General features: G+C 70.8%; 39 protein-coding genes and 2 pseudogenes. 19 read left to right on the top strand and 22 right to left on the bottom strand.

The genetic code is table 11. The features are described 5' to 3' along the window. Positions 1–178: 178 nt before the first annotated feature. Positions 179–1,222 (bottom strand): annotated as a pseudogene (gene rho / locus ACWD4G_RS43300) (transcription termination factor Rho); the annotation flags it as partial. Between the two features lie 400 nt (positions 1,223–1,622). Here rho and ACWD4G_RS43295 point away from each other — a divergent pair. From ACWD4G_RS43295 to ACWD4G_RS43280, 4 genes are all read left to right on the top strand, one after another. Then, the gene (locus ACWD4G_RS43295) at positions 1,623–3,500 is read left to right on the top strand and encodes a sulfatase-like hydrolase/transferase (protein WP_451303823.1); all 1,878 of its coding nucleotides are present in this window, start codon (positions 1,623–1,625) and stop codon (positions 3,498–3,500) included. A 154-nt stretch (positions 3,501–3,654) separates the two neighbouring features. Beyond that, the gene (locus ACWD4G_RS43290) at positions 3,655–4,425 is read left to right on the top strand and encodes an SDR family NAD(P)-dependent oxidoreductase (protein ID WP_451303821.1); all 771 of its coding nucleotides are present in this window, start codon (positions 3,655–3,657) and stop codon (positions 4,423–4,425) included. Between the two features lie 3 nt (positions 4,426–4,428). Beyond that, on the top strand, positions 4,429–4,869 hold the full coding sequence (locus tag ACWD4G_RS43285) for a VOC family protein (RefSeq protein ID WP_451303819.1): 441 nt from the start codon (positions 4,429–4,431) through the stop codon (positions 4,867–4,869). A gap of 10 nt (positions 4,870–4,879) precedes the next feature. Then, positions 4,880–6,412 (top strand): MFS transporter, encoded by a 1,533-nt coding sequence (locus tag ACWD4G_RS43280; RefSeq protein ID WP_451303817.1) that lies wholly within the window; start codon positions 4,880–4,882, stop codon positions 6,410–6,412. Positions 6,413–6,474: 62 nt separating this feature from the next. On the opposite strand, the gene ACWD4G_RS43275 is transcribed toward ACWD4G_RS43280, so the two are convergent. From ACWD4G_RS43275 to ACWD4G_RS43245, 7 genes are all read right to left on the bottom strand, one after another. Beyond that, positions 6,475–7,242, bottom strand: a complete 768-nt coding sequence (locus ACWD4G_RS43275) for an SDR family NAD(P)-dependent oxidoreductase (protein ID WP_451303815.1) — start codon at positions 7,240–7,242, stop codon at positions 6,475–6,477. A gap of 66 nt (positions 7,243–7,308) precedes the next feature. Next, positions 7,309–8,292: a LysR family transcriptional regulator gene (locus tag ACWD4G_RS43270; protein WP_451303813.1), complete on the bottom strand. Its 984-nt coding sequence runs from the start codon at positions 8,290–8,292 to the stop codon at positions 7,309–7,311. A gap of 136 nt (positions 8,293–8,428) precedes the next feature. Next, positions 8,429–9,385, bottom strand: a complete 957-nt coding sequence (locus ACWD4G_RS43265; protein WP_451303811.1) for a fumarylacetoacetate hydrolase family protein — start codon at positions 9,383–9,385, stop codon at positions 8,429–8,431. Between the two features lie 3 nt (positions 9,386–9,388). Next, complete coding sequence (locus ACWD4G_RS43260) at positions 9,389–10,759, bottom strand: FAD-binding oxidoreductase (RefSeq protein ID WP_451303809.1); 1,371 nt, start codon at positions 10,757–10,759, stop codon at positions 9,389–9,391. 11 nt (positions 10,760–10,770) lie between these two features. Next, complete coding sequence (locus ACWD4G_RS43255; RefSeq protein WP_451303807.1) at positions 10,771–11,748, bottom strand: cyclase family protein; 978 nt, start codon at positions 11,746–11,748, stop codon at positions 10,771–10,773. Continuing rightward, on the bottom strand, positions 11,745–12,803 hold the full coding sequence (locus ACWD4G_RS43250; RefSeq protein ID WP_451303805.1) for an amidohydrolase family protein: 1,059 nt from the start codon (positions 12,801–12,803) through the stop codon (positions 11,745–11,747). Before ACWD4G_RS43250 ends, ACWD4G_RS43255 begins: the two co-directional genes overlap by 4 nt. Beyond that, positions 12,800–13,924 (bottom strand): FAD-dependent monooxygenase, encoded by a 1,125-nt coding sequence (locus tag ACWD4G_RS43245; RefSeq protein WP_451303803.1) that lies wholly within the window; start codon positions 13,922–13,924, stop codon positions 12,800–12,802. The genes ACWD4G_RS43250 and ACWD4G_RS43245 overlap by 4 nt, the downstream gene beginning before the upstream one ends. 358 nt (positions 13,925–14,282) lie before the next feature. Here ACWD4G_RS43245 and ACWD4G_RS43240 point away from each other — a divergent pair, with 358 nt between their 5' ends. The 6 genes from ACWD4G_RS43240 (at position 14,283) to ACWD4G_RS43215 (ending at position 21,436) form a co-directional block, all read left to right on the top strand. Then, positions 14,283–15,281, top strand: a complete 999-nt coding sequence (locus ACWD4G_RS43240; protein WP_451303801.1) for a fumarylacetoacetate hydrolase family protein — start codon at positions 14,283–14,285, stop codon at positions 15,279–15,281. Further along, positions 15,278–16,213 carry a VOC family protein gene (locus ACWD4G_RS43235; protein WP_451303799.1) on the top strand — a complete coding sequence of 312 codons (936 nt, stop codon included), beginning with the start codon at positions 15,278–15,280 and terminating at the stop codon, positions 16,211–16,213. Before ACWD4G_RS43240 ends, ACWD4G_RS43235 begins: the two co-directional genes overlap by 4 nt. Positions 16,214–16,256: 43 nt before the next feature. Beyond that, complete coding sequence (gene hisD, locus ACWD4G_RS43230) at positions 16,257–17,558, top strand: histidinol dehydrogenase (protein ID WP_451303797.1); 1,302 nt, start codon at positions 16,257–16,259, stop codon at positions 17,556–17,558. Continuing rightward, positions 17,555–18,361 carry an SDR family NAD(P)-dependent oxidoreductase gene (locus ACWD4G_RS43225; protein WP_451303795.1) on the top strand — a complete coding sequence of 269 codons (807 nt, stop codon included), beginning with the start codon at positions 17,555–17,557 and terminating at the stop codon, positions 18,359–18,361. The genes hisD and ACWD4G_RS43225 overlap by 4 nt, the downstream gene beginning before the upstream one ends. 96 nt (positions 18,362–18,457) lie before the next feature. Beyond that, on the top strand, positions 18,458–19,216 hold the full coding sequence (locus ACWD4G_RS43220; protein ID WP_451303793.1) for a DUF5995 family protein: 759 nt from the start codon (positions 18,458–18,460) through the stop codon (positions 19,214–19,216). Positions 19,217–19,495: 279 nt separating this feature from the next. Beyond that, entirely contained in the window at positions 19,496–21,436 is a 1,941-nt protein-coding gene (locus ACWD4G_RS43215) for a hypothetical protein (protein WP_451303791.1), read from the top strand. 31 nt (positions 21,437–21,467) lie between these two features. On the opposite strand, the gene ACWD4G_RS43210 is transcribed toward ACWD4G_RS43215, so the two are convergent. Beyond that, positions 21,468–23,054, bottom strand: coding sequence for an alpha-amylase family glycosyl hydrolase (locus ACWD4G_RS43210; protein ID WP_451303789.1), 1,587 nt, complete (start codon positions 23,052–23,054; stop codon positions 21,468–21,470). A 64-nt stretch (positions 23,055–23,118) separates the two neighbouring features. Between ACWD4G_RS43210 and ACWD4G_RS43205 the strand changes: the two genes are divergently transcribed. Continuing rightward, complete coding sequence (locus ACWD4G_RS43205; RefSeq protein ID WP_451303787.1) at positions 23,119–23,877, top strand: class I SAM-dependent methyltransferase; 759 nt, start codon at positions 23,119–23,121, stop codon at positions 23,875–23,877. 203 nt (positions 23,878–24,080) lie between these two features. Continuing rightward, positions 24,081–25,703: an ATP-binding cassette domain-containing protein gene (locus ACWD4G_RS43200; protein WP_451303785.1), complete on the top strand. Its 1,623-nt coding sequence runs from the start codon at positions 24,081–24,083 to the stop codon at positions 25,701–25,703. Between the two features lie 423 nt (positions 25,704–26,126). On the opposite strand, the gene ACWD4G_RS43195 is transcribed toward ACWD4G_RS43200, so the two are convergent. The 7 genes from ACWD4G_RS43195 to ACWD4G_RS43165 all read right to left on the bottom strand — a co-directional run bounded on the left by ACWD4G_RS43195 (position 26,127) and on the right by ACWD4G_RS43165 (position 33,089). After that, positions 26,127–27,299 carry a serine hydrolase domain-containing protein gene (locus ACWD4G_RS43195; RefSeq protein WP_451303783.1) on the bottom strand — a complete coding sequence of 391 codons (1,173 nt, stop codon included), beginning with the start codon at positions 27,297–27,299 and terminating at the stop codon, positions 26,127–26,129. Positions 27,300–27,423: 124 nt separating this feature from the next. After that, positions 27,424–28,392 (bottom strand): acetylxylan esterase, encoded by a 969-nt coding sequence (locus ACWD4G_RS43190; protein WP_451303781.1) that lies wholly within the window; start codon positions 28,390–28,392, stop codon positions 27,424–27,426. A gap of 143 nt (positions 28,393–28,535) precedes the next feature. Further along, a complete protein-coding gene (locus ACWD4G_RS43185; protein WP_451303779.1) occupies positions 28,536–30,197 on the bottom strand; it encodes a solute symporter family protein in 1,662 nt (553 codons plus the stop codon). Positions 30,198–30,211: 14 nt separating this feature from the next. Next, complete coding sequence (locus tag ACWD4G_RS43180; protein WP_451303777.1) at positions 30,212–30,664, bottom strand: DUF485 domain-containing protein; 453 nt, start codon at positions 30,662–30,664, stop codon at positions 30,212–30,214. Between the two features lie 278 nt (positions 30,665–30,942). Continuing rightward, a complete protein-coding gene (locus ACWD4G_RS43175; protein WP_451303775.1) occupies positions 30,943–31,527 on the bottom strand; it encodes an Rv1733c family protein in 585 nt (194 codons plus the stop codon). A gap of 187 nt (positions 31,528–31,714) precedes the next feature. Continuing rightward, positions 31,715–32,491, bottom strand: a complete 777-nt coding sequence (locus ACWD4G_RS43170; protein ID WP_451303773.1) for a ferredoxin reductase — start codon at positions 32,489–32,491, stop codon at positions 31,715–31,717. Beyond that, the gene (locus ACWD4G_RS43165; RefSeq protein WP_451303771.1) at positions 32,484–33,089 is read right to left on the bottom strand and encodes a sulfite oxidase-like oxidoreductase; all 606 of its coding nucleotides are present in this window, start codon (positions 33,087–33,089) and stop codon (positions 32,484–32,486) included. Before ACWD4G_RS43165 ends, ACWD4G_RS43170 begins: the two co-directional genes overlap by 8 nt. Before the next feature lie 234 nt (positions 33,090–33,323). On the opposite strand from ACWD4G_RS43165, the gene ACWD4G_RS43160 reads away from it, so the two are divergent. From ACWD4G_RS43160 to ACWD4G_RS43145, 4 genes are all read left to right on the top strand, one after another. Further along, entirely contained in the window at positions 33,324–34,142 is an 819-nt protein-coding gene (locus ACWD4G_RS43160; RefSeq protein ID WP_451303769.1) for a GNAT family N-acetyltransferase, read from the top strand. A gap of 161 nt (positions 34,143–34,303) precedes the next feature. Beyond that, entirely contained in the window at positions 34,304–35,098 is a 795-nt protein-coding gene (locus ACWD4G_RS43155) for a putative protein N(5)-glutamine methyltransferase (RefSeq protein WP_451303767.1), read from the top strand. Positions 35,099–35,261: 163 nt separating this feature from the next. Continuing rightward, positions 35,262–37,277: an oxidoreductase gene (locus ACWD4G_RS43150; RefSeq protein WP_451303765.1), complete on the top strand. Its 2,016-nt coding sequence runs from the start codon at positions 35,262–35,264 to the stop codon at positions 37,275–37,277. 21 nt (positions 37,278–37,298) lie between these two features. Beyond that, entirely contained in the window at positions 37,299–37,853 is a 555-nt protein-coding gene (locus tag ACWD4G_RS43145) for a PadR family transcriptional regulator (RefSeq protein ID WP_451303763.1), read from the top strand. 9 nt (positions 37,854–37,862) lie between these two features. On the opposite strand, the gene ACWD4G_RS43140 is transcribed toward ACWD4G_RS43145, so the two are convergent. Both ACWD4G_RS43140 and ACWD4G_RS43135 read right to left on the bottom strand, forming a co-directional pair. Further along, positions 37,863–38,414, bottom strand: a complete 552-nt coding sequence (locus ACWD4G_RS43140; RefSeq protein ID WP_451303761.1) for a hypothetical protein — start codon at positions 38,412–38,414, stop codon at positions 37,863–37,865. Positions 38,415–38,716: 302 nt separating this feature from the next. Continuing rightward, entirely contained in the window at positions 38,717–39,619 is a 903-nt protein-coding gene (locus ACWD4G_RS43135) for a fibronectin type III domain-containing protein (protein WP_451303759.1), read from the bottom strand. A gap of 562 nt (positions 39,620–40,181) precedes the next feature. On the opposite strand from ACWD4G_RS43135, the gene ACWD4G_RS43130 reads away from it, so the two are divergent. Beyond that, the gene (locus ACWD4G_RS43130; protein ID WP_451303757.1) at positions 40,182–40,871 is read left to right on the top strand and encodes a glycoside hydrolase family 75 protein; all 690 of its coding nucleotides are present in this window, start codon (positions 40,182–40,184) and stop codon (positions 40,869–40,871) included. Positions 40,872–41,207: 336 nt separating this feature from the next. Here the strand turns inward: ACWD4G_RS43130 and ACWD4G_RS43125 are convergent, their stop codons facing one another. The 4 genes and pseudogenes from ACWD4G_RS43125 to ACWD4G_RS43110 all read right to left on the bottom strand — a co-directional run bounded on the left by ACWD4G_RS43125 (position 41,208) and on the right by ACWD4G_RS43110 (position 44,395). Beyond that, the gene (locus ACWD4G_RS43125) at positions 41,208–41,648 is read right to left on the bottom strand and encodes a PTS-dependent dihydroxyacetone kinase phosphotransferase subunit DhaM (protein ID WP_451303755.1); all 441 of its coding nucleotides are present in this window, start codon (positions 41,646–41,648) and stop codon (positions 41,208–41,210) included. Continuing rightward, positions 41,641–42,271, bottom strand: a pseudogene (gene dhaL / locus ACWD4G_RS43120) (dihydroxyacetone kinase subunit DhaL). The gene ACWD4G_RS43125 and the pseudogene dhaL overlap by 8 nt, the downstream one beginning before the upstream one ends. Before the next feature lie 128 nt (positions 42,272–42,399). Next, entirely contained in the window at positions 42,400–43,392 is a 993-nt protein-coding gene (dhaK, locus tag ACWD4G_RS43115; RefSeq protein ID WP_451303754.1) for a dihydroxyacetone kinase subunit DhaK, read from the bottom strand. A gap of 640 nt (positions 43,393–44,032) precedes the next feature. Then, positions 44,033–44,395 (bottom strand): hypothetical protein, encoded by a 363-nt coding sequence (locus ACWD4G_RS43110; protein ID WP_451303752.1) that lies wholly within the window; start codon positions 44,393–44,395, stop codon positions 44,033–44,035. Positions 44,396–44,924: 529 nt separating this feature from the next. Between ACWD4G_RS43110 and ACWD4G_RS43105 the strand changes: the two genes are divergently transcribed. Together ACWD4G_RS43105 and ACWD4G_RS43100 are read left to right on the top strand one after the other, a co-directional pair. Next, on the top strand, positions 44,925–45,233 hold the full coding sequence (locus tag ACWD4G_RS43105) for a hypothetical protein (RefSeq protein ID WP_451303750.1): 309 nt from the start codon (positions 44,925–44,927) through the stop codon (positions 45,231–45,233). 329 nt (positions 45,234–45,562) lie between these two features. Continuing rightward, on the top strand, positions 45,563–45,736 hold the full coding sequence (locus ACWD4G_RS43100; protein WP_451303748.1) for a hypothetical protein: 174 nt from the start codon (positions 45,563–45,565) through the stop codon (positions 45,734–45,736). Positions 45,737–46,021: the final 285 nt, after the last annotated feature.

The following is a 46,021-nucleotide window of genomic DNA, read 5'->3' as shown; positions in this document are numbered from 1 at the left end:
GTTCCCCGCGCCCCTGAAAAGCAGGGGCCTGCGGCCCTGCAGTCGGCCCTGCGGGCCGATGAAAAAGCGGGGCGCAGCCCCCGCTTTTTCAGGGGCGCGGGGAACTGCGCGAGCAACTACGAACCACCCGCACCCGCTACACAACCTCACCCCCCGAGCTCTACCGCGACACCCGCCCCCGGAGGGACCGCGCCGCCGTCAACTCATCCGGCGTCAGAAGCAGTTCCTCGCGGCGGGTGCCCGACAGGGTGACGTCGACGGCGGGGAACACCCGCCGCTCGGCGAGCGCGAGGTCCAGGCGCAGCTCCATGTTGCCGGTGCTCTTCAGCTCCTCGAAGAAGAAGTCGTCGGCCCGGGAGCCGGTGTCCACCAGGGCGGTCGCGAGGATGGTCAGCGAACCGGCCTCCTCGGTGAGGCGCGCGGCGCCGAACAGCCGCTTGGGCCCGTGCAGCGCGGCGGCGTCGACACCCCCGCTGAGCGTCCGGCCACCGGAGGCGGCCGCGTTGTTGTGGGCCCGGCACAGCCGGGTCAGGGAGTCGAGGAGGATCACCACGTCCTCGCCCGACTCGACGAGCCGCTTGGCGCGCTCCACGACGAGTTCGGCGAGCGCGATGTGCTGCTTGGGCGCGCGGTCGAACGTCGAGGCGTACACCTCGCCCCGCACCGAGCGCCGCATGTCGGTCACCTCCTCGGGCCGTTCGTCGACCAGGACGACCATGAGGCGGGCCTCGGGGTGGTTGTCGGCGATCGCGGCGGCCAGCTGCTGCAGCAGTACCGTCTTGCCGGTCTTCGGCGGGGCGACGACGAGCCCGCGCTGGCCCTTGCCGATCGGGGCCACCAGGTTGATCAGCCGGCCCGTCGGACCGCTCGCCGGGTGTTCGAGCCGCAGCCGCTCGCGCGGGTGCAGCGGGGTGAGGTCACCGAAGTGCGGGCGTCCGCGCAGGGCTTCGGGCGTACGGCCGTTGATCGACTCGATCTCGGTGAGGCCGCGCCGGCCGTCGCGTACGCCTTCGACGGTGTCGCCCTTGCGCAGGCCGTACCGCCGGATCAGCGCGGCCGGCACCGGTGGATCGGAGGGGCCGGGCAGCCCGTCGGCACCGCGCAGATGGCCGCCCTGTCCGCCCGGCGGGATCTCCAGGACCCCGCCGATCCGGACCGGGGGCTGCCGCTGGGCGGAGGTGGATGTGGAGGTGGGTTCGAGTGTTGATGTGGGGGTGGTCATGGAGGTGGTCCTTTCGAGGACTTCACGGAAGCCGCTGACGCATGAGGAAGGGAGGAGAGAAGGCACCCACCTGCGGGTACGCGCGTTTTCGGCGGTACGCGAGAGGTGGTGCGGTGAAGCCGATGAGCCGGTCGAAGTCGTACGTCACGACTGGCGATTGGCTGGAGAGAACTCGACCTCGGGAGACGAGGTGAGAGAGACGGCACCGGCGCCCGGAACGGGGCGTAACACATGTGCCGAAGCCAGCGTACCACCAATCGTCGGGCGGCTTTAGTGATTTCCTTACCCGTGGCTTTTGAACTGATCACATCGGTGCGCCGTACTGAGAGGGACGGCGGCTCTGCCCACCCGAGCCCGGACCGCCGTACCGCCAGCGGTCTTCGCACGGAAGGAACATCGGGTGACGCTCTCCACGCGCTCAGGTCAACTGCCGGACACGGACGAGGCCGAGACCGCCGCCCCCGAACCGGCGGACGGTGATCGTGCCGAGCCTGTCGGACCGGATGCCGAGCCTGCCGGGCTCGAAGCCGAGTCCGCCGGGTCCGATGCCGAGCCCGCTGGGTCCGATGCCGAGTCCGCTGGACTCCGGCGTCGCATTCGGGCGTATCCGGCGGCGCTTCGGCGGAGGTATCCCGTCGCCGCGCGGGGGGTGTCCTGGGGTGTCACCGCGGTCGCGCTGCTGCTGGTGCTGTTCGCGCTGCTGATGCCGGGGAAGGTCGAGTACTTCACGGCGCGGCAGTTCTTCCGGCTGCCGGTGGAGCCGATTCTCGGGGCGGCCCTGCTGCTGGTGCTGCCGCGTCGGACGAGGCTGGTCGCGGCGGTGGCGACGGGGCTGTTCCTGGCCGCGCTGATCGTCGTGAAGGCGCTGGACATCGGCTACAACCAGTTCCTCGGACGCGGCTTCAACGTGGTCCTCGACTGGGGGCTGCTGGACGACGCCGAGTCGTATGTCGAGGACACCCTCGGCGGCACGGGCGCGATGATCGCGGTGGTCGCCCTCGTCGTGCTGGTCGTGCTGCTGTTCGCCGGGATGGCGTGGGCGATGGTCCGGCTGACGAACGTCCTGGTGGCCAACCGTGAACGGGCGATGCGGGGCACGGTCGTCGCGGGCACCGTGTGGATCACCTGCACCGCGCTCGGACTGACCACCGTCCAGGACACGGCGTTCGCCTCCCGGAACACCATCGGTTTCGTGCAGGACCGTTGGGCCCGGGCGCAGGAGACCCTCAAGGACGAGGCCGCCTTCGCCAAGGAGGTCAAGAAGGACAGGTTCGCCGATGTCCCCGCCGATCAGCTGCTGACCGGACTGCGCGGCAAGGACGTCATGATCGCCTTCATCGAGAGCTACGGCCGCGCCGCCCTGGAGGACCCGGCGATAGCGCCCGGCGTGACCGCGACCCTGGACGCGGCCCAGGGCGACCTGGACAAGGCGGGGTTCGCGGCGAAGAGCGGCTGGCTGACCTCGGCCACATACGGCGGCAGCAGCTGGCTCGGCCACTCCACGTTCCTCACCGGCCTGTGGATCGACAACCAGAGCCGCTATCGCACCGTCACCGCCGGCGAACGCCTCACCCTGCCCGGCGCCTTCGACAGGACCGGCGCCTGGCGGACCGTCGGCGTCGTGCCCGGAGTGCAGTACAACTGGCCGGAGGGCGACTTCTACGGCTTCGACCAGGTCTACGACTCCCGCGACCTCGGCTACCAGGGCCCGAAGTTCAGCTGGTCCACCATGCCCGACCAGTACACGCTGGACGCGTTCAGGAAGCTGGAGGACGCCAGGAAGGGCCGTAAGCCGCTGATGTCGGAGATCATCCTGACCTCCAGCCATCAGCCGTGGGCGCCGCTGCCGAAGATGGTCGGCTGGGACGAGGTCGGCGACGGGTCGATCTACAAGGACATCGAGAAGGCCGGCAAGGACCCGGCGGACGTCTTCACCGACCCCGTGAAGGTGAAGGAGGAGTACGGCAAATCCGTCGAGTACTCGGCCCAGGCGCTCCTGGAGTACATCGAGAAGTACGGCGACGACGACACCGTGCTCGTCTTCCTCGGCGACCACCAGCCCATGGCAAGCGTCAGCGGCAACGGCGCCGACCACGACGTCCCCGTGACGATCCTGGCCAAGGACCCCGAGGTCCTGGACCGCATCGCCGACTGGGGCTGGTCCGACGGCCTCCGCCCCGGCGACGACGCCCCCGTCTGGCGCATGGACTCCTTCCGGGACCGTTTCCTGACGGCCTACGGATCGGAGCCGGGCACCAGCGCCTCCCCCAAGCAGTGAGCGTTCTTACAGACCGCCTTCACCGATCCCCGCGCATACCTGCCATATGAACGCCCGATGGGCCTGAACCGTCGCTTTCATTGTTCTGTTCCCGGGCCGTCCCTACGCTTCCAGCACCGCACTTGGGCGGCAAGGGACAAGGGACTTGGCAATCATGGGTCGACTGCGCGGGAAAATCGCCTTCATCAGTGGAACCGGTGCCGGAATCGGACGGGCGGCGGCCGAGATATTCGCGGCGGAGGGCGCGCAGGTATTCGGCTGTGACATCGACGTGGACGCCGCCGCGGAAACCGTCGAAAGGGTGGGGAAGGCCGGGGGAGTGATGCGTTCCCTGGCGCCCGTGGACCTGTCCACCGAAGCGGGCGCCGGGGAGTGGCTCGCCGCCGGGATCAAGGCCTTCGGCGGCATCGACATCCTCTACAACAACGCCTCCGCCCTGCGGAACGGACCGTTCGACGAACTGTCGGCGGACGACTGGTACTTCACGATCCGCAACGAACTGGACATCCCGTACTTCTGTACGCGGGCCGCCTGGCCGCATCTGATCGCCCGCGGCGGCGGTGCCGTCCTCAACGTGGCCTCGGTGGCCGCCGTACGGGGGGCGCCCTTCATGCCGATGGTTCCGCACGGTGCCGCCAAGGGCGGGGTGCTGGCCATGAGCAAGCACCTGTGCGCGGCCGGCGCCCCGCACCGCATCCGCGTCAACACCATCGCCCCCGGTATGACCCGCACCTCGGCGACCGCGCCCTTCCTCGACGACCCGGACGGTCCCAGGGCGCGGTTGGAGGCCCGCATTCCCGTCGGACGGGTCGGGCAGCCCGAGGACATCGCCCGCGTGGCCGCGTTCCTCTGCTCCGACGAGGCGGCCTTCGTCAACGGCGCCAACCTCATGGTCGACGGCGGCGACAGCGCGATGGCCGGCTGAGACATGGACGTGGAGACGGGCCGGGACAGGGCCTGCCGACTCGACCACGTGGGCGTCAACGTACGTGACCTGGCGGCCCAGACCGCCTGGTACAAGGGCGCGTTCGGGCTGCGGACCGTCTTCGAGTTCACGCTCGAAGGACCCGGCCTGCGCGGTGTCGTCCTGGCGCATCCGAACCTGGGCTGGCGCATCGAACTGCTCGCCCGGCCGGGCTCCACCCCCGGCCCGCGCCCGCCGGACCCGCTGACCGCCTCCCTCACCGAGGGGTACGGGCACTTCGCGGTCACCACCCCCGAACTCGATCCCGTCCACGCGGCCCTGGTGGCCCACGGGGCGGGCGAGGTCATGGCACCCGGGCCCTCACCCGAGCCCGGAGTACGTATGGCCTGGGTCGCCGACCCAGAGGGAAATCTCATCGAACTCATAGAGAAGAACGCGGAGTGAGGGCACGCACATGACGGATTTGAGCATGCTGAAAAAGCTCGACAGAGGAACCCTCATAGCCTGCTGTCTGGCGGTGGCGGCGGCACAGTTGTGCATTACCGTGCCCTCGCCGATCAACGGAGAGATAACCTCCGAATTCGGCGCCTCAGCCTCCCAGGTGGCATGGGTGACGTCCGCGTTCATTCTGCCCACCGCGATTCTTGAACTGAATTTCGGTGTGGTCGGCGACATCTTCGGCCGGAAACGCCTGCTGGTCCTCGGCGGATTCGTCCTCGCCCTCGGTGAACTCCTCAACGCCACCGCCCAGTCGATCACCATGCTGTGGGTCGGCCAGGGAATCGCCGGTATCGGTGCCGCCGCCCTCTTCCCCTCCTCGCTCGCCGTGATCGCCGCCGCGACCCCCGACAAGCAGGACCGGGCCAAGGCCGTCTCCACCTGGGCCCTGAGCATCTCCCTCGCCTCCGCCGCGGGCCCGCTGTCCTCCGGTGTCCTCGCCACGGTCGCCGACTTCCGCTGGGCCTTCGTCCCACCCGTCGTCCTCGGCGTGCTCGTCGGTGTCGTCTGCTGGAAGTGGGTCACCGACTCCAGGGCACCCGAGGGCCGTTCGCTGGACTGGCCCGGCCAGATCACCATCGCCGTCGCGCTCACCGCGCTGCTGTGGGGTGTCATCGAGGGCTCCGACAAGGGCTGGGCCGACCCCGCCATCATCGGCGCGCTGGTCCTCGCGGCCGTCGCCCTCACCGGGTTCGTGTTCGCGGAGCTGCGCTCGGACTCCCCGATGATGAACCTCTCCCTGCTGAAGATCCCCTCCTTCGCGGCGGCCGCCGTTGTCGCCCTGGTCGGCATGCTCGGCTTCATCGGCACCGCCTACTGCGTCTCCATCCGCCTCGGCGCGGTGATGCACCTCAGCGCGCTCGATGCGGGCATGCCCTTCGTGATCCTCCAGCTGATCCCGCTGCTGCTGGCACCGGTGCTCGCCAGGATGCTCAGCCAGGTCGACGCCCGCTGGCTCCTCGCGGGCGGTCTGCTGCCGATGGCCGCCGGGCAGTTCTGGCTGGCCGCGATCCCGATCACCACGACCTCCCTGTCCGCCTTCATCGGCCCGGTCCTGCTCCTCGGCGTCGGCTTCATCTGCGTGGTCTCCTCGCTGACCCAGGCCGCCGTCAACGCCGTACCGATCGAGCTGACCGGTATGGCCAGCGGTGCCACCAGCCTGGTCCGCGAGTTCGGCCAGGCGCTCGGCCCGGCGGTCATCAGCGCGGTCGCCATGAGCACGGCGTCCGCCCAACTCGCCGGCAAGCTCACCGGCCCCGCCGCCGGCATCAACGAGGCGGGTGGCCCCCTCGCCGTCGTCAACGTCCCCGACGCCGGCGCCGAGGCCCAGGCAGCCGCCCAGGACGCCCTGGCCAGCGGCCTCGCCCTGGGGATGACGGTCTGCGGCATCGCGTCGTTGGTGGGCGCGGCGGTCACCCTGGTCCTCGTACGGAAGAGCTCCGCGCGCCGGACGAGCGGGGAACCGACGGCACAGGCCGCGGTGGTGTAGGGGCACACATGGTGGGGGGAGGGCCCTGGACGACTGTCCAGGGCCCTCCCCCTCGTGTACGGTCAGGCGTCCAACGCGTTGGTGATCGCCTTCACCCCGCCGTGCGCCGCGTACCCCCCGTCCACCGTGATCTCCGCCCCGTTGACGTACGACGACTCCTCCGAGAGCAGATACACCACCAGCGGCGCCACCTCGTCCACGGTGCCCGCCCGGCCCTGCGGCGTCATCGACAGATGGGCCTCGACGAACACCGGGTTCGCGGTGGTCATGAGCGGGGTCTCGATGTAGCCGGGGTGGATGACGTTCGTACGGATGCCGCGCGGTGCCAGCTCCAGCGCGGCCACCTTGGACAGGCCGCGCAGGGCCCACTTGCTCGTGGTGTACGCGACGGCGTGATGCGCGGTGAGGCCGGCGACGGAGCCGATGTTGACGATGGAGGAACCGGCGGGCATCAGCGGCGCCAGAGCCTGGATTCCCAGCATCGCACCCGTGGTGTTCACCGCGAACGCCCGGTTCCAGTCGGCGAGTCCGACCTCGCCGAGGCGGGCCCGCATGGGGATGCCGGCGTTGTTGACGAGGCCGTGCACGACCTCCAGTTCGGCGGCGAGGGCGGCCCAGTCGTCCGGGGAGGACACATCGAGGTGCCGGTAGCGGACGTCGAGGCCGTCGGCACGCGAGGACGAGGCCAGCTTCTCGCCGACCTCGTCGAGTACGTCCGTCGCGACGACCGTCGCGCCCTCCCGGGCGGCGGCCACGACCTCTGCGGCCCCCTGTCCCTGCGCGGCTCCGGTGATGACGACGGTGCGGCCCGTCAGACGCGTACGGCTCACGGTCTTCTTCCTCCCAGCGGCTCGGGGTCCACCCCCTCATACCAGGAAAGGGGGCCACCCCTCACGCTAGGAAGCCGGGGCGAGCTCCGGAAACGCGTCATCGCCATGGCTGGCATCCATGGCGCCGATCCGCCGCACCGGCGGCTCGTCCAGACAGGCCCCCACCCGCCGTACGGTCTCACGCAGCCAGCGGTGGGCTGGGTCGGAGTGCCGGTTGTGGTGCCAGTACATGGCCTCCACGAGCGGCACCTCCGGGAACGGCGTCGGTACGATCGCGCAGCGCGCGAAGCCCTCGTAGCGGCGGGCCAGCCGCTCGGGGACCACGGCGACGAGGTCGGTGCCGCTGACCAGGAACGGCAGCACACTGAAGCCGGGCGTGGTGACCTGCACCTTCGGGGTGATGCCGAGGGTCTCCAGCTGGCGGTCGGCGGGGGTGAGGCTCTTGCCGATGGCGCAGGCGGCGTGCGGCATCTCCGCCAGATCGCGCAGCCCGAGCCGCCCGTCCACCAGACGCGGATTGTCGGGGTCGACCAGACAGACGAACCGGTCGTGCATCACGGCCTCGCTCACCCCCGGCAGCTGATAGCCGAGCGGCACGATCATCAGGTCGTGGCAGCGCAGATGCGTCTCGGTCTCCAACTGGCCCTCGACGATCGGGTGGAAGTCGATCCGGACCCCGGGCGCCTCCTCGGCGATGACCCGGAGCAGCGGCTCCACGAGCACGGTCATCACATAGTCGGACATCACCACCGAGAAGCGCTGCCGACTGCGCCGGGGGTCGAAGCACCGCGTCAGTGACAGGGCCTCCTCCGCCTTGTGCAGGGAGGCCTGGACGACCGGCAGCAGCCGTTCCGCGAGCGGCGTCAGCTCGTACTCACGGCCGACCCGCACCAGCAGCTCGTCGTTGAAGTGGCGCCGCAGCCGGGCCAGCGAGCCGCTCATCGCGGACTGGCTGGTGTTCAGCCGGACACCGGCGTGGGTGACGTTCTTCGCTTCCAGGAGTGCTTCCAGCGCCACCAGAAGATTCAGGTCGATCGCTCCGAGACCCATGGTGTGTTCCCTTCCGGCCGCGTCGTAGAAGCCCGGTGAAATCGGAGCGTAACGAGCGGTCCCCCACCGAGGAAGGGTCCGGGAGGGAACTCACAGGGATGCGATGACAGTCATCGGAACGGGGGATACCCGCAGGTCATGGGCGGGGTGTACGGCCTCGCTCCCGGGCCCGCGGAAGGTAGGCGTCCGCCCGGCCCGGCACGATCCGGTTGGACAGCGTGCCCAGCCGCTCCACGCTCAGCGTCACCTCGTCGCCCGGCTTCAGCGGCGGCGGCGTACGCTCCCCGACCCGCCCCCAGAACTCCGCGAGCGCCCCCCAGCCGCAGGTCCCCGACCCGAGGACGTCCCCCGGACGGACCCAGGTGTCACGGGCCGCGTACGCGGTCATCTCCTCGAAGGTCCAGGAGACATGGGCGAGGGTGTCCCGGCCGATCAGCTCACCGTTGAGGGTGACCGTCATCTCCAGATCGAGGAAGCCGTCCGCGTCCCGCCGGTCCTCCACCTCGTCGGCGGTGACCAGATACGGGCCGAGCGTGTTCGCGAAGTCCTTGCCCTTGGAGAAACCGAGCCCGAGGTTCTTCTCCGGCTTCTGCAGATCACGCGCCGACCAGTCGTTGAAGACCAGATAGCCCACGATGTGCCCGCGCGCCCGCTCGGGAGTGAGATCCCGGCCCGCCCGGCCGATGACGGCCCCCACCTCCAGCTCGAAGTCGAGCACCGAGCAGCCCGCCGGGACGGGCACCTCGTCGTACGCCCCGTACGCCGCGTGCGGATTGGTGAAGTAGAAGTTCGGGGCCCGGTACCACTCCTCGGGCACGTGCTCCAGCCCGTCCAACGCCTTCGACACGCCCTCGATGTGCGCCTCGAACCCGACGAAGTCCCGGATGGAGGGCGGTTTGAGCGGCGGCAGCAGCCGTACCCGATCGGTGGTCAAGTCGCTTGCCGCACAGAGCGCTCGGGCCCCGGCCTCGTGCAGCTCCTCCCGTTCGATCAGCTCCAGGACCGTCGTGCCCACCGGCAGCGGATGGATGACCTCGCCCCGTACCACCCCGGCGCGCTCCACGCCCTCGTGCTCGTATGTCGTGAACCGCATGTCTCACTGCTCCCAGTGGTTGGTGTTGGTGACGGTGCCGGCGCTGAGATGGCCGGCGAACAGGCCCTTCGGGTCGCGGACCGCGCGGATCTCCTTCAGCCGCCGCCACTGCTCCTCACCCATGAACCGCAGCTGCCGCACGGTGAAGTCGGAGTCGCCGAGGTACTGCCCGGCGGTGACCGGCCGCAGCTCGGCCATGGCCTCGTCCAGCCAGGCACGCAGCTCCGCGTCCCGGCCGGGCTCGTCATGGACGACGTACGAGGCGCAGTAGATCTCCGACTGCAACGAGAAGGCCATGTCGGGGAGTTGACGCAGCGGGGCCATCGAGAACCAGATGGTGAAGCTCTGCCGGGTCGGCAGCTCGGTGTACGCCTTGCGCATGGCCGGGACGACCCGGTCGGCGGGCCCGGTCAGCCAGGCGTTGTCGACGAAGTAGCGGTGGCCCTCGGGGTTGGCACCGCGCTGGTTGTCGAGCTGCTCGGCGAGGGTGGTGGGTTCCGCTTCGACACGGAAGAGCGCCCGGCCGGCGTACGGGCCCGCGTGCAGCGGGGCCAGGGCCTCGGCCGCCTCCTCGGGGGTGTCGGTCATGGAGACGCCGGTGACCAGCAGGACCGGCTCGTCGCGGTCGGGCGGGGTCTGGGTGAGGGCGACGATCTCCACCAGGTCGGACACCGTGTGGTGCATCCCGTGCAGCCAGGTCATCACCTCGTCGAAGAGGTCCAGCGGATACGCGTGGACGGTGTGGGCGAGATGCCTCGGCAGGGGCCGGGTGCGCAGGTGGAAGCGGGTGACCACGCCGAAGAAGCCCGGGCCCGCGCCGCGTGCCGCCCAGAACAGATCGCTGTTGCGCGACTCGTCGGCCCGCACCAGCTCGCCCTCGGCGGTCACGACGTCGAGGGCGACGATGTTCTCCGCCGCCCAGCCCCAGCCGCGCGCGTTCCAGCCCTGACCGCCCTGGAGCAGAAAGCCGCCGATGCCGACGGAGGGGCAGTGCCCTCCGTTGAAGAAGCGGTCGAACCGCCCGAGATACGGGTTGAGTTCGTCGCCGCCCTTCACACTGGGCGTCGCCGTCACCAGACCCGTCTTCGGGTCGTACGCCATCTCGCGGAAGCCCCCGAGGTCGATCAGCAGGGCGTCCTGCCGTACCGACCAGGCGGCCCAGCTGTGCCCGCCGGAGCGTACGGCCACCTGCCAGCCGCGTTCCAGGGCCAGTCGGACGCCCTCGACGACGTCCCTCTCCGTGAGCGCTTCGAGCACGGCGGCGGGCGTACGGTCCGACGGGCGCCGCGCGTTGAAGACCCGGCCGAGGCAGGCCTCCTCGAAGCCCTCGTCGCCGGGGAGGTGGAGGGTGCCGGAGAAACGGTTGGTGTCCATGGGGGCGCCCCTCACTTCATCGCGATCGGGTTGACGGGGGCGCCCACCGCTCCGGTGACCGGCAGCGGGGCGGCGACCAGCAGGAACTCGTACACCCCGTCGGCCGCGCAGTCCGCCGCCAGCTCCTCCAGATCCCACATCTCGCCCAGCGGCAGCCCCATGTTGGGGATCGCGATCTGGTGCAGCGGCGACATGGCGGGCTCGGCGAACTCGTACGGCCGTACCTCAAGGCCCCAGGTGTCGGAGGCGATCGCGGCGATCTCCGTGCGGTGCAGCCAGCCGAGCGTGGTGAACGACAGTCCGGGCGCGTCCCCGGCCGCGTACGCGCCCCACTCGCCGAGCCGCCGCACCCGGCCCAACTGCCCGGTACGGACCAGGACCAGATCACCGCGCCGTACGGTCGAGGTGGCGCCCTGGGCCTCGACGGTGGCCCGCAGGTGTTCCTCCAGGATGGGGAAGCCGTCGGGGAGTTCGCCCCGTTCGTCGCCGACCGCGCGGCCCACGTCCAGGAGGACTCCACGGCCGGTGAACGCGTCCGCCATGTGCTCGATACCGGTCACCGAGTCGCCGTCGCCGTTCACGATCGTGCAGGGACGGCCGTTCCACGCCTGCTTGTTGTCGAAGATATGGCCGAGGCCGTCCCACTGGGTGGACGCCTGCAACGGCATCACCACATGGTCGTCCGCGCCGCCGAACCCATGCGGGAAGCCCTGGGTGCCGGCCGCCGCGTCCGACCCGGTGTCCTTCATGTAGTGCACCGGGTTGATCCGGCCCCGGAAACCGCGCTGCGGGCCCGACTCGTTGAACTCCAGCGCGAGCGAGAACGACCGCCCGCGCCGGACCAGCCCGGCCGCGTGCGCCCGTATCGCGTCATCGATGTGGTTGAGCGTGCCGAGCACGTCGTCGTCGCCCCAGCGACCCCAATTACGGTACGCGGCACGAGCCTTGGCCAGCTCCTCCTCGATGGGACCGAGCGGTGTGGGGGTCATCGGTTACGTCCTTTCAGCAGCAGGTCGAGGGCGTTGCCCCCGGCGACGGCGGACCGGTCGGCGGCGATCAGCCCGGCGGCGTCCAGCCGGGCCACCGGGTCGTCCACACCCATGTCGAAAGGGTGATCCGTACCGAGGACGACCCGGTCCGCGCCCACCACCTCGATGAGATGGCGCAGACCGCGCGGGGTGTACACCAGCGAGTCGAACCACATCCGCCGCAGATAGCGGCTGGGCGGCTCGGCGCAGCCCCGCGCGTCCGCCTCCCGTACGTGCCAGGCGTGGTCGGAGCGGCCGACGTAGGTGGGCAGATAGCCGCCGCCGTGCGCCGCCACCAGCTTCAGCCTCGGGAAACGGTCCAGTACGCCGGTGAAGATGAGATGGGACAGGGCCACGGTCGTCTCCACCGGCTGCCCGACCGTGTTGCCCAGGTAGTGGGTGGCCAGCCGCTCGCCCAGTGAACAGCCCCACGGGTGCACGAAGACGACCGCGCCCGACTCCTCGGCCCGCCGCCACACCGGGTCGTGTACCGGGTCGGCCAGCTCGCGGCCGTCGACGGTGGTCGAGACACTGACCCCGTACAGGCCGTGCGTGCTGACCGCCTCGTCCAGTAACTCGACCGCCAGAAGCGGGTGTTGGAGGGGTACGGTCCCCAGGCCGTACAGCCGGGCCGGTGCCTCGGCGCAGTGCGCGGCGACCGCTTCGTTCACGGTGCGGGTGAGCCGTACGGCGAGGTCCTCGTCGGCCCAGTAGTGGTGCATCGGCATCGGGCCGACGACCTGGATGTCCACGCCCATCGCGTCCAGGTCGGCCAACCGCGCGTGCGGATCGGTCAACCTGACGGTCAGCCGCTGGAGTTGGGCGCGGTTGACGGCCAGGGAAGCGGGGGAGTGGGCGCGTTGCTCGGCGGCCAGTTCGGCGGCGAGACCGTCGGTCCCGGCGCAGAGGGCGTCGGCGGCGGGGACCGCGAGATGGCCGTGGAAGTCCACGACCGGGGTCGGACCGGTGGGCCGGACCACGACCGGGGTCGGACCGGTGGGCCGGGCCGGGCTCATGCGGCGGCCGTCAGGTTGCGCAGGGTCCGGGCCACGATGCCGCCCGGGTCGGCGCCGGGGGTACCGGGGTTGATCTCCCACTCGGCGAGCCGGAGCGAGTTCTCCAGGACCATACGGACCCGGGGCAGCCGCCGGGCCATGAACGCGGCCAGCGCCCGGTCGATCGGCTCGTCCCCGGTGACCAGCTCCGCCAGCAGCACCGCGTCCTCCGCGCACATCGCCGCGCCCTGCGCGATCAACGGCGGACAGGCGTGCGCCGCGTCGCCGATCACCATCGCCCGGCCCCGGTACCAGGGCTCGTCGACCAGGATCGACTCCAGCCACCGGTAGTCCACCGCCGTGTCCTTCGGCAGCGAGGCGATGATCTTCCCCCAGGTGCCGCCGTACCCGGCGCCGCGCTCCCGGAGCAGCGACAGCGGGGCCCGGGGGCCGATCAGGGAGGCGTCCAGGTTGGTGTCGAGCAGATACGCGTAGCAGCGGTCCGGGGAGATCGGGCTGTAGCCGGCCTTGTAGCGGGGGCCGCCGTAGTAGATCTCGGCGCAGTGCATCTCGGCGGGCCGCTCGGCCACCACACGGAAGATCGACATCCCGACGGGTTCCGGCCGGGCCGTGATGCCGATCATCGACCGCATCGTGGAGTGGATGCCGTCGGCGCCCACCATCAGGTCGTACCGGCCCGTCGAACCGTCCGTGAACGTCACGTCCACGTGCTCCGGCGACTGCGCGAACCGCTCCACGCTCAGGCCCAGCCGAACGCTGACGCCATGGGCGTGGACCGCGTCGCACAACGCGTCCTGAAGGTCCGAGCGGAGCGCTCCCGCGGTCGCCGGGAGGTCCTCGCCGCCGGTGCGCGGGGTGGGGATGTCGGCGATCGGCTCGCCGTCGGCGCGGAGCATCCGCAGGACGTCGAAGGGGACGGCACGCGTGAGGACGCGGTCCAGTACACCCACCGAGCGGAGCGCCTTCAGGGCGTTGCCCTGGAGGGTGATGCCGTGGCCGACGCCGAACCAGCGGGAGGAGATCTCCACGAGATCGACGGTGACGCCGCGCTGGGCGAGGGCCAGGGAAAGGACGCTGCCGGATATTCCGCCGCCGACGACAAGGACGTGGTTGATGGGCATGAGGGTCCTTAGGCGGTAGGGAGACTGCGGTCGTCTGTGGCTGGTCGCTTCCCGTTCTCGACTTCGCTCGTGAGCGGGAGGGACCCCGTCGCGGCGGAGCCGCCCAGGTCACGGCCCCGCTGTGGTGCTCCGAGACTGGGTCGAGGGCGGTGCGGGGTCAACGGATCGAGGCATCGGCAAAGAGCACGTCATCCATCCCGTACGGCGATGGGCCGCTGATCACTTGGCCTGCGGGGCACTGATGGCAGGCATCGCGGATCGCCATTTCCGCCGTCGCGCCGCGCTCCCTAGCGTCGAAAGGGCGCAACCACGTTCCAGCGAACCCCACCCGCCGGTACCTCTCGCGAGGAGTACGCCCGTGCCCGACCCCCTCCCCACCCACGCCGGCCCCTTCGCGCTCGGCACCTTCGCCGCCGCCGACCGGCCCGGCCCCTTCCCGGGGCTCGTCGTCGGCCCACGGGTACGCGACCTCTCCGACCTGGCCCCCTCCACCCGGGCCGTCGTCGAGGAGTGGGACGCCCTCTTCCCCAGACTCACGGAACTCGCCGGCGTACAGCGCGGCGACGACCACTGGTACGACCTCGTCGCACTCCGCGTCCTCGCCCCGATCGAGCCGGGCCAGATCCTGCAGAGCGGCGCCAACTACCGCAAGCACGTCGTGGATCTCGTCGCCGCCGAGAAGGAGAGCGTCCACGGGGCCACACCCGAGGAGGCCCGCGCCGACGCCGAGCGGATGATGGACGAGCGGATACGGAACGGAGTGCCGTACGTCTTCCTCGGCTCACCGCGCGCCATGTGCGGCCCCTACGACGACATCGTCCTCCCCGAGCGGGGCGAACAGCACGACTGGGAACTCGAACTCGCCCTCGTCATAGGCAAGTCGGGCCGGAACATCCCGGGGGCGGAGGCCATGGAGCACGTCGCCGCGTACACCGTCTGCAACGACCTCACCACCCGCGACCGCCTCTACCGGCCGGACCTGAAGGCCATCGGAACGGACTGGTTCACCGCCAAGAACGCCGACACCTTCCTCCCCACCGGCCCCTTCCTCGTCCCGGCGGCCTTCGTCGGCGACCCGGGCGACCTGCGGATCACCCTGCGCCACAACGGGATCGTCCGCCAGGACGAGTCCACCAAGGACATGATCTTCGACATCCCCCGGCTCATCGCCTACGTCTCCACGACCACCACCCTGCGCCCCGGCGATCTGCTGCTCACCGGTTCGCCGGCCGGGAACGGCGCGCACTGGGGGGTTTTCCTCGCCCCCGGAGACGTCGTGGAGTCGCAGATCACCGGCCTCGGCCACCAGCGCAACACCGTCAGGAGCCTCGGCACCACCCTCAGGAGCGTCGGATGACCTTCCAGCCCATCACCCATCTGCGCCATGTCGACCTCGCCGTACCGGACTTCGACACCCAGCGCGCCTTCTACGGCACCACCTGGGGCCTCACCGAGGTCGCGGGCGACAGCGGTATCGCGTTCTTCGCCGCCGAGGGCAGCCCCGAGCAGTACGTCGTCCGTATCCGCGCGGACGAACACAAGCGGATGGACCTCGTCGCCTTCGGGGCCGCGTCCGTCGCCGACGTCGACGAGCTGGCGCTGCGGCTCGGGCGTGACGGCATCCGACTCATCGGTGAACCGGGGGCGTTGGACACACCCGGCGGGGGCTACGGCTTCCGGTTCTTCGATCCGGACGGGCGGGTCGTCGAGGTCTCGGCGGACGTCGCCACCCGCACCCACCGCCGGATCGAGGAGCGCGAGGCGATCCCCGTACGGCTCTCGCACTGCGTCGTGAACTCCCAGGACCCCGAGCGGCTGCGGGACTTCTACGTCCGCCACCTCGGTTTCCGGCTCACCGACACCCTGTACTCCACACACATGGGCGACCTCATGTACTTCCTGCGGTGCAGCCCCCTGCACCACTCCTTCGCCATCGCGCGCGGCCCCCATGTCTCCCTGCACCACGCCTCGTTCGAGATGCGCGGCGTCGAGGAGTACATGCGCGGCACCGGGCGGGCCCTGCGCGCCGGGGCCCGGCTGACCTGGGGGCCGGGGCGGCATCTGGCCGGCGACAACACCTTCGCGTACTTCCACGACCCGCACGGCAACACCGTCGAGTACACGACCGAACTGGCCGTCCTGGAGGAGGACATGTGGCATCCGGGCCGTTATGACGTGGACGACCCGATGACCCAGGACCAGTGGGGCACCGCCGATCCGATGAGCGAGTCGGTCGCCAAGGAGCAGTTCAACGACCCCGATGTGCTCTTCGAAGCGCCGCCCGTCTGACCGCCCCCTCAGATCCTCGGAACCCTTGAGAAAGGCCGCCGTTGTGGCAGAGACCCTGAAGAACGCCGTCCCCAAGGCGGAGGTCACCGCCTCCCTCGACCAGGTGCGCGAGACCGTGGCCGGCGTCATCGCCGACATCCGGGAGCGCGGGGACGACGCCGTACGCGCGTACTCGGAGAAGTTCGACAAGTGGAGCCCGGAGTCCTTCCGGCTGGGCGACGAGGAGGTCGAGAAGATCGTCGCGTCGGTGCCGCGGCAGGTCATCGACGACATCCGCTTCGTCCAGGAGCAGGTGCGCGCCTTCGCCCGTCGTCAGCTCGACTCCCTCGGCGAGTTCGAGGTGGAGACCCTGCCCGGGGTGCGGCTCGGTCAGAAGCACATCCCCGTGCGCGCGGCCGGCGCGTACATCCCCGGCGGCCGCTACCCGCTCACCGCCTCCGCGCACATGACCGTCGTCACCGCGAAGGTCGCCGGAGTGCCCCGGGTGGTGGCCTGTACGCCCCCGATCCACGGGGAGATCCCGGCGGCCACCGTCGCCGCCATGCATCTCGCGGGCGCCGACGAGATCTGGCTGCTCGGCGGGGTCCAGGCGGTCGCCGCGATGGCGGTCGGCACGGACGCCATGCGCCCCGTCAATCTGATCGCCGGGCCCGGCAACGCCTATGTCGCGGAGGCCAAGCGGCAGTTGTTCGGGGAGATCGGCATCGACCTGTTCGCGGGACCGACGGAGATCCTGGTCCTCGCCGATGACACCGCCGACCCCTTCGTCTGCGCCGTCGACCTCCTCTCCCAGGCCGAACACGGCCCCGATTCCCCGGCCGTCCTCGTCACCACCTCCCGCGAGATCGCCGAGCGCACCCTCGCCGAGGTCGAACGGCTGCTGCCCACCATGCCGACCCGCGACTACGCCGAGCCCGCCTGGCGCGACCACGGCCAGGTCCATGTCGTCGACACCCCGGACGAGATGTACGCCCTCGCCGACGACCTCGCCTTCGAACACGTCGAGGTCCTGACCGCCGAGCCCCGCCTCGCCCTCGACCGGATGACCCAGTACGGCGCCCTCTTCCTCGGCGAGGGCACCTGTGTGTCCTTCGGCGACAAGGTCATCGGCACGAACCATGTCCTGCCGACGCGCGGCGCCGCCCGCTACACCGGTGGCCTCTGGGTGGGGAAGTACCTCAAGACGGTCACCTACCAGGAGGTCACCGACAGCGGCTCACAGGCCCTGCTCGGCCGACTGTGCGGGCGTGCCTCCCGCGTGGAGCTGTTCGAGGGCCACGCCCGCTCCGGTGACGTCCGGGCCGCGCGGGCCGCCGGGGACGAACTGCCGTGGAACGCCGGATGAGCGGGGAAGGCCGGGGCAGGGGTGCCGACCGGACGACCGTGGCAGGGCGTACGGCGCTGATCACCGGCGGAGGCGGACCCCTGGGCCGGGCCTTCGCGCTCGCCCTCGCGGCTGAGGGCGCCCGTGTGCTCCTCGTCGGCCGTAACGCGGAGGCCCTCGCGGAGGCGGCGGCCGAGGTCGAGAAGGAGGGCGGCAGGGCCCGTACGGCGGTGTGCGATGTGTCCGACCCCGCCTCCGTACACGCCCTCCGGGCCGAACTGGCCGACGAGGACGTGTCGTTGCTGGTCAACAACGCGGGAGTCGCCGGGCCGGTGAAGCCGCTGGTCGACATCCGGCCCGACGAGTGGGACGACGTCTTCGCGGCCAACGTACGCGGGGCCTATCTGCTCTGCCGGGCCTTCCTCCCGCCGATGATCGCGGCCGGACGCGGTGACGTCGTCAACGTGGCCTCCGTGAGCGGCAAGCGGCCCCTGCTCAACCGCACCCCGTACACCGCCTCGAAGATGGCCCTCCTCGGCCTCACCCGTACGCTCGCCGGGGAGGTCGGCCCGCTGGGCGTGTCCGTCAACTCCCTCTCGCCCGGCCCGGTTCGGGGCCCGCGCATGGACCGTAACTTCCGCCTCATGGCACAACTCACCGAAGTGACCGTGGAGCGGGCCGAGCGGGACTTCGTCTCCCGTGCCGCCCTGAACCGCCTGGTGGAGCAGGACGAGGTCGCCCAGGCCCTGCTCGCGATGCTGGCCATGCCCGGGTTGTGCGGCGCGGACATCGACCTTTCGGCCGGGATGATCGCACCCGCCTGAGTGAACACCCCTGGCCCACCGGCTCCATCGGTCGGCACTCTGGACAGCAGTCGGAGCGCGCGGGCCGATCGAGGGACCGCCGGAGGGGAGCCGGGCATGGCGGCAGAGAACATCGACGAGGTCGTGGACGGGCTTGCCGGGATCGTGCGGGAGGCCGTCCGCGCCCGTGACCGGGTCGGGTACTTCGCGGCGCTGTACCGACAGGTCACCGTCGAGGTCCGCACGGCCATCCACGGTGGACTGTTCGACGACGGCGCCCGAATGGACCGCTTCGACACGCTCTTCGGCAACCGCTACTTCGACGCGTACGACGCCTGGCGCCGCGACCGGAGCGGGCCGCGTTGCTGGCGTGAGACCTTCGGGCTGCTGGACGACGCCGACACCGTCATCGTCCAGCACCTGCTGCTCGGCGTGAACGCGCACATCAACCTCGACCTTGCGGTCGCCGCCGCCCGGACCGGCCCGGGCGAGGCCATCCACGCGCTGCGGCACGACTTCCTGCTGATCAACGACATCCTCGCGCGGGTGCTGCTGAAGGTGCAGGACTCGATCGGCGCCCTCTCACCGCTGATGTCACTGCTGGACCGGATCGGAGCCCGCACCGACGAGCGCATCCTCGACTTCAGCGTCCGCCGGTCCCGTGAGGAGGCCTGGTTCAACGCCGTCCTGCTCGCCGGCCAGAGCGAGGAGCAGCGCGAGGCCACCATCGAGCGCCTCGACGTCCGGGCCGCCGTCCTCGCCCGGTTGATCACCCGCCCCGGCGGCCTCGCCAGGCCCGCCCTGGAGTTGATCCGGAACACCGAGAGCGACGATGTCCCGGCCGTCATCACCCACCTGGACAACGCCCTGCGGTGACCCTCCGCCCGGCAGGGGACACGGAGAGGCGATCACATCGGCGGCCACGACTGTGCGCACACTGTGTGATCGCCATGCGCCCGGCGAACCGATGCCTCGGATCGCGTTCCGGGATGTGCGGGAGAGACCGCTGTTCCCTTCTGTCCAGGGCTGATTCACTCCTTCCTGAGCGCCCCCCGTGCCTCGGCCGAGCCGGCCATGGGTCATCCCCATGGCCTGTGCCGTCGGCCGCGTGGTCACGCTGTGCGACGGCGCACTCGAACTCAGGGAAGGCAAGCAATGACGCTGATCACCCGACGCTCGGTCCTCATCGCCGGCACCGCCGCGACCGGAGCCGCTCTCCTCCCGACGGCGGCGGCAACGGCCTCGGCCGCGACGACAACGGCCCCGATCGGCACCGCGACGGCCGCGACCGCCACCGGCGGCACGATCACGGTCGGCTCCGGGGAGACGTACGAGATCTCCGCGACCACCCGAGTGAGCCGACTGACCATCGCCGAGGGAGGAAAGCTCGTCGCCCCCGACGGGCACGGCCTCACGCTCACGGTCGACGGCGTGGAGACCGGCCAACTCCTGACGGAGACCGGCGGCACCGAGACCCTGATCCAGGCGGGCACCTACCGGGGCGATGTCGTCCTCACCGTCACCGAGGCCAACCCGGTGACGTTCGAGACGCTCACGTTCCCCTTCCGGCAGGCCCTGTACGTCGACGCCGACGGAGTCGCCCGCGCCAGGTCCGTCCTCTCCGGCGTTCTCGGCGGCCGGCTCACCGACGCCTACGCGCGGAACGTCTCGATCACCTCCACCGGCGAGTGCTTCGACGGCGTGTACGTCACGGACGCCGCCTACACCCTCCACCGGCCCACCATCTCCCTCACCGGGAACGGCCGTTGCGACTTCGTGGGCTACGGCGCCGCCGTCGTCGGCGCCGGAGCGGCCACCAGACTGGTCGTGGACGGGGCACGCATCGACACCAAGGGCGCCGTACGTACCGGTGTCATCGCCGACGCCGGAGCCGACGTCGTCGTCAAGAACTCCCGTATCCACACCCGCAACGGCGTCCTCCCCGACGACTACCAGGCGACCGTCGACACCAAGTACATGCAGTCGGCCCCCTGGATGCTCGGCATCGACGGCAACGTCCGCGCCACCAACCTCATCGGCGCCGGCAGCCGGGCCACCTACGTCAACTCCACCGTCCTGTCGGAGACCTGGGGCGCCCTGTCGGTGGAGGGCGGCAGCGGACTGCGGCTCACGGCGATCAACAGCACCGTCGGGAACACCGGCACCTACGGCTACGGCACCTACGCCATCGGCGACGCGACCGTCGAGGTGCTCGGCTCACGCTTCGACGTCGGCAGCTACGCCACCATCTGCGCGGGCCCCGCCGCCACCGTCCACTACGGCGACAGCACCCGCGAAGCCGTCGCCGCGCTCAACACAGAACTCGAACTCGGGCTGAACGAGGCCGAGTTGGCCGCGATCCCGGTCCGCAACACGGTCGTGGACTCGGGCCACTTCGGCTATATGTTCTTCGGCACGGGCACGCTGACCCTCGACGGCGGCACGGTCATCAACTCCGAGAAGGCCACCTTCCTCAACAAGGGCCAGCAGACCACCATCACGGTCGACGGCTCGAACGGCGCACGCCTCAACCCGCGCAACGGGATCATCCTGCAGATGATGGAGCTGGACGACCCGGGCCCGGTCATGGTCGACGGCAAGCTCCTCAACAACGGCGTCTACACCGAGCCGACCGACGCCCCCACCAAGGACACCGCGTTCGACGTCACCGCCGTCCACCCCACCGACGGCGCGGCCACCTTCACCTCCATCGCCCTGAACGGCGACTTCCACAACGCCATGCGCAAGGGCAAGAACATGGTCCTCACCTTCGAGGACTCCACGATCCGGTCCGTCATCACCTCCTCCGAGGCCAAGCACCGGGTCACCACCATCGACGCCTCGAACTTCCACGAACTCGGCGAGGTCACCAACACCGCCCGGGCCACCGTCAACAACGGCGTGATCGTCCACCTGAACTCCGGCTCCTCGTGGACGGTCACGGGAACGTCGTACCTCACCCGGCTGGTCCTCGACGGCGACGCGAGCGTCCGCGCTCCACGCGGGAAGTCGCTGACCATGACGGTCGACGGGGTGACCACGGCCGTCGAGGCCGGGCGGACGTACACCGGGGCCCTCGTCCTGACCGTCCAGTAGGGCGCCCCGCCCGGGCCGCTTGGCCGGCCGCCTAGCCGCCGATTTCGAAGATCCCGTAACCGAAGCCGCGCGCCGTGATCAGGCCGTCGTCGAACGTCACACCCGCCGCCTCCAGCGTCCGGCGGGGCGTGGCGTCGTACGGGCAACTCGCCTCGCCGCGCCTGGGGTTGACCACGACCAGGAAGCGTCCCCCTCGCACGTACACGAACGGGTACCCGGTGTGCGGCACCTGGAGCGAACCGGTGGAGCCCAGCTCGGGTGTGGTGCGGCGCAGCGCGATGAGGCGGCGTACGAGGTTCAGGAGCGAGGTGTCGTCGGCGCGTTGGGCGGCGACGGTGGGGCGGTCGGGGGCGGGGTCGACGGGGAGGTAGAGGCGCTCGGCCGGGGCGGTGGAGAAACCGGCGTTCGGGGTGTCGTCCCACTGCATGGGGGTGCGGCACCCGGCTCGGTTGTAGCGGGGCCCGAGGACGCTGCCCTCCTTGTCGGGGAGGCCCGGGATGTGGCGCATACCGATCTCGTCGCCGTAGTAGATCGCCGGGAGCGTCGGCCAGGTGAGCTGGAAGGCGAAGGCGGCCGGGAGCTGTTCGGCGGTGCGGGGGCCGCAGTTGAGGCGGGAGAAGTCGTGGTTGGCGGTGGGGAGGGAGATGGAACCCCGGTTGCCCACCGCCGTGGCCGCCCGCTCCCAGGCCTCGACGAAGGGGCGGGGCGAGCCCCCGCCGTCGGGGTCGAAGAAGCAGTCGAGCGGGTCCCAGACCTCGTTGACCGTGCCGTGGTTGTTGTTCCAGAGGGAGCGCAGGGCGAGGCCGTCGGTGGGGCCGCCGAAGTGCAGGAAGAAGTCGGCGTGGAAGCCCGCCGGGATCGACACCTCGGGCTCACCCCACTCGGAGAGCAGCGCCGCCTGAGGGTGCGCGGCGTCCAGCCAGTGCCGCACCTCCGTCCAGATCGCGGAGGTCTCGGCCTTCCCCGGGTCGTCCTTCACCAGCGAGGCGGCCATGTCCACACGGAAACCGGAGACACCGAGGCTCAGCCAGTGGTCCATGATCGTGCGCAGGGCGTGCCGGTTCGCGCGCGGGCCCTCGGCGTCGACCGGGAGCCGCCAGGGCTCGGCGGGGTTGTCGCGGGCGTAGCCGAAGTTGAGGGCGGGCTGGGAGTCGAAGAAGTTCGGGAGGTAGGCGCCGGGGCGGGAGCCGGGGGAGTCGACGAAACCGTCCGGGCGGCCGTCCGCCGTCCAGATGTAGCGGTGGTCGTCCGGGTCGTTCGCGGAGGCCCGGAACCACGGGTGGTCGACGGAGGTGTGCCCGGCGACCAGATCGAGGAGGACACGGATACGGCGCCGGCCCGCCTCGTCGACGAGCTTGGCGAGGTCGTCGTCGGAGCCGTAGCGCGGGGCGACGGTGAGGTAGTCCGCCACGTCGTAGCCCGCGTCGCGGAACGGCGAGACGAAGCAGGGGTTCAGCCAGACGGTGTCGACGCCCAGCCAGGACAGATGGTCGAGGTGCTCGGTGATCCCGGCGAAGTCCCCGATGCCGTCCCCGTCGGAGTCGGCGAAGGACTGCGGATAGATCTGGTAGAAGACGGCGTCGGCCAGCCAGGTCGGGGCAGGACGGAACGAAGTCATACATCGGACGATAAGCGAGCGCACCCCCCGACCGCTGCCCCCGGCTTGGGCCTAAGCTGACGTGATGTTCTCCCCGCAGGGCCCCAGCCTCCGCGAACTCGCCGTTCAGGCGCTCTCGTCCGTCGAACACGGCTATGACCTCCTCGCGCCGAAGTTCGACCACACCCCGTTCCGCACCCCGGACACCGTCCTGGACGCCGTATGGGCCGCCCTCTCCTCCATGGGCCCCTTCCAGCACGGCCTCGACCTGTGCTGCGGCACCGGGGCCGGGATGGAGGTCCTGCGCGAGCTGTGCGAGAAGAGCGTCACCGGGGTGGACATCAGCGCGGGGATGCTGGCCGTGGGGCAGGAACGGGTACCGGTGGCCGACGGGCCCAGCGTCTCCTGGGTGCGCGGCGACGCCCTCGCGCTGCCCTTCGGGCCGGACTTCGACCTGGTCGTCAGCTTCGGGGCGTTCGGTCACTTCCTGCCCGAGCAACTTCCCGCGCTGTTCGCCCAGGTCCACTCCGTACTGCGGCCGGGCGGCCGTTTCGCGTTCCCGCTGCCCGCGCCCGCGCCGCCCCGCTCGCCCTGGTACTGGGCGGCACTCGGCTTCGACACGGCGATGCGGGTCCGCAACGCGCTGTGGCGACCGCCCTTCGTCATGTACTACCGGCCCTTCCGCCTCGGCCTCGTCCGCACCGAGCTGGAACGGACCGGCTTCACCGTGGACCTCTTCGCCCTGCCCGAGTTCGGCCACCGGGCCGACGGCAGCCCACGGTGCCGCATGGTCGTGGCGACCCGCTCCGAGCCGTCACCGCCGCCCGCGCCGATAACCGGATGAACGACGGCCCTGGCGTTGTTAGCATCGCCGACATGGCACGAGGTATCTGGTCGCAGAAGGTCCGTTCCGCCCGCTGACGGCGGCGCCTTACCCTGCTGAATCCGCGCTCGCCGTCCCGGTTCCCGCCGGGCGGCCCCTTTCGCTGCCCGGCTCCCCTGCGAGCTGCGGAGCACCCGTTGAACCTCAACCCCACCCCCCGAGCCATGACCACGCCCGTCGAGGCGGGCGACAGCGCGCACATCCGTGTCGAGGGCGTCACCGTCACGCGAGGGTCCCGGCGTGTCCTGAACGACGTCTCGGTCACCGTCTCCGCGCGGTCGCGTCTCGCCGTCGTCGGAGAGAACGGCCGGGGCAAGACGACCCTGCTGCACCTCCTCGCCGGACTGCTCACCCCCGACGAGGGCACCCTGCGACGGGCCGGCACCATCGGACTGGCCCGGCAGGAACTCTCCGTACGGGACGGCGAGACCGTCGGCACCCTCACCTCCCAGGCGCTGGCCCCCTCCCTCGCGGCCCTCGCCGCGCTGGACGAGGCGACCCTCGCCCTCGCCGACGGTGCCCCCGGCGCCGACGACCGCTACGCCACCGCGCTCGACACCGCCACCCGGCTCGACGCCTGGGACGCCGAACGCCGCATCGACGTCGCCCTCGAAGCCCTAGGCGCCCGCGTCGACCGCGACCGCCCCCTGTCGACCCTCTCCGTCGGCCGGCGCTACCGCGTACGTCTGGCCTGTCTGCTGGGCGCCCACCACGACGTCCTGCTGCTCGACGAGCCCACCAACCACCTCGACGCCGACGGCCTGGACTTCCTCACCCGCAGACTGCGCGAACACCCCGGCGGCCTCGCCGTCGTCAGCCACGACCGGGCGCTGCTGCGCGCCGTCGCCGACCGGTTCCTCGACCTCGACCCGACCCGCGACGGCAGGCCACGCCTGTACGCCGGGGGCTACGACGCCTGGCAGGACGCCCGGCGGCGGGAACGCGAGCGCTGGGAGCAGGACCACGAGGAGCAGCAGGCCGAGCACCGGCGGCTGCGGGAGGCGGTGTCCCGGGCCCAGGACCGGCTCTCCACCGGCTGGCGGCCGGAGAAGGGCACCGGTAAGCACCAGCGGCAGTCCCGCGCCCCCGGCGTCGTACAGGCACTGCACCGGCAGCGGGAGGCCCTGGAGGCGCACCGGCTCGACATCCCCGAGCCGCCGCCGGTGCTGCGCCGGCCCGATTTCGGGGTCCGGCCGGGGGCTCCACAGCTGAGGGCGTACGGCGTCGAGGTCGCCGGGCGGCTGGCCGGGCCCGTCGACCTGACCCTCGACGGCGGTGACCGGCTGCTGGTCACCGGGCCGAACGGGGCCGGGAAGTCCACGTTGCTCGCGGTGCTGGCCGGTGCGCTCGCACCCACCGCCGGGCGGGTCGTGGCGGCGAGCGGGGCGCGGATCGTCCGGCTCACCCAGGAGACCGCCGAGCAGGACCCCGCGCTCACCGCGCACGAGGTCCACGCCCGTCATGTGGGACGCCTGGTGGCCGGCGGTGTCCTCCGCGACAGCGAGGCCGTCCCGCTGCGCTCCCTCGGCCTGCTGGACTCCGAGGCGCTGCGCACCCCGGTCGGCCGCATGTCCCAGGGCCAGCGCCGCCGCCTCGACCTCGCCCTGGCCCTCACCTCCCGCCCCGGCCTGCTCCTCCTCGACGAACCCACGAACCACCTCTCCTCGACCCTCGTCGACGAACTCACGGAGGCACTCCACGAGACCGACGCCGCGGTCGTCATCGCGACGCACGACCGACAACTGCTGCGGGACTTGTCGGATTGGCCGCGGCTGGAGGTGGGGTGAGGACCGGGACGAGGAGGGGAAGGGCGTGCCCCGGCTTCTTGGCCGACCTTTCAGGTGGACCGTCGGCTGACAGGCCGGCCCACGCCATGACGGGGGCAGGCAGGCGCGGTGGCGGGACGGCGCGGCGGGCGGGGAGGCGGCGTGGCCGGGGGGAAGCGGCGAGGCGAGGTGGCGCGGTGGTAGGGCGGTACGGAGGGAAGCGACTGGGCGGCGAGGTGGCGCGGTGGCAGGGCGGTGCGGAGGCGGAGGCGACTGGGCGGCGAGGTGGCGCGGTGGTACGAGGGGCGGGGGCGAGGCGACAGGGAGGTGGGGCGGCAGAGCGGCGGCCCCCTGACGCCCCACCTCGCTTGGCCCCGCCCACGCCGGTGCGGCCCACCGGCGCCGCCCGGCCGTGCCTCTCCCGACCGCGCCCCTCCCGCCCCCTCAGAGCGCGCTGTACACCGCCTCGACGAGCGCCGTCTTCCGTGGATCGTCGGCGATATGCGGCCCCATGCGGTTCATGACGTAGCCGATGGAGAGGGTGGCCTCGGGGTCGGTGAGGCCGAAGGAGCCGCCGTAGCCGTCGTGGCCGAAGGCTCTGGGGTTGGGGCCGTACGAGCCGTGCGGGCCGCTCAGCCACAGGCCGAGCGCGACCTCGGTGTCACGGCCGAAGCCCGCCCCGAGGACCAGGTCACGGCAGACGCCCTGGCCCTCGCGGACCCGCTCGGCGGCCTCCGGTGACAACACCCGCCGCCCGGCCCAGGTGCCGCCCAGCGCGAGTACGCCGTACAGCGCGGCCACGGCTCGTGCGGTGCCGTGGCCGTTGGCGGCGGGCACCTCGGCGGCCCGCCACTCGGCGGTGTTGGCCTCGGCGGCCCCGACCACCGGGTTGGCGAGGGCGGCCAGCGCGGTGGGGGTCAACTGGGCGAAGACCGCGGCCTGTTCACTGGTCGTCGCGGCCCGCGGATGCACCAGCTCGGCGGCCCGGCCGGCCTCCTTCTCCGGCAGCCCGATCGTGAAGTCGATCCCGAGCGGCCCGGTCACCTCCCGCTCCAGGAAGGCGCCCGGCATCAGCCCCGACACCCGCCGAACCACCTCCCCGACGAGGAAGCCGTACGTCATCGCGTGGTACCCGGACCGCGCGCCCGGCTCCCACCAGGGCTCCTGAGCCGCCAGCCGCTGGGTCGTCAGCTCCCAGTCGCACAGCTGGGCGAACGAGTGCGGCTCACGCGGCCCGGCCAGCCCCGACCGGTGCGACAGCAGATGCCGTACGAGGACCCGCTCCTTGCCCGCCGCCGCGAACTCCGGCCAGTACGAGGCCACGGGCGCGTCGAGGTCGAGCAGCCCCCGGTCGGCGAGGATGTGCGCGCACAGGGCCGTCGGACCCTTGGTCGTGGACCACACATTGACGACGGTGTCCCGCTCCCAGGGGCGGGTGCGTGCCGCGTCGGCCCAGCCGCCCCACAGGTCCACCACGGTCTGCCCGCCCAGCGTCACGGTGACCGCCGCGCCCAGCTCGTCACGGTCGGCGAAGTTCTCCACGAACGCCGCCCGCACACCCTGGAACCGTGCCTCGCAGTGACCTTGTACGTCAGACACCTCGGGTACCTCGGACATGCGTCGCCCCTCCGCCTTCCACCCTCACCGGTAGACCCGGGCAGGATCACCCGAGCCCCCAGAACGTACCGACTGGTCGGACAGGAGGGAAGCCGTCCAGCTGTGGACCGGGGAGGCCGGCGCCTCAGAGACGCGACGCCAGCCAGCGCAGCTTCGTCGCCTCCTGGTAGGGGCCGCCGCCCTCGTGGTCGTTGAACTCGTAGACCTCGATCTGCTTGTCGTCGTCGGCCCAGGCGTTGAACGCCGCGAAGACCGTGGAGGGCGGACAGGTCTGGTCCTCCAGGGCGGCGGAGAACAGCGCGGGCGCCCGGCCGCGCGCGGCGAAGTGGACGCCGTCGAAGTAGGCGAGGGTGTGCCGGACCTGCTCGGTGTGGCCGCGGTGGGTCTTGAGGTACTTGCCGATCTCGCGGTACGGGTCGCGGTCGGTGAGGGTCGTCGAGCGCGGGAAGTCGCACAGGAACGGCACATCGGGGGCCACACCGACCAGGTCGGGGACCAGACCGCCGACCGCGATGGAGATACCGCCGCCCTGGCTGGAGCCGAGCACGACCGTACGGGAGGCGTCGGTCAGGGGGTGGGAGCGGGCGGCCTCCACCGCGCGTACGCCGTCGGTGTAGACACGGCGGTAGTAGTAGTTCTCGGGGGCGTCGATGCCCTGTGTCATGAAGCCCGGGAAGGCGGGGCCGCCGCCCACCGGGTCGGGGGTGCCGCCGCCCCCGCCCCAGGCGCTGCCCTGGCCCCGGGTGTCCATCACGAAGTGCGCGTAGCCCGCCGACGCCCACAGCAGATGGGTGTGCGGGAGGTTGCGGCCGCCGCCGTAGCCGATGAACTCCACGACGGTGGGCAGCGGTTCGGTCGCCCCGGCAGGGAGGACCAGCCAGCCCTTCACGGGGTGGCCGCCGAACCCGGAGAAGGTGACGTCGTAGGTCTCGACCGTCCTCAGATGGGTCTCGACCGGCTCGAAACGGGCGTCGAGGTCGTGCTCACGGGACTCCTGGAGGGTCTTCGACCAGAACGCGTCGAAGTCCTGGGGTTCCGTTGAAGCGCTTCGATAACCACGGAGCTCGTCCAACGGCAGGTCGAACAGGGCCATGAAGGACCACCTTTTGAGTTCTGAGGTGCGGATGATCACACCGTACGTGGGCGTCGCGGCCCCGCCAAGGGTCACTCGGCGGTACGACGCCCACGGTTCAGCGGTGCTTCATCGGCGCCGGGCGCCGCCCCTGCCTCCCACGCTCACCGGCGCCAGGCGCTGCCGCCGTCTCCCACGCTCACCGGCGCCTCACCGCCCCGCGCCGGCTCGCGCTGGTCGGCGCCGATCAGCGCCCGGACCTCGAAGTCCTCGTACACGGCGGCCTCCTGCGGGGGACCGAGACGGGAGCCGAGCCAGCCCAGCAGGAAGCCCACCGGGATCGAGACGATGCCCGGGTTCTGCAGCGGGAACCACGCGAAGTCGGCATGCGGGTAGACCGAGTCGGGCGTGGAGGACACGACCGGCGAGAACAGCACGAGCAGCACCGAGGAGGCGAGGCCGCCGTACAGGCTGAGCAGGGCGCCCCGGGCGGTGAAGCCGCGCCAGAACAGGCTGTAGACGATGGCCGGCAGGATGGCGGACGCGGCGATCGCGAACGCCAGGAACGCCAGGGTGGCGGTGTTGTTGCCCCAGGCCAGCAGGGCGAACATCATGCCGAGGACGCCCATGCCGACGGCGGCGATCCGGGCCACGCCCAGTTCCTCCGTCTCCTTGGCCCTGCCCTTGCGGATGACCTCGCCGTAGAGGTCGTGGGCGACGGAGGAGGCCGCGGCGAGGGTGAGACCGGCCGCCACGGCGAGCAGGGTCACGAAGGCCAGCGCGGAGACGATCGCGGTGAGGAACTCGCCGCCCAGCTCGCTGGAGAGGAGCAGTACGGCCGCGTCGCCCTTGTGGTCGATGTCCTGGATGGTCCCCCGGCCCACCACGGCGGTGGCGCCGAGCCCCACGAATCCGGCCATCAGACAGACGAACGCGACCAGCCCGGTCGCCCACACCACGGAGGCCCGCAGCACCCGGGTCTGCCGGGGCGCGAGGATGCGCATCATGACGTGCGGGAGCGCGGCGAGGCCGAGCACGATGGCCAGTTGCAGACTGAAGAAGTCGATCTTGCTGATGGGTCCGGCCCCGTAGCGCAGACCGGGTTCGAGGTACGCGGCGCCCAGGCCACTGCCTTCGGTGGCGGATGCCAGCAGTCCGTCGATGTTCCAGTTGAAGCGGTTCAACACCATCACGGCGACCACGGAGATGCCCGCGACGAGCATGACCGCCTTGACGATCTGGATGAAGGTGGCGCCCGGCATACCGCCGATCGCGGCGTAGATGGTGACGATGGAGCCGATGATGATCACGATCATCAGGCGGGCGGTCGGGCCGGGTTCACCGACGAACTGGGTCATCAGCGCGATGCTGCCGACCAGTTGGGCCACCAGGTACAGGGTGCACACGGTGAGCGTGCAGATGGCCAGCGCCAGCCGTACCGGCCGCTGCTTCAGCGGAAGCCGCCGGGCCAGGGTGTCGCCGAGCGTGAACCTGCCCGAGTTGCGCAGGGGTTCGGCGATCAGCAGCAGCACCATCATCCAGGCGACGACCGTGCCGCCCAGATAAAGCAGACCGTCGTAGCCGGTCAGGGCGACCAGGCCGGTGCTGCCGAGCAGCGTCGCGGCCGAGAGGTAGTCGCCGCACATCGCGAGGCCGTTGCGCAGCGGCGACATATCGCGGTTGCCGAGGTAGAACTCGCTGATCTCGTCGCGCTGGGGGGCGGTCAGCAGCGCCGTGAACAGGGTGATCACGACGACGGTCAGGAACAGCACGAACGTCAGCCGCAGACCGAAGGCGTCGGCCACGCTCGCGGACATCGTGACCATCGGACAAGGAGTCGTCACCACGTGCGGAACCGCCGTCCGGCCGGGACACGACGCCGCTGCTCGGCGTCACGGTCCTCCAGCTGGGCCCGGAGCCGGCGCGCGACCGGATCGACGTTCTTGCGCATGTGCCGGACATACAGCCACGCGGTCACGCCCATGACGGCGAACTGGGCCAGACCGAGCGTCAGCCCGATCGTCAGATGTCCGATCAGCCGGTGATTCATCACGGCCGGTACGAAACTCGACAGAAGCACGTACAGCAGGAATCCACCGACCGAGAGCGCGGTCGACCAGGCGCCGAAACGGCGATATGCGGCACTTATTGAACGGAATTCAGGGTGTGCGTGTACGGTCTGGAGGTTCGCTGTGCGTCCCTTGCCGGGAGTGGGGGAGAACGGATCACCTCCCGCGTCGGGCGGGGGAGGAAACGGGACGGAACTGTCGTACCGTGCCGTGTAGTTGGACACAATGCACCCTCTTCGCTGCTTTATGTCTCTCACACTCGGTTCTGACCGGTCGCGGATTGATCCCAGGGGAATTCGACCGGCGCGGGATCAACCCGCTGTGCGGAAACTGTGGGGGAGAAGGGGGAGTATGTCAGTGCGGCTATTGAAGTATCAACCGCCTTGTGGAGATGGATTGTGTGGATGTTTTGAGGGTGGCCGACATTCATCGCACAGCTTTTAGCTGAGCATTGTTCGGGTTTTCCTGGGTCAGATCCGGCGGCCGCGCACCCTCCGGGCGGTCACGCCCAGCGATGCCCCCAGTCGGGCCCGGTGCGCGCCCACTCCCGCTCCCATTCGGCCAGCCGATGCCGGATGGCGATACGGCGCACCGTGAAGTGCGCGACCAGCACGAGGGCCACGACACCGCCCGTGGCGCAGGTCCCCATGGACAGCGCGTGCTGCCAGACGGCGGTCTCGGTGGGCGGAGCCGGGACGCTGCGGCCGGACGCGTCCAGCCAGACATCGGCGCGATCGCCGCGCTTCGTGCCCGCCGGCACCTGCGCCTCGCCGGTCCGGGAGCCTCCGTCGGGCTCGGTCCAGCGGGCCCGCACCCAGTGCAGGGGCTGCTTGTCGCCGTGCGCCGACGGCACCGCGGCCGGGGCGTTCTCGACGACCACGGCGCTCACCAGATCACGCTGCGCCCGCTCCGCCGCCGCGTGCGCCCGCGCGTCCCCGTGCGCCCAGACGCCCACCGCGACACCGGTCGCCGGAGCGACGAAGACCAGCAGGAACACGACGACCAGCACCGTCCACGCCTCGACGACGTCCGAGCGTCGGCGCAGCTCATTACGGCGCCACCGCCACCCGAACACCTGGCCCTGCATCTCGCCCTCCCTCACCGGCGCGGTCCTCCGTTACGAGAACCCCGGTTAGGACTGGTCCGCACTTCCGGTGTACCCGAAAGAGGCGCCGATGGCATGGTTTGGGCCAGAAATTATGGAAACGGGGCCCGGGGCGAGGGGCTGAGCGAGCGGGGATGAGCGGGTGGTGGGTGGCTGGGGGAGGGAGTGGTCAGCCGAAACGTTCGATGCGGATGTGATCCACCGGCTGGCCCGCCTCGACCAGCAGACGTGAGGCGTGCTCGGCGAAGGCGTTCGAGCCGCAGACATACGCCTCCCAGCCGCTCGGCGGAGCCTCGGCCAGCAGTGGGGCCACATGCGCCGCCGACAGCCGGCCCACCGGCACTCCCTCGGGCGCGGCACGCGTGAAGACGGGCGTGGTCTCCTCGCCGTACTCCTCCGCGTAGATCAGCTCCTCGGGCGTCCGCGCGGACACCAGCAGCCGCAGTGGTACGTCGAGGCCGCGCGCCCGGTGGTGGCGGAGCATCGACATCAGCGGTACGACACCGGAACCGGCCCCGAGCAGCAGCGCGGGCCGGTCCCCGGGCCAGGCGAAGAAGCCGCTGAGCGGCCCGCGCACCTCCACCTGGTCCCCGGGCCGTGCCTCCGTGTGGAACCAGCCGGAGACCTCGCCGCCCTCCACATGGTCCAGGGTCAGCTCGATGTGCCCGGTGTCGTCGGGCGGGGACGCGAGCGAGTAGTGACGCTGGGCGGTGTAGCCGTCGCGGGCGGTCAGCCGCAGCATCAGATGCTGGCCCGGCAGATGTCCGGCCCACCCCGGCACCGCGAACCGGAACGTGGCCACCCGCGCCGTCTCCCGCCGTATCCCCGTCAGCGTCGCCGTTTGCCAGAGCGCCGCCGCCCGATCGCTCACCGCGATCCGCCCGGGCACGGCGAAGCGGGTGGGCGGAGTAAACCGCGTGGGCGGGGTGAAGGTCGTCTCAGTCACCGGAGTACCGCTGCTCCTCCCACGGGTTGCCCCGCGCGTGATAGCCGTTCCGCTCCCAGAAGCCGGGCTCGTCGTGGTCGAGGAGATGGAGGCCGGCGATCCACTTGGCGCTCTTCCAGAAGTACAGATGCGGCACCAGCAGCCGCGCCGGGCCGCCGTGCTCGGCGGGCAGCGGATCGCCGTCGTACTCCCAGGCGATCCACGCCCGTCCGCCGGTGAGGTCGGCGAGCGGCAGGTTCGTGGTGTAGCCGCTGTGCGCGTACGCGACCGCGTGCGTGGCCGAGGCGTCGGGCCGGACCACGTCGAGGAACGCGTCCAGCGGGACACCCCCGAACCGCACCCCGAACTTGGACCAGCCGGTCACACAGTGGATGTCGCCCTCGTACACCGACTGCGGCAGCGTGTGCGCCTCGTCCCAGTCCCAGGTGCGGGGCTCCGCCACCAGACCGTCGATCCGGAACGTCCAGTCGGCGGGCGCGAGATCGGGCGTGACCTCGGCGGACAGCACGGGCCAGTCGTCGCCCGCGTCGTACTGACCGGGCGGCAGCCCCGGATCGTCGACGCGGGAGCGGCCGGTGAAGCCTCGGGTGACGTTCAAATGCGGGTCCCACGGGGTGGCTGAGTGGCTGAGTGCCGATGGATGGCTGAGGTGGATCGCTGAGTCGTACAACCGTACGTGTTCGGGGAGGGTGGTCCGACCCTCGGGGGCCCTGGGGCAGACGCTGATCATTGCCGCCGTATGAAGTCTTCGGCGCCCCGGGAATACGGGCCCCGTGATCTTCCTTGCCTGGAATGCCGGCCCCGGTGACAGCGAAGGAGAGTGGGAGAGCGGATGCCCGAGTACATGAGTGACGGCACGGACGGAGTCAGGGGCTCGGACATCACAGGCGGCCTTGAGCGTGCGCCGCACGCGCCCGAGGGCGTGCCGCACGTGCTCGACAACCCCGCCCTCGCCTCCCTCACCGGACCGCACGCCCCCTTCGCCGAAGGGCGGGGCCGGGTGCTGCGCTACCAGGTGGACGTGTCGCCGTGGCTGGCGCTGCCCGACGAACCCGACGCCGACGACTGGGCGGACCTGGCGGCGCTGGTGGGCCCGGGTGCGGAGGTGGCGGTCCCGGCGTACGGCGGGAGCTTCCCGGCCGACTGGGAGACGATCTTCGACATGGCCGGCGTCCAACTCGTCGACGACGGGATCGCCGCCGCACCGGACGACGAGGCCGTACGGCTGGGCCCCGCCGACGTACCCGAGATGCTGGACCTGGTGGCCCGCACCCAGCCCGGCCCCTTCCTCCCGCGCACCGTCGAACTCGGCACCTACCTGGGCATACGCAGGCACGGTGCGCTGATCGCGATGGCCGGCGAACGGCTGCACCCGCCGGGCTGGACCGAGATCAGCGCGGTCTGCACGGACCCGGCCTTCCGCGGCCAGGGCCTCGGCACCCGCCTCGTCCACGCCGTCGCCCACGGCATCCGGGAGCGTGGCGAGACCCCCTTCCTGCACGCCTCCGCCGCCAACACGAACGCCATCCGCCTCTATGAGTCCCTCGGCTTCCGTCTCCGCCGTACCACCCGCTTCGTGGGGGCCCGTGTCCCCGTGACCGCGCCCGGGGCGGGCGTGGCGCCGGGGCGTGCCCTTGAGGGGGCGTCATGACCATGGGGTAGGGTGACCGGGCCAGTCGTCACGTCGGCCGAGGAGGTGGGACCCATTACCGCTGTGTCAGGTCGGGTGCTCTCACCTCAACGCGGCGCGGTGCACTGCCGATAGGCCACCGCGGGAGCGCCCTTCGGCCCACCGAAAGGCTCTCGGCTCTCATGCCATCCCCTCTTTCCACCACCTCCGTCGTCACGGCACTGCGCGCCGCCGGCTGCGTCTTCGCCGAGGACGAGGCGGAGTTGATCCTCACCACCGCCCGCACTCCCGACGAGGCCGCCGCCATGGTCGACCGGCGCGTCGCGGGCCTGCCCCTCGAACTCGTCCTCGGCTGGGCCGAGTTCGCGGGTCTGCGCATCACCGTCGAACCCGGGGTGTTCGTCCCCCGCCGCCGCACCGAGTTCCTGGTCGAACAGGCCCTCGCCGCGGTGCCCGCCGCCTCCGTCGTCGTGGACCTGTGCTGCGGCTCGGGCGCGGTGGGCGCCGCCCTGGCCGCGTCGCTCTCCGAAGGCGGCCGCCGACTCGAACTGCACGCCGCCGACGTCGACCCGGCGGCGGTCCGCTGCGCACGCCGCAACCTCGCGCCCTACGGCGGCCACGCGTACGAGGGCGACCTGTTCGCCGCCCTCCCCGCCGATCTGCGGGGCCGCGTCGACATCCTCGCCGCGAACGTGCCGTACGTCCCCACCGGTGAGATCGGCCTCCTCCCGTCGGAGGCCCGCGACCACGAACCCCTCGTCGCACTCGACGGCGGCACGGACGGCCTGGACATCCTCCGCCGAGTCGCCACCGAGGCCGTCGGCTGGCTCGCCCCCGCCGGCCACCTCCTGATCGAGACGAGCGAACACCAACTCCCGTTGGCCTTGGACGCCTTCCGCGCGGCGGGCTTGGCGGCACGGTCGGCGACTTCGGCCGAGATGTACGCCCAGGTTGTCCTGGGAACCAGAGCCCCGTAAGGGGCGGGGAACTGCGCGATCAACCACACACAACCCGCAGTCGCCCGATCACCGAACCCCCCGAGCTCTTGAGCGCACCCTCCCCCTCCATTCTGCAACTAGTTGCATAAACCCCCACCCGTCGTCTAAAACAAGAAAGACCCAGCCACCCACGGAGGCCCCCATGAGCCGTTACCCCCACCTTCTGAGCCCCCTAGACCTGGGCTTCACCACCCTCCCCAACCGCGTACTCATGGGCTCCATGCACGTGGGCCTCGAAGAGGCCCCCCACGGCTTCGAACGGATGGCCGCGTTCTACGCGGCCCGCGCCCGCGGCGGCGTAGGCCTGATCGTCACCGGCGGCATCGCCCCCAACGACGCCGGCCGCCCCTACGAGGGCGGCGCCAAGCTCACCACCGACGCCGAGGCGGAGCAGCACCGCGCGATCACCGACGCCGTGCACCGCGAGGGCGGCCGGATCGCGATGCAGATCCTGCACTTCGGCCGGTACGCCTACCACCGCGACCTGGTCGCACCGAGCGCGCTGCAGGCACCCATCAGCCCGTTCGTCCCGCACGAACTCACCGACGCCGAGGTCGAGCGGACCATCGACGACTACGCGAACGCGGCCCGCCTCGCCCGGCACGCCGGGTACGACGGCGTCGAGATCATGGGCTCCGAGGGCTATCTGATCAACGAGTTCATCGCGGCCGGCACCAACCACCGCACCGACCGCTGGGGCGGCCCGTACGAGAACCGCATGCGTTTCCCCGTCGAGATCGTGCGCCGGGTCAGGGAGGTCGTCGGCGAGGACTTCATCATCGTCTACCGGCTGTCGATGCTGGACCTCGTCCCGGGCGGCTCCACGTTCGACGAGGTCGTCACCCTCGCCAAGGCCGTCGAGGCGGCCGGGGCGACGATCATCAACACCGGCATCGGCTGGCACGAGGCCCGTATCCCCACCATCGCGACCTCCGTCCCGCGCGGTGCCTACACCTGGGTCACGAAGAAGCTGATGGGCGCCGTGTCCGTCCCGCTCGTGACGACCAACCGCATCAACACCCCAGAGCTGGCCGAGCAGTTGATCGCCGACGGCCACGCCGACATGGTGTCCATGGCCCGGCCGATGCTCGCCGACCCGGAGTTCGTCAACAAGGCCGCGGCGGGCACGCCCGACGCCATCAACACCTGCATCGGCTGCAACCAGGCCTGCCTCGACCACACCTTCAACCTCCAGATCACCTCCTGCCTGGTCAATCCGCGCGCCTGCCACGAGACCGAACTCGTGCTCTCCCCGACCCGGCTGCGCAAACGCGTCGCCGTCGTCGGCGCGGGCCCGGCCGGTCTCGCCTGCGCGGTCAGCGCCGCCGAACGCGGCCACGAGATCACCCTCTTCGACGCCGCCCACGAGATCGGCGGCCAGCTCAACGTGGCCCGCCGGGTCCCCGGCAAGCAGGAGTTCGACGAGACCCTGCGCTACTTCCGCCACCAACTCGACGCGCACGGCGTGGACGTACGGCTGAACACGCGCGTCGCCGCCGACGATCTCGCCGAGTACGACGAGGTCGTGGTCGCCACCGGGGTCACCCCGCGCACCCCCGACCTCCCGGGCGTCGACCACCCGAAGGTCGTCGGCTACCTCGATGTGCTGCGCGACGGCGCCCCCGTCGGCGACCGCGTCGCGATCCTCGGCGCCGGGGGCATCGGCTTCGACGTCGCCGAGTACCTCACCGACGGAGGGGACAAGGCGAGCGAGGACCCGGCCGTCTACTTCCGGCAGTGGGGCGTCGACATGGACTACCGCGCGGCCGGTGGTCTCGCCGCCCCGGAGCGGTCCGCCCCGCCGCGCTCGGTCCACCTCCTCCAGCGCAAGACCTCCAAGGTCGGCGCCGGACTCGGCAAGACCACCGGCTGGATTCACCGCACCGAACTCAAGCACCGGGGCGTCACCATGGTCCCCGGCGTCCAGTACGACCTCATCGACGACGCCGGGCTGCATGTCACCGTGGACGGCGTCCGCCAGGTCCTGGAGGTCGACACGATCGTCCTGTGCACCGGGCAGGAACCGCGCCGCGATCTCTACGACGCCCTCGTCGCCGCCGGACGCTCCGCCCACCTCATCGGCGGCGCCGACGTCGCCGCCGAACTGGACGCCAAGCGGGCCATCAAACAGGGCACCGAGCTGGCGGCGGCCCTGTGACGGCCTTCCTAGGATGAGTCCATGTCACTCCCGCACGCGATCCTCACCGCCCTGCTCGAAAAGCCGTCGTCGGGCTTGGAGCTGACCCGGCGGTTCGACAGGTCGATCGGCTACTTCTGGTCGGCCACGCACCAGCAGATCTATCGCGAGCTGGGAAAACTGGAGAGCGAGGGCCTCATCCGCGCCCTGCCCTCCGAACGGCCGGCCCGGGGCCAGAAGAAGAGCTACGAGGTCCTGCCGGCCGGCCGCGAGGAACTGGCCCGCTGGACCTCCACACCCCAGGACCCCAAGCCGTGGCGCGACGCCCTCTTCGTACGGCTGCGCGCGGCGGCCGTGGTCGGCACCACCGGCCTGCGGGACGATCTCGGCCGCCATCTCGCCCTGCACCAGCGGCAGTTGACCGAGTACGAGGAGATCGAGAAGCGGGACTTCGGGCCCGGTCACGACTCGCCGCAGGACCGGCTCCAGCATCTGATCCTGCGCGCCGGCATCGACCTGGAGACCTTCTGGACCCAGTGGCTGACCAACGCCCTGGAGGAGTTCGAGAGCCTGCCGGACGAGGGAGGGGGGACCTGACCCCCTCCCTCACAGCCGGTGCGGCTTCGCCCGGCGGCGCAGGTACCAGCCCGCCGCCACCGTGCCGACGGCCACCAGCGCGCCGCCGCCCACCAGGGTGAGGGTGCCGTAATCCTCGGAGCTGCCGCCGAGTCCACCCATGACGCCCTGTGCGGGCGAGGTGGGTGAGGCGGTCGTCGTCGTGGAGATGGTGGGGGTGGCGGCGGTGACGATGATCGACTGAGTGCCCGCCGTGGTGCCGTCCCGGCACACCACGATCACGGTGTACGTACCGGGGGAGACGTTCGTCCAGGACGCGGACTGGGTGGTGCTGGTGCCGGTGAGTGTGACCTGCCGCCCCTGGGAGAAGTTGGCCTGCCCGCTGGAGAGCAGCGAGGCGTTGCCGAACACGCCGTTGACGCTGGTGCGGCAGTCGCTGGTGTTGACGGTGACGTTGGAGCCCGTGGTGCTCACCGAGATGCCCGAGGGGACGGCGGTGGCCGACGACGCGGTCAGGGCGATGGGCAGGGCGGCGGCGGCCACGGTCAGGCCGGAGCGGAGAAGGAGTCGAGACATACGCATGGGTGTGCCCTCCGGCGGCACGGTTGGCGGTACATCCCTTGCGCCGCCGAGGATCGGGGAACCCCGTGCTGCCTCAGGCCGAGCCAACGTGCCCCACGCCCCGCCCGCATGCGGACCGCCCCCGGGCAGGTGACGGATTCCGCCGAGCGGGGGACGGCACACGCCGGCGTCGGCTCCGGGGCCGCGCGCGTCGGACGGAGTCCTCGGCTCTCAGGGCCCGCGTGCGTCCAGCGGCGGCCTCCGGGCTCAGGACCGTGTCCGTCGGGTGGCGATCTCGGGACTGCGTCCGTCGGGTGGCGATCTCAGGGCCGCGTGGTCACCGTCCGCTCCGCCGAGAACCCTCCCCACGTCCCGTCCGGCAGCTTCGCCCTGATCCGCACCCGGTACGACACCCCGCTCTCCCGGCCCGCGTAGAAGCTGTACGTGGCCCGGCCCTCGGGCGGCGTCCCACCCCACACGAGGGTCGTCGCCGGGCGTCCGTCCAACTGGATCTCGTACTCCGTGATCACTCCGTCGGCCCGCGGCGGTAGCCAGGAGAGGACGAGGGAGTACGCCCCGTCGTCGTCGCGCGCCGAGACGCGGAAGTCGGTGGGCGCCGTGCCCCGTCCGTCGTCCGTGCCGGGGGCGGTGAGGAGCCGTAGCGGCTCGCTCACGGGGGAGACGTTGTCCGCCGCGTCCCGCGCCCGCACGGTGAAGGAGTACCGGGTACCCGGCCGTAATCCGGTGACCACGGCCGCCGTCTGCTCACCGCCGACGCTGTGGATCTTCGTATCGCCCTGGAGGATGTCGTACGACACCACGTCCCCGTCGTCCGTCGACCGCCCCCAGGACAGCTGAACCGCCCTGCTCCCGACCGGCTTTCCAGCGAGGCGGGCGGGCCGTGTCGGGGCCCGGCGGTCGATGGCCCCGGCGGCCGGTGTCGTGGCCCGCGCCTTCGCGCCGGGCGGACCGAGATCACCGGCGGTGCCTCGGGCCCGGACCGTGAAGACGTAGGTGGTGGACGGCCGCAGCCGGGTGATGTCCGCCATGTGCTCGTCGCGCGGCACGTCCTTGACCTTCGTACGGCCCCGATACACCTCGTATCCGGCGATCTCCGACTCTCCCGACACCTGGTTCCACATGACATGGACGCTGGTCGCGCTGCCCGCGGTGGCGGTGACGCCCAAAGGTGCCGGCGGCGGGCGGCGACCGGGGCTCTCGTCCATGGCGCAGGAAGGGATGAGGAGCAGGGAAGTGCAGAGCAGCGCGGCACGGAGCACCGGCGCGAACGCCGGGATCGGTGTCGTTCTCGGTGTCGGCGGTGTCGTTCTGGGCGGCGGTGTCGGTTTCGGCGGGGTGGGGCGGCGTCGCATGATCCGGCCTCCGGTGTGTCGAGCGGCGGCGGGATTGGTCTGTACCTATCCCCATGTATGACACGGCTGACGCGGTCACATCAAGAGGGTGGGTCCGGGAGACCTGGTCGGCCGCGCGGGTGGCCGCTCGGTTCACGTCACGGCGTCCCGCTACGTATGCTGGTGGTCCGAAACGGTGCGAACTGGCTTTCCTACCAGGTGAGTTCGTGCTGTATGGCGCGGGCCGCTGTCGTCGCCGAACCCGCGCCGACGAGCGCGGCCGAGTGGCCGGGACCGAGGCAGGCCCGGTCTCTCGGCCGCGCGCACGCCCGTTGACGCCGTGCACCGTCCGGCCCCCTCCCGGTGGCCGACCTCTCCGCCCCGCACCACCTTGGGTGAGTGATCGTCAATGTCGCCCAGGAGAGGGTTGCTTATCGTGCGCGTCCGCTCCCTGACGCTGGCTGTTGTCGGCGCCGCTCTGATGGCCCCCGTCGCCCTGCCCGCCCTGGCCCACCAAGGTCCCATAGGCGGACGCGAAGGTGACGCCGTGACAGCCGCCGAACTGCTGGAGCGGGTGCGCGGCTGTGTACGGGTCTCACGGGGGCTCTACCGCAGCGACGCGGCGAAGCCCGCGGCGATCCCCGTCTGCGGAGTGGACGGCGCGGTGCACTGGAAGGCCGACATGGACATCGACTGCGACGGCCGGCCGAGCCCTCGCTGCAATCGCCGCGCCGACCCGTGGTTCCAGCCGTCGACCTCCTTCCAGCAGTCCGACGGCCGTCAGCTGCGCTCCGAGACACTGCCGTTCATCGTCGTCCCCGCCCCGAGCCGGATCTGGGACTACCGGCGCCACGGCATCACCGGCGGCTCCCTCGCCGTCGTCGTCTACGAGGGCCGCGTCCAGTACGCCGTCGTCGGCGACACCGGTCCGCAGGGCGTCATCGGCGAGGCCTCCTACGCCACCGCCGAGGCCCTCGGCATCCGCCCCGACCCACGTCGCGGCGGCACCGACTCCGGTGTCACCTACATCGTCTTCGAGAAGTCCCGTGTATCGCCCATCGAGGACCGGGGGGCGACGGTGAAACAGGGGGAGGCGCTGGCACGGCAGTTGGTGGGCGGATGGTGAGCCGTCCGTCCCGGGCCCACCGTGCCCGTGCCCGTGCCCGTGCCCGTGCCCGTGTCCGTGCCCGTGCCCGTGTCCGTGCCCGTGTCCGTGCCCGTGTCCGTGCCCGTGTCCGTGCCCGTGTCCGTGCCCGTGCCCGTGCCCGTGCCCGTGACCGTGCCCGTGTGCGCCTGAGCGCCGAACCCGAACCCGGGGCCTGCCACCTGACGAGGAGGCAGGCCCCGGAGTGGTGTGAAGGGGGAGGCGAGCGGTGTGGGTGTGGGTGGCTGGGCGGGGTGGAGCGGGGTCTGAGCCGTGCGGCTCGGTCGGCTGGGCGAGACCCCTGCCCGGCCGAGCGCGTCACTCCTTCCGATACGTGTACGCCTCGGCAGCCGCCGCAGCCACCGCCGTCAGGTCCGCCCCCGTGGAGGCGGTGACGACGGCGGCGACGGCGCCATCGACGAACGGCGCGTCGACCAGACGGGTGTCGTCGGGGAGTTCGTCGCCCTCGGCGAGCAGCGCCTTCACGGTGAGGACGGCGCTGCCGAGGTCGGTGAGCACCGCGACCCCCGCGCCCCGGTCCACGGCCGCGGCGGCCGCGGTGATCAGTTCGGCGCTGGTGCCGAGGCCGCCGTCCTCGGTGCCGCCCGCCGGGGCGACGGGCACCGTCGCGCCCGCCCCCGCGAGCCCCTTCGCCAACTCGGCGACCGAGGCGGCGACGGCGGCGCTGTGCGAGACCAGCACGATGCCGACCAGCTTCTCGTCGCCCGCCTTCTCCTCCACCTTCGTCTCGTCAGGCATCGGCGGCCTCCGAAGCCCCCTCGCCCTCGCCCTTGCCCTCGGCCCCGCCCCCGGCCCCGGCGGTGTCGGCGAGCGCCGCGATCAGCAGTGCGGCGGAGGTCGCGCCGGGGTCCTGATGGCCGATGCTCCGCTCGCCCAGATAGCTGGCCCTGCCCTTGCGGGCCTGCAACGGCGTGGTCGCGAGGGCGCCCTCCTCGGCGGCCGAGCGCGCCGACCGCCGGGACCAGCGCGTCGATCATGGTCTTGTCGCCGGGCGCGGCACCACCCAGCGCCATCACCGCGTCCACACCGGCCCGCAACGCGTCCGCGAGCTGACCCTCGCTCACCTCGGCCGCCTCGCCGAGCGCCTTGCCGGTGCGGCGCAGCAAGGTGCCGTACAGGGGGCCGGACGCGCCGCCGACGGTCGAGATCAGCTGCCGTCCGGCGAGTACGAGGACGGCGCCGGGCGTCTCGGGCGTCTCCTTCTCCAAGACGGTCATCACGGCGGTGAACCCGCGACGCAGATTGCTGCCGTGGTCGGCGTCCCCGATGGGCGAGTCGAGCGCCGTGAGCCGCTCGGCCTCGCGCTCCACGGAGGCTGCGGCCGCCGCCATCCAGCGACGGAAGAAGTCGGCGTCGAGCACGGAATCTCCTTGCGTGGTACGAGAATTGACTGACAGTGGTCGCCCCCGCCGGAGGCGTCGGTGGGACCGGACCGGACCGGCGCGGTCGGCGCGGCCGATGCGCGGCTGATGCGCGGCCGACGCACGGCTCACATTCCCCAGCGCAGTCCCGGGGTCTTCACCGGCGCGTCGTACAGCCGCAGCACTTCCTCGTCGATCTGGCAGAGCGTCACCGAGGCGCCGGACATGTCGAGGGAGGTGACGTAGTTGCCGACGAGGTTGCGGGCGACGGCGACGCCGCGCTCGGTGAGGGCGCGCTGGACCTCCGCGTTGAAGCCGTACAGCTCCAGCAGCGGGGTGGCACCCATGCCGTTGACGAGCAGCAGGACGGGGTTGTGGGGGTCCATGTCCTCCAGGATGGCGTTGACCGCGAAGTCGGCGATCTCGCCGGACGTCATCATCGCGCGCCGCTCCCGCCCCGGCTCCCCGTGGATGCCGATGCCCAACTCCAGTTCCCCGGCGGGGAGATCGAAGGTGGGGCTGCCCTTGGCGGGGGTGGTGCAGGCGGACAGGGCGACGCCGAAGCTGCGGGAGTTCTCGTTGACCTGCCGGGCCAGGGCCTCGACCCGCTCCAGGGGCTGTCCCTCCTCGGCGGCGGCGCCCGCGATCTTCTCCACGAACAGGGTGGCGCCGGTACCGCGCCGGCCGGCGGTGTAGAGGCTGTCGGTCACGGCCACGTCGTCGTTGACGAGGACCTTGGCGACCTGGATGCCCTCGTCCTCGGCGAGTTCGGCCGCCATGTCGAAGTTCAGTACGTCGCCGGTGTAGTTCTTGATGATGAACAGCACCCCGGCGCCGCTGTCCACGGCCGCGGCGGCTCGTACCATCTGGTCCGGCACGGGGGAGGTGAACACCTCACCGGGACAGGCCGCCGACAGCATGCCGGGCCCCACGAAACCACCGTGCAACGGCTCATGCCCCGAACCACCACCGGAGACGAGCCCCACCTTCCCGGCGACGGGCGCGTCCCGCCGTACGATCACCCGGTTCTCGACATCCACGATCAACTCGGGATGAGCGGCCGCCATACCCCGCAACGCATCCGCGACGACGGTCTCCGCGACGTTGATCAACATCTTCATGGGTGTCTCCTATAGAGCTATCAGACAAGCGGCTGACTTGCGTTTTTGCAGGTCAGTGCGCATTGGGTGATTTTTGAACTCGGCGGTTGGTGGCGGTCGTGGGCGGGCTCCGGCGGTACTGATGCTGACTCAATGCCGACTTTGATGACGGGGCGTCAGGTGTCAAGGGCGGTCGGACACTGGTCGGCGCGGTCGCATCTGCTGGAAGTATCGACCTTGCGGCAGCGAAGGTCACGTGCGTGGGCGCTCATGAGCCTGCCAGGGTGCCCGAGGCTCCCTGCCAGTTGGGCCATGGGCCGGTCCAGAGCGAAAGGGCGACGCGTGCGCGCGACCGACCTGGAGCGGCAATGATGGGGAGGGGGACTCTGTTATGAAGCTCAGGAAGAGAATGCTCGAATCGCTGGGCCACCTGGTGTGCGGAAGCCTCGGCTCCGACGATGCGGGCAACGCGTCGGGACCGAAAGTACTTCCCTTACCGACCCAGCAAGTACATCACCGAGTTCTTCGCTGAGCTCGGCACGGACGGGGTGCACGACGGCTCGACGCGGCACCGTTGGGCGGCCGACGCTCTTGAAGCGATGCCGGCTGAGCCGCACGACGGTCCTTCGCGACCGCCGGAGTCCTTCTCCCGGCTGATCGACTATCCGATGAGTCCTGCTGACGCCCTCAATGAGGGGTCTGACCGGCGAAATGCGCTTCGGCAACCCAACCAGTACTTGCCCGGGAAGGCTTCGAGGCCTTCAACTCTGGTGACGGGCACTGCTATTAGGTCAAGGCGCTTGAGTATGGCAAAGACATCTGGATGCGCCACGCGCTGCCCACGCGTCACTTCCGGCAAGCGCTCATGATGCTCGCTCACGAGATTATTGTCGACCCCGAAAACCAACCGAAGAGTGCTTGTCGACCACGCCTTCATCGTGGCCGGCAGCGAAATCACCATGACGGCGCGAAACTGGCTGGGGAAGGAATTGGACGCGTCGAAGCGTAGCCAGATCCTGTTCATGGACCGGGATGACATCCTGAACCAGTACGTCGCGACGAATTTGCGCCTGCCAGACGACGGTCCGTCTCACGCGCCCGTTGTCAGCCCTCTCGGCAGTTCCAGCGAAGGGCCGTTCCAAGGCGCTGTCAGCAGGTTCTTCGTCTGCTGGTGGTACAACATTCATGGAGCTGTGACTCGCGGAGAGGTGCTGCACTTCAGGCGCTCATGGGAGAGCGAAGGCCGGCTCGCGGTTGTGGCGAGCCCGGATTGGCGGCGTGGCGGTCGCCTGGGGGCGAGGGGATCGCTATCGCCGTCCTTGGGCGCGTGCAGTGATCCGCGCAGGTTCCGCGCAGGTTCCGCGCGAGTGTGGGTGAGACCGAGAACGGCAGTGTGGCGTCGTGCCTGGGTAAGGGCGACGTACAGGGATCGATGTTCTTCGCCTTCGAGGACGAGGCTGCTGTACATCGGGTGGGTTGGGGGGTGGGGGGGCAGATGGCTGCGCCTGCCTGGCATACAGGCCGAGCGACATCAGGCGCGACGAGTGGGTGGGATGACCAAGTCGGCCAAGAGGTACGAGCCGTTCTGGGGGAGCGTCCGGGAGGCGGAGGCGCAGGGTCGTCCGGTGATGCATGTCGTTAAGGTCGGCAAGTTCATCATGCAGGCGTCCAGGGACATCGAGCTGGCCACGCTGTTCGCGGAACACCAGGTCTTCGACCAGGATGAGGTCGGCGAGTTCGACTGGGTGCCGGACGAGTTCGAGGTGCTGCATCTTCGGTTCAAGAACACGCGGACCGGGGTGTGGGAGTCCACCATCCAGTCCATCTCGACGGTGCCGGCGCTGCCGGAGGCGCCGAAGTGAGTGAGCCGCAGGTCGATTGCGTGCGATGGCGGTGTGGCTGGTGGCGGGGGGTTCGGGGACATCGGCGCGTCGAAGGACCTGGCACCAACGGCCACTCCTGCCGTCACAGTTCCGGTCTACGTCAACGCTGGCCTCATTGAAGAACTGGAGCAGAAGCAGGGCCAGACCACCTGGAGTCTCGACAAGCTGTTGCAGTTGCCGCGCGAACTGAACGACTGTTACGCGGAAGATCACGTCTATGCCTGCCACGCACTAGTAAGGGCAGTCATCGACCATGTCCCGCCGATTCTTGCTGCCAACTCCTTTGAGTCGGCGGTCAGCAACTACAAGTGGACCGGACCGACAAGAAGTACATGGCACGGTTGCTGGAATTCAAGAACCAGGCGGATGATGTACTTCACCGGCAGATCCGCCATAGCAAGGACGTCATCGCCATGCACGACCTGTTGCCCTTCGGGGCTTATTTCAACGCCCTGCTACGGGAGTGCATCGGCAAGTTGTAGTGGCCAGCGCAAAATGGATTGTGGGAGGAGGCGGCATGGCGGTAAAGGCAAAGCTAAGTCTTGTCCCGTAAATGATTTACGGCGTGCTGGCTGACCTGCTCGTCTTCTCGGTCACCCGGTGGGGGCGAGGTTGTGCAGGCGGGCGATGCCGAGCATGGCGTGGTGGACGCGGTCGCCTTGTGCAACACCCTTTAGTACTGCAGCCGCAGTTGGTGTGACGGTTGGTCTGGCTGCTCGTTGAAGTGGGCATGGGTGGGGACGTCACGGTTGATGAGGTGCACCGCT

The organism is Streptomyces sp. NPDC002643, from assembly GCF_053592555.1.
The sequence above is the reverse complement of the archived record's forward strand: the minus strand, read 5'-3'. Positions and strand labels throughout refer to the sequence as shown.

Bases quoted from the DNA above. Each gene is read 5' to 3' on its own strand.
- ACWD4G_RS43290 (WP_451303821.1), top strand. From the start codon at position 3,655: ATGGGTCGACTGCGCGGGAAAATCGCCTTCATCAGTGGAACCGGTGCC.
- ACWD4G_RS43285 (WP_451303819.1), top strand. From the start codon at position 4,429: ATGGACGTGGAGACGGGCCGGGACAGGGCCTGCCGACTCGACCACGTG.
- ACWD4G_RS43280 (WP_451303817.1), top strand. From the start codon at position 4,880: ATGACGGATTTGAGCATGCTGAAAAAGCTCGACAGAGGAACCCTCATA.
- ACWD4G_RS43270 (WP_451303813.1), bottom strand. From the start codon at position 8,292: ATGGGTCTCGGAGCGATCGACCTGAATCTTCTGGTGGCGCTGGAAGCA.
- ACWD4G_RS43265 (WP_451303811.1), bottom strand. From the start codon at position 9,385: ATGCGGTTCACGACATACGAGCACGAGGGCGTGGAGCGCGCCGGGGTG.
- ACWD4G_RS43260 (WP_451303809.1), bottom strand. From the start codon at position 10,759: ATGGACACCAACCGTTTCTCCGGCACCCTCCACCTCCCCGGCGACGAG.
- ACWD4G_RS43255 (WP_451303807.1), bottom strand. From the start codon at position 11,748: ATGACCCCCACACCGCTCGGTCCCATCGAGGAGGAGCTGGCCAAGGCT.
- ACWD4G_RS43250 (WP_451303805.1), bottom strand. From the start codon at position 12,803: ATGAGCCCGGCCCGGCCCACCGGTCCGACCCCGGTCGTGGTCCGGCCC.
- ACWD4G_RS43245 (WP_451303803.1), bottom strand. From the start codon at position 13,924: ATGCCCATCAACCACGTCCTTGTCGTCGGCGGCGGAATATCCGGCAGC.
- ACWD4G_RS43235 (WP_451303799.1), top strand. From the start codon at position 15,278: ATGACCTTCCAGCCCATCACCCATCTGCGCCATGTCGACCTCGCCGTA.
- ACWD4G_RS43225 (WP_451303795.1), top strand. From the start codon at position 17,555: ATGAGCGGGGAAGGCCGGGGCAGGGGTGCCGACCGGACGACCGTGGCA.
- ACWD4G_RS43220 (WP_451303793.1), top strand. From the start codon at position 18,458: ATGGCGGCAGAGAACATCGACGAGGTCGTGGACGGGCTTGCCGGGATC.
- ACWD4G_RS43215 (WP_451303791.1), top strand. From the start codon at position 19,496: ATGACGCTGATCACCCGACGCTCGGTCCTCATCGCCGGCACCGCCGCG.
- ACWD4G_RS43210 (WP_451303789.1), bottom strand. From the start codon at position 23,054: ATGACTTCGTTCCGTCCTGCCCCGACCTGGCTGGCCGACGCCGTCTTC.
- ACWD4G_RS43205 (WP_451303787.1), top strand. From the start codon at position 23,119: ATGTTCTCCCCGCAGGGCCCCAGCCTCCGCGAACTCGCCGTTCAGGCG.
- ACWD4G_RS43200 (WP_451303785.1), top strand. From the start codon at position 24,081: ATGACCACGCCCGTCGAGGCGGGCGACAGCGCGCACATCCGTGTCGAG.
- ACWD4G_RS43195 (WP_451303783.1), bottom strand. From the start codon at position 27,299: ATGTCCGAGGTACCCGAGGTGTCTGACGTACAAGGTCACTGCGAGGCA.
- ACWD4G_RS43190 (WP_451303781.1), bottom strand. From the start codon at position 28,392: ATGGCCCTGTTCGACCTGCCGTTGGACGAGCTCCGTGGTTATCGAAGC.
- ACWD4G_RS43185 (WP_451303779.1), bottom strand. From the start codon at position 30,197: ATGGTCACGATGTCCGCGAGCGTGGCCGACGCCTTCGGTCTGCGGCTG.
- ACWD4G_RS43175 (WP_451303775.1), bottom strand. From the start codon at position 31,527: ATGCAGGGCCAGGTGTTCGGGTGGCGGTGGCGCCGTAATGAGCTGCGC.
- ACWD4G_RS43160 (WP_451303769.1), top strand. From the start codon at position 33,324: ATGCCCGAGTACATGAGTGACGGCACGGACGGAGTCAGGGGCTCGGAC.
- ACWD4G_RS43155 (WP_451303767.1), top strand. From the start codon at position 34,304: ATGCCATCCCCTCTTTCCACCACCTCCGTCGTCACGGCACTGCGCGCC.
- ACWD4G_RS43150 (WP_451303765.1), top strand. From the start codon at position 35,262: ATGAGCCGTTACCCCCACCTTCTGAGCCCCCTAGACCTGGGCTTCACC.
- ACWD4G_RS43145 (WP_451303763.1), top strand. From the start codon at position 37,299: ATGTCACTCCCGCACGCGATCCTCACCGCCCTGCTCGAAAAGCCGTCG.
- ACWD4G_RS43140 (WP_451303761.1), bottom strand. From the start codon at position 38,414: ATGCGTATGTCTCGACTCCTTCTCCGCTCCGGCCTGACCGTGGCCGCC.
- ACWD4G_RS43135 (WP_451303759.1), bottom strand. From the start codon at position 39,619: ATGGACGAGAGCCCCGGTCGCCGCCCGCCGCCGGCACCTTTGGGCGTC.
- ACWD4G_RS43125 (WP_451303755.1), bottom strand. From the start codon at position 41,648: ATGCCTGACGAGACGAAGGTGGAGGAGAAGGCGGGCGACGAGAAGCTG.
- dhaK (WP_451303754.1), bottom strand. From the start codon at position 43,392: ATGAAGATGTTGATCAACGTCGCGGAGACCGTCGTCGCGGATGCGTTG.
- ACWD4G_RS43110 (WP_451303752.1), bottom strand. From the start codon at position 44,395: ATGAACAGGATCTGGCTACGCTTCGACGCGTCCAATTCCTTCCCCAGC.
- ACWD4G_RS43105 (WP_451303750.1), top strand. From the start codon at position 44,925: ATGACCAAGTCGGCCAAGAGGTACGAGCCGTTCTGGGGGAGCGTCCGG.